Raw genomic sequence first — 55,000 nt, 5'->3', positions numbered from 1 at the left:
CCGTCGAGAAGAGAATGTAAGACCTAATGTTGATACAAAACATCCAGACTTGCGTCTCAATGTGCATATACAAGACAACTGGTGTACATTATCATTAGATAGTAGTGGAGCTTCACTTCACCATAGAGGTTATCGTACGGCTACAAATATTGCTCCTATCAATGAAGCACTTGCTGCAGGTTTAATAATGATGAGTGGATGGTATGGGCAGTCGGATTTTCTTGACCCAATGTGTGGTTCTGGTACCATGTGTATAGAAGCGGCAATGATAGCTTGTAATGTTCCTGCAAATCTTAATAGAAAAGAGTTTGCTTTTGAAAAATGGGGTGATTGGGATGTAGATCTGTTTGAACTTATAGAAGCCTCTGCTCTTAAGAGAGTTAAAGATTTTAGATATACCATCACGGGATATGATAAGGCACCTTCAGCAGTAGAAAAAGCAAGAGAGAATGTTAAAAATGCTCAACTATCAGATTTTGTTACTATAAAAGAAGAAAATTTCTTTAGGACAAAAAAGGATGGGAATGACTTCTTGCAAATGGTATTTAACCCACCATATGGTGAACGTTTACCAATTGAGATGGAAGAATTTTATAAAGAAATAGGCGACACCCTAAAATCTGGATATCCTGGATCTCACGCATGGATGATTACATCAAATATGGAATCACTAAAACATGTTGGTCTAAGACCTAGTAGGAAAATTAAATGTTTTAACGGTAGCTTAGAGAGTAGACTCGTTAAGTACGAAATGTATGAAGGAAGTAAAAAAGGGAAATACCTAAATAGGGAAGAATAACAAGTACTTTTTCGCGAAAGCGTAATAATTACTTTTTAAAAATAGGAATTAAATACGATAGTGTATATCCATATCCTACGCCTATTGGAGTACCTTCTGTAAGTTCTCCGAACCCTGGAATATATAAATTTGAGTAGCCTTCTGGATCTTTAGTAGTTATTGTTCTTTTTAATTGTGCATTTACTCCTAGATAAATATTACTAAATAATTCTACCTCCAAGCCTACTTTGAGTTCAAGCCAGGTAGCATTTAGCCCCTTGAATTCTTGACTTAAATTTCTCGTGTCGTCACCAAATACAGGGTTAGTTGTGTAAATGGTATAGCTCTCTAATTCTTGACTAAAACTAGAAAAACCAGCTCTAACCCCTGCGTAGATGAGATTGTTCATCCCAAACCAGTTTTCATAAGTATTATAATTGAAACCCGCTTTTATGTAACTACCGCTCGTGGTATTTTCTAGATTAGCAAGATCTGAGCTCCAAGTTTCGTTTCCTATCTCGGCGGCGAGATAGTAATTTTTTTTGAGTCTAAAATCTGCAACGAGTTCCAGGCCTTTATAATTGTCGTCAAGAAATGATCTAATAGGTTTTGAAATATCTACTCCTACACGCAAACCATAATAGTCTGTAGGTGCAGTAATAGAATCATTAGTAGTGATTTCTTTAGTCGTTTCTTGAGCTCGTACAGAACTAGTGAAGAAAGCAAGAATTACACTAGTGAAAAATACTAATATGTGCTTCAGTCTGATCATTTACTGTTGGGTTTTCAATATCTATATTCTGTATCCATGCTCCATCTTGTAGTGGATCAATTGTATTTTGTAAATCATCATATACTACTCTAAAGCCACATGCTTTATTTACAAACTCATCTGTGACAGTGTAAGTGAATGTTAAATCATCAGTATTGGGTTCTTCATCATCATCTTCGGCGGTATTGATTGTAAATGAGTACGTTGTGAGTTCGGCATTTGTGCGTAAAGGGATCTCTATGCTCTCTAAGTTTACAAGTGCTATTACTTCGTTTATCTCTTGATCAATAATGGTTGTGACCGTTAGATTATTTGGAGCTTTTAATAGTGATGGGTTATTTACATCATAAAAATCAATAATAAGTAATGGAGTAGTGGGCGTAGTTTCTGCACAGATATCATCTCGTTCGCAAGAACTCTGCCCTAGACTGGCACTTATTATCAAAATTAAAAGTAGCTTTCTCATTTTATCTCTTTTCAAGTAATACCACGTTCTCTACATGATGAGTTTGAGGGAACATGTCTACAGGTTGCACTTTTATAACCTTATATGTTTCATCTAATAACGCAAGATCGCGAGCTTGTGTTGCACTGTTACAACTTACGTAGACTACTTTTTGTGGAGATATATTAATTATTTGCTGCACTACATCTGCGTGCATACCATCTCTAGGTGGATCTGTGATAATAATATCTGGAACGCCGTGAGTATTTATAAATTCTGTATTAAACACTTTCTTCATGTCACCTACAAAAAACTCAGTATTCTCTATACCATTGAGCTTTGCATTTTCCTTAGCTGCTTCAATGGCATCTGGGACAGCTTCTACACCAATCACTTTTCTAGCTTTCTTTGCTACAAACTGAGCAATAGTACCAGTTCCAGTATATAAGTCATACACTAGTTCATTACCTGTAAGTCCAGCAAAGTCTCGTGTGATTTTGTATAACTCATAAGCTTGTTTTGAATTAGTCTGATAAAATGATTTGGCATTAATTTTAAACTTGAGCCCTTCCATTTCTTCAAAAATATGATCTCTTCCAGAGAAACAAATTACTTCCTGATCGTAAATCGTGTCGTTTCCTTTACTATTTATAACATATAAAAGCGAGGTGATTTCTGGCCAAGTTTCTTTAATATAGTTTAGTAGTAATTCTCTATTCTCCGTTTCTTCCTTAAAGAATTGAACAAGAACCATTAACTCACCATTAGATGATGTGCGTATCATTAATGTACGAAGGAGTCCATCTTGATTACGTGCATTATAAAATGCCATATTATTTGCAGTTGCAAATTCTTTTATTCCATTACGTATGGCATTACTAGGGTCGCGCTGTAAATGACATTTATCAATATCAAGTATTTTATCCCACATCCCAGCGATATGAAAGCCTAGGGCATTTCTATCTTCAATAACTTCATCACTTTTTATTTGTTCAAGTGTAAGCCATTTTGAGTCGGAAAAACCAAACTCCATCTTATTGCGGTAAAAGTATTGCTCTGAGCTTCCAGCAATAGGAGTAAGTTCAGGAAGTTCAATTTTACCTAAGCGTTTAAGGTTATTTTCTACCTCTTGCTGTTTGTATTCTAATTGGAATTTATAATCCATGTGTTGCCACTTACAGCCACCACATGCATCAAAATGTTCACATTGGGGTTGAGTACGCTTTCGCGAAAGCGTTAATACCTCTATTGCAGTTCCTTCATAATAAGCTTTACGCTTTTTTGTAGTTTGTACGTTTACAACATCTCCAGGTACAGCATTATTGATGAAAATTACTTTTCCATCTGGTGCGTGACCGATAGCTTTACCTTTTGCACCTGCATCTGTTACACTAATATTTTCAAAAACCTGTCTGTTTTGTTTACGTCTTCCCATAGGCGCAAAAGTAGGGCTTATATCAAAACCTTAATTGATTAAAAGCAGTTTTTTATAAAGCACTTTCTATTCGGTAAGAAGAAAACCTATGTTATAGAAATGGCCAAAAAAAAAGGCTACTTTAATTAAAAAGTAGCCTTAGCAATAATGCGATTAATATTTAATCAATTTTATTGTCAAACTTATTTAAGATTTTCTTCATATGTTGACCTGCAGCTTCACGTCCACCTAGTCCAAAACTTAATACTATTGTGAGTGCTATAGTACCTAATGTAAGGCCAAAAGCAAGGTTAATGATTTCATCTGCAATACCCATTGTATTAAGGCCTATTGCAAGAAAAATAGCAATAATAGCCATGCGCACAATAGATGCTAAAAAAGCGTTTTCTTTTACAGCCATGTTTTTATATACGATACTAGCAATCCAATTACCAATCACTAAAATCACTAGACCAAAGAGGATCTTACCTCCATAAACATTTACTGTCGCCAGTATCTCTGAAAGTTGGCTAAATTCAAGTTTTTCTACGGCTGTTGTAATACCAAATAATACAATGAAAAAATAAACAATGTTACCTATAAGGTTTACCACATTCACATTTCCAACCATCTTATCTAATTGTATTTTTTGAAGTGTAGCATTCATATTCATACCATTAAGAATATCCTTTATAAGGCCACTTAAGAAACGTGCACCTATGGTAAATGCAATGAGTATGATCGCTGCCGTTGCAATTTTTGGAATAGCTTGCATAAAGCTCGATAGCATTTCTGTAGCAGGTATAGAAATAGCGTCCATTCCTAAAATGTTGAGAGCAACTATAAGTAATGGAATGAAAATAAAGATAAATACAATCTTCTTTAAAATGTTTACAACATCAATCTTGGTTGAAATTTTTAATTTTGGAAGAAATTTACGAATGGTGTCACCAGACATTCCAACAAATTCTGCGATGATAGTAGCAAGCATATAACCTATGTAACCTACAAGACCTGCACCTACAATTTTAGGTATGAATCCTAGAAAATCATCAAGCATATTTTTAAGAGGATCAAGAGCAGATGTAAGTCCTAATCTCCCTAGTACAAGTGTGAATACAAATATCATCACAAGTAAGTACACTAGTTTAGATATAAATTTTGAAAGTGTAATATTATCACTTTTAAGCTTGTCGTCTAGCCCACTTTTTTTAATGATTTTTGCAGTTAGTTTTTTGAGTAATTTTGCTATAAAAATACCAACTATAAGCAGTAGTATTGCAATAAGCGCATTAATTAGATAATCACCGCTAGTTAAGTTTCTTAGTAAATCGTTGAGATAGTCCATTTTGATTAATTATTTTAGTTTTTTCAAAAGTAAACTGCTTATAAGTGAGGACTACAATATGTTACTTACTAAGTGTTTGTATCGATTAAGCGCTAGGTTTTTCCGTTGTAATGCATTAATTTAAGCAAAAACGATTTATGAGGTTGATTTCTTACCTCTTGCTTCGAGCACAAATTAGGAATTGTAGATTACTATCTTTAAAATATTATTATTATGGCCACTGTTGATCAACTTTCTTCACAAGAGGCAATTGCACTAGAAGACAAGCATGGAGCACACAATTATCACCCACTTCCTGTGGTTTTAAGTAAGGGAGAAGGCGTTTATGTGTGGGACGTAGAAGGAAAAAAATACTACGACTTTCTATCTGCTTATTCTGCTGTAAACCAGGGACACTGTCACCCACGCATTGTAAATGCAATGACAGAACAAGCAAAAACTCTTACACTAACGTCTCGTGCGTTTTACAATGATACTCTAGGCCCGTACGAAAAATACGCTACAGAGTATTTTGACTTTGATAAGCTATTACCTATGAATACTGGAGCAGAGGCTGTGGAGACAGCTATAAAGCTTGCGCGAAAATGGGCTTACGAGAAGAAAGGAGTTGCAGAACACGATGCTCAGATTATTGTTTGTGAAAATAACTTTCACGGTAGAACAACTACTATAATATCTTTTTCTAATGATGAAGGTGCTCGTAAAAACTTTGGGCCATATACTCCAGGATTTATTAAAATACCATACGATGATGTTGATGCGCTAGAAAATGCCCTTAAGTCACATAAAAACATTGCAGGTTTTCTAGTAGAACCTATTCAAGGTGAGGCGGGTGTATATACTCCGGCAGATGATTATATGCGCAAAGCGCAAGCTTTATGTAATGAGCATGAGGTACTTTTTATAGCAGACGAAATTCAAACAGGAATTGCAAGAACTGGAGGACTACTTGCAGTATGTGGTAATTGTTCTTGTGAGTCTCACTGTGAGAAGCAACAAGATACCTATGCACAGCCTGATATTTTAATATTAGGAAAGGCGCTTTCTGGTGGTGCTTATCCAGTATCTGCCGTGCTTGCAAATGATCATATTATGGAGGTTATAAAGCCAGGGCAGCATGGTTCTACCTTTGGCGGAAACCCAATTGCTGGAGCGGTAGCGACGGCAGCATTAGAAGTTGTGAAGGATGAGCATTTAATACAAAACGCTCGTAAACTAGGAGCAATATTTCGTGAGAAGATGCAAGCTTTTGTAGACACTAGTAATATTGCAACTTTAGTACGCGGTCGAGGTTTATTAAATGCTGTTGTAATTAACGATACAGAAGATAGTTCAACAGCTTGGGATATATGTATGGCGCTGCGCGATAACGGACTTCTTGCCAAACCAACCCATGGTAACATTATTCGTTTTGCACCACCATTAGTGATGACAGAAGAGCAGCTTATTGAGTGTACTGATATTATTATCAAGACACTTAAGCAATTTGAAAAATAAATTTCTCTAATTATAAAATGAAAAGCCGTTAGGATTATTGATCCTAACGGCTTTTTTGTTTTCATCGTTTAGCAAAAAAAAACACGTCGTTAGACGTGTTTTTTATATCAGTAACCTGAAATATTACTATGATGCCATTCCAGCTTGCTCCATTTGTTGTTGTTGCCATTCTTGCATACCTTCCATTCCTCCGAACATAACAAGCATTACAACTATCATTAATAGTGTCAGCACACCTAAAACTAAACCAATAATAGCGATAATTCTTGCAGTTTTAAGCTGTCCATAATTATCGTAACTATCAGGAGATAGTAGATAAGTTTTTTTGTCTTTGTTTGCTAAAAATAACCCTATTCCAGACAGTAGAATTCCTCCTATTCCCCATGAAAAACAACAGGCGATGAATGATACAATCCCTAATACTAGAGATATGGTTACGTTAGGCAGTTTACGATTTTCCATTTTAATGTTTGATGTTTAGTTAATTGATTAGTTAGTCATTTTTATTGTATAGCTAATGATGATAGTAGCGACTGTCAATATAGCTAAAAATATCACACCTTTGTTTGCAAATTTTAAATTTGTAAACTGATTAAGCACTAAAAAACCCAGCAAAGCTATCAATGGATAGATTGCTGGGTACATGTAAAATGCTTCTATAAACTCTCCTTTAAAAAGAAGAGAAATTGACCTTTGAATACCGCATCCCATACATTCAAATCCTAAATATTTCTTATTCAGGCAGGGCAACATGTATTCATCCATAGGTGTCTTTTAATTTACGATACTAATTTTACGACCTTTTGTGAGGCCATCACGAGTTGTAAATTTAACCACATATATTCCTGTTGCCAAGTTTCTTGTAGGGAAAGTATATTCACTCTGGCCACCTAGGTTTACTTCATTAAAAATCTTTTTTCCAGATAAATCGAAAAGTGATACATCCTCAACCACAATATTGTTTGGGTTGTAAATTTCAAGTTGGTTATTAGTATTGTTTTGGATGATAGTAAATGATTCAAGAACACTTTCTTCAATAAATGGATCTTGCTCGTTAACAGCTATGTCAATAGTTTCATTTTCTACATTTGTGTCTTCTGCGGTTTCTTCTTCTGTTGATTCTTCATCTTCAGTTGTTTCCTCATCCTCTGGTGCTTCTGAAGATGCAAAGCGAATGAAGAAGCGATCATCATATACTCCATCTTCGAGCATCATAAGTACTTCCTCGCCAAGAATAGAGTGATATGTTTCGGTTTCCATGTCAACTAAGAAAACATCGTTGTACTCAAAGGCTTCTGTATAGTGTACGGCAAATTTAAATTCTGTAGGTCCAGAAGCTTTTATAGATAAAGGAATCCATTGGTATTCATCTTTTGGAACGGCATTGATTACGTAGTTGCTTTTGCCATCAATAATGAAACCTACATCAGTGCCAATCTCGCTTAGTGTCTGCGCATCCATTGCGGTATCATAACCTTCGGTCGCTGCGTCGAGAAAGGCAATACTCATTTCTCTAGAGTAGGTGTCATTTATGCCAGCATAAAATTTAATGTGTGAAGGCTTTTTAAGATCGTTTATATTTTCATAATAATTTGCAACACCATGAGCAGATACAATAGCAGTATTATCTTTATTAGATTTTTGAGCAGATCTAAAATCAGAATTAGTTCCTTCTCGTACGAATACTCTTTGATCGTTGCTGAAAGTAATATCTTCTGGTACAGCACCATTCATATCTTGGTCAGTTGCTCCAGTTACCATAAAACCTTGTCCTACAGGAGAGAACCTTCGGTCATAAGACAATGATGTTCCATCCGTATCTGCTGTTCCTGTAGACTCTCCGGTAATGTCATATGTCAAAAACGTCGCATTCACGTATATACCATCTCCGTCTATTACTCCCATTGGAGAATAGGTCCCATAACCTCCTTTGTAATCTACTAGGTAATGAGAAAGAGCTAGTGGGTCGCTATCCCAGAAATATGCAGTACCAGTAGTAACTCTCTTTCTATCTATAGTCTTATTGATTACTTCTCCAGTATATGGTGATGTATATGAGTATGCATATGAATTTGGTTCACTTTCTCCTCTCGAGTTTTTAATTAAAAAGTGATTTAGATCTAAAGCCGATGGGTATGGATTTCCTACTTGCGTTTGCTGATCAGTACCAACAGCAATTTGAATATCGCCACTATTAGGACGTCCTCTAAAATCATAACGTTGTGAATCCCCAGGATTGTTCTCTGGTTGACCAACTTCAGTTGCTATTGTTGTATTATCTGTACCGGCAATACCTTTCATTGTGAAACCGTATCCTGGCTCTAATGTTGCAGTATTAGTAATATGTACCCAATCCCCGTAATTTACTCCAGACTTGAAAGCCCATATCCAGTAGCTCGCAATGTTGAGAGCTCCAGCATTTTGGTTACCATCATAACCTCCTATTGCAAACGCAGGGTTACTGAGTGTAACAGTTGTTGGTTTAAATAATACTTGGGCTGCAGAGTTGGTGCTTTTAAATGCAAATGGACCATTACCTTCACCTCTTGCTGGTTCTGAGAAACCATTAGCACCTTCAACTCGTGATAAGCCCACAGGTGATCCCCAGACATTGTAATCAAAGTTGTTTACAGTTCCTTCTTGGTATATAGAGATTTCACCAGTTCCCTTGTTGTTTCTACTTATACTTCCTTGTCCTTGTAAAATTTGAGCATTATTTCTTAAAAGAATATTAGGTATCCCATTATCTGTAGTCGCTGTGAGGCTTCTATTAGATTCTAATTCAACATCATTTTCAACATAAATAAAAGTATCGTTAACAAACACATAAGAGGCTGTGTTTGTATCCGTAGGCTTTACAAAAAGTTGTGCTTGAGCAGAGAATCCTAGGGTAAGTGCCGCTACAAGAAGTAGATTTTTCATAATTTAAACTTTACACGTAGTTATAACTTGGGGTCAAACTTAATCAAATGTAGATAGGCCGAAGTATGTAGTATGCTTTTATGCTTACTTTTCGATACATTGTATATTTTTACCGACTAAAAACCTTTTCTATTTGTAAAATTATGAAATTAGGAGATCAAGTGCAAGCGTTAGACGATGATTTTGAGGGTGTTGTAGTTAATGTTGAAAACGGACAAGTTTCGGTAGAAGATGAGGATGGATTTATATCCTATTTTCGCGAAAGCGAGCTTATACCTGCAGTGTCTAAAAGTATGAGAGCTGCCCTTTCTGTAGTACCGGATTCTGTGATTTCAGAAAAAGAAGAGGCAAAGAAAAAGAAAGCGACAAGGGTGAATCCCAAAGAACGTAACGCTCCAATGTTTGAGGTGGATCTGCATATTCACAAATTAGTAGATAGACAGCGTGGTATGAGTAATTATGAGATTCTGACCATCCAACTCGATACGGCATCTAGGCAACTAGAATTTGCTATTAAAAAGCGTATTCCTAAGATGGTTTTTATCCATGGAGTGGGAGAAGGAGTGCTTCGTGAGGAGCTATACACACTACTTCGTAGGTATGATAATCTTAGATTTTATGATGCAGATTTTCAAAAATATGGGGTAGGAGCAACCGAAGTTTACATTTATCAAAATGCAACCCCTAATTAATTGTAGGTGTGACCGTGACAGATACATCACTAGCCGAGTATGTGCCTAGTAACTGTAATGTCTCATCTCGCAACTCCTCCTGATTAACCGGATTTACAAGTACTGTATTTGTAATCGTGATATCAAGTGTCAAATCTGTGATAAAGTACTCGTTTTCACGATAGATATTCACTATAGTTTCTACAGCAATATCAGGATTTAGGTAATCTGGAACGGTAGGAGCGTTAAGATCAGATTTATCATTGTTTGGGTTTAAATCACTATTTAAATCTTCATTTCTTGTAAGGATGCCATCACCATCATCGTCATCATCCAGATAATCTGGAATGCCATCGCCGTCAGAATCACGAGCCATTAAAATTGTATTTCCTTCTATAGTAAAGTCTGTTCCTAATTCTAAAAGAGTGGGAACATTATCTCCGTCATCATCAAAATCTAAGTAATCAAGGATTCCGTCAAGATCTGTATCTACTAATAGTGTTGGGTCCTCCACTTCTGTAGGTATAGAATCTGCATCACTCTCTGTGCCACTAGAAAATATTTCTACCAGACCATCTGTACTGATAAATTCTTCTTGTACCACAGGGCTTGTAGGTGGTATCGCATTACAAAAATAGTCACTTGGATCTCCATTAAATACACGGTATGAGTATTGGTCTGTGCCAGAAAGTAATATAGAATACGAAGTATTTACTTCTGTAAATATAGGTTCGCCTGTCTCAAATTGTAAAGCAAGCGCCTCATTAGTACTCGACTTAGTCTTATAAAACACATAGTTAGTAACATCATTTACATTTTCACATCGTTGTAACTCAACATCGTCAAAATCTAATTCTGTAACAATAACGTCGCCATCATCACACGATGGAATCAAAAATATAAGAGCAAGTAAAAGCGTGAGCTTTTTCATAGATATAATGTTTAATGCAAAAATAGGACAAAGTGTTTGAAATATGCTTTCGCGAAAATGTTATTTACTTTCTAAAAAGCAGCTATTAGAATGATCGTTTAACTCTACAATTTCTAATGATCAAATAGACACCTATCGACCAGTCCCGAGTTATTTTGGTTATTTTTGTGCTAAAATCCCTAATGAATAACGTTTATGTCTAAGGTTTATTTTGATAACGCAGCAACTACTCAAATAAGAGAAGAAGTACTCGATAGAATGATGGAGGTTATGCGCGATGTGTCTGGAAATCCATCGTCTACTCATGCAGTAGGACGTAGCGCTAAAAGTATTGTTGAAAATGCTCGAAAGACCGTAGCTAAGATTTTAAATGTATCTGCTGGAGAAATATTTTTTACTTCTGGAGGTACAGAGGCAGATAACCTTGTAATCAATAGCGCAGCCCGTGATTTAGGAATACAACGCATAATTACTTCACGCATAGAGCACCATGCTGTGCTTCATGCTGCCGAAGAAGCAGCGCGTACTAACAATATCAAACTAGAATACGTAAACTTAAAGAGTTGCGGAACTCCAGATGAGAAGCATCTAGAAGAAATGCTAAAATCAAGTGAAGACAAAACGCTTGTGAGCTTAATGCATGTTAATAATGAAGTAGGTAATATGATTGATATAGAAGCTGTGGCGACTATGTGTAAATCATACGGGGCATTAGTACATAGTGATATGGTACAGAGTATAGGTCACTATGATGTAGACCTCCAGAAGATACCTGTAGATTTTGTCGCTGCTGCAGGCCACAAATTTCATGGACCTAAAGGAGTAGGGTTTGCTTTTGTGAGAAAAAATAGTGGTCTCAGACCTTTAATCTATGGCGGATCTCAAGAAAGAGGATTAAGAGCTGGAACAGAAGGAGTTCATAATATTGCTGGATTAGAAACAGCAATGGAATATGCTTATAATAATCTAGAAGAGGAAAGCGCTTATGTGAGGGGCATAAAAGACTATTTCACCGAAAGGTTACAACAAGAAATTCCTAAAGCTAAGCTTAATGGTAATTGTTCTAATCCAGAAAAAAGCACATATACTTTACTTAATGTTTGTTTACCCATAGCCTCAGAAAAGGCACTTTTACTGTTATTTCAACTAGATATGAAAGGTATATCTTGTTCTAAAGGAAGTGCTTGTCAAAGTGGTAGCGACAAGGGCTCGCATGTGTTGCAAGAAATTTTATCGGGAGAAGATTTAGAAAAGCCTAGTGTGCGTTTTTCGTTCTCAAAATATAACACAAAAGCCGATGTGGATTATGTGATAGAAATTTTAAAAGAATTTCTAGAGGGCGTTCCTGCCTAATTTAGAACTTTGCAGACATTCTTACATTAAAGACTCTAGGTGATAGAAAATTTGGGATTGCAAACTGTTGTCTCGTACTTGCATCTCTTACAAAAGTATTTGTAATCGAGTTTTGTCTATTAAATATATTATAGATTTCAAATCCCGCGGTTAGATCTTTAAATACATGAAGCCAGTGTCCCTTTGGGTATGGCTTTGTTGCATCTGTGAAGACATAGTTTATACCGATATCTGATCTAAAGTAATCTCGTAATCTCGGTAGCTCTGCAAATTGATATGGGTCTGCATAACTTGGAGATCCTCCAGGTAATCCTGTTTGATATACCATGTTAATGTATAATTTAAGATTTGGTATACTAGGAGCATAATCTTGAAATAAGAAAGCAACCTTTAATCGCTGGTCTGTAGGTCGAGGTATATAGCCTTGATTATCTATATTTTCTTCTGTGCGTAATATGCCAAGACTTATCCAACTCTCAGTTCCCGGTACAAACTCACCGTTAAGCCTTGTATCTAGACCGTACGATCGTGCAGTGGCATTATTAGTCGCTCTATATCTTATGCGTACATTTTCTAAGGTATATGGATTTACGTCAGTAAGTCCTTTGTAATAAGCTTCTGTAACTAGTTTAAAAGGACGTTCCCACATATTAAAGCTCCAATCGTGTCCAGCTACAATATGATAAGATTTTTGAGCTTTTACTTCTGGGCGTACTTGACCTAGTGAATCCCTTAACTCACGGTAGAGTGGAGGTTGTGCATACAGACCTCCTGATAGCCTAAAGATCATATCCTCACTTCCGCCTGGTTTTAAGCTTATCTGAGCTCTAGGGCTCACTATTGTTTGCGTGTTACTTTCTATACCGTCACCGTTTACAGTCCATTGTTGGGCTCTTACTCCTGCATTAATCCACACTTCACGTTCTCCCCAATCTATTCTTTTACTGTATTGACCATAAGCAGAGATGCGATTAATTTGAACATTGTTGCGTGCTCTTATATTTGTAAAGGGTTCGAGAGGAGCGTCAAAAGCTTCATAAGGTTGCTGGTTTACAAATTCACCTATGGGAGGTCTAATTGAAAACCCAGCCGAATCTATTACTTCATACTCCTCAAGACGGTCTCGTATATCTTCTCTAGTATATTTAATTCCCCAATCGAGCTGATCGTCGTTTTTTAAGTATGTTCCTTTGTGCTCTAGATTAATAAATAGTGCGTCAAGATCATTACGTGCATGAGTAAGTTGAGAACCTATACCTTGAGTAAATTCTACTTCCCCTAGATTTTCATCTCCTATGTTAGTGTTAGGTCTTCCCAAACGGTAATTTGCAAAAATGTCAAAATACTCTTGCTCTTGTGTGTGATATGCAGAGCCTAATAGTTTTAATGTCGTATGCTCATTAAGTTCATAAGTTCCTTTTAGTGCTCCAAAGTAGGTCTCATATTTATCTTTTTCTTGACCTTCATAAAAAACAACAAGCGCTCTAGGATCTGCTAGTGTTCCAAAATTAGTCTGCCTCGTAATTGGCTCATAATCGTATTTATTTACAGCAATATTTCCTAGAAAGTCCAATTGAAATTTATTTGAAAACTTATAGGTCAAGAAGGTCTGAGCGTCAAAAAAACGGGGTCTAAAATTTGTTTCTGTCTGCTTTGCATCTACAAGCAAGCTATTGTCTCTATAACGTACTCCTGCTAGTGCTGTAAAACGACCATCTTTTGTAATTCCCTCGCCAGATATACTTCCTCCTAGTAAACTTGCGTCTACACTAGCGGCAAAAGATGTAGGCCTTCTATAGCTTATATCTAAAACCGAGGATAATTTATCTCCATATTTTGCCTGAAAGCCACCGGCACTAAAAGCCACATTTTGGACAAGATCACTGTTTACAAAACTCAATCCTTCTTGTTGTCCAGATCTTACCAAGAAAGGTCTGTACACTTCTATCTCATTTACGTATACGAGATTCTCATCAAAGTTACCACCACGGACAGAATATTGTGTGCTCAGCTCGTTATTGTTACTTACCCCCGGTAAGGATTTTAATAAATTTTCTACTCCAGCATTTGCTCCAGGTGTTTTTCTAATAACTTCGGGAGATATTGTCACAACACCCTCAACACGTTGTTGTGTAGTTGCCGTTATAATTACAGTTCCTAGTTGCTCTACATCCTCTTTCAACACTGGATTAAACTCTACTTCAGCATTAGGGGAGAGGTTAAAAGGTTGCGTTATTTTCTTAAAGCCTACATAGGTGAAGTTTATAGTTACTTCCTCACCTGAAGGTATTTCTAGTAGGTAAAAACCATTGTCGTTTGTAGTTGTTCCATCCGTTCCATAGGAAACAGATACTCCAGGAATTGGAGTGTTCTTGTCGTCTATTACGATGCCTCGTAGGATAGCAGTTTGTGCTAGACTAGTAGCCGTAGCCATTAGAAACGTAATTATTAGGAATATGTAGTTTTTTTTCAAATGGAAGATTTTCTAAAGAAGGTAGTTTCAAATGTAGTACTATTTCCTACATTGTCAGTTACAATAAGTTTTAGATTGTTTTTTGTGTCTGTCACCACGTTGTCATTAAAATCATGAGTAAGGCGCTTAGTCTTTGGGTCATATTCGAGTAGAATGTACTTCCCATTTACAGTAGCTCTATAGCCTTTAATGCCGCTAGTAAGATCTGTTATTTCAAACTTGAGATATCTGTACTTAGACATCCATTTACCTTTTGTAACGTTTATGGCTTTTACAATAGGTAAGTCTGTATCTTTTGCTATCGTATAATCGCCTAAAGTACGTGTACTTATTTGTAATTTATTGCCTTTTATTCTAGTATTACTGTAATATACGTCGCCTTTATAGCCTATTCTTCCCAGATAAAGCTTATCTCGATCGTCTTCGTTGTAACCAGATAATGCATAGGAGATTGTGATGTTTTTATGTACAGGGATTAAATCTTCATGCAATGTAAGTTTGTCTCCTTCTGTTTTTAAATTGAGAAAAGTATTTTCATATAATGCACCTTTTGGAATGTAAACGTCAAATTTGCCGTCATTATATGTATATCCTTGGTCACTATAGACATAATCCTTTATTGCACTTTTGTCAGCAGGTGTTATCGTTTCTTTCTTACCCGTGATAGGTACGTTAATGATAACATTATTACCTGCATAGTCACGTACGTTTATTTGATATTGATAAGATAGACTATCTATTATATTAAGTATACCATTATCTACTTGTTTAGTGTATATACTCAACGGATTGTTTCTTTCTATAAAGAGTTTTTGAACCCTTTTGCGCTTGTCTTTATATAAGCCGTAGTCAATCATTCTGTTGAGGTAGCGAGTCTCTGCAAATGAAAATTTATCCATAGTAACTTCAAAGTTTTCTTGACCATTTACAGCTGTGGTAATAGCGTATATACCATTTTTATTATTGGCCAAATCTTGTTGATCTATGGTGCCTATTGCAAAACCTATTTCTCCATATGCTTTAAGATTTTCTGCCAGGTAGCTGCCATCAGGCTTTTGTGTTAGTCTCACAGAAACTGGATTTGCATTTTGATTAATAGATGCATTTTCTCCCAAAGGGTACGCGCGTAGTTCATTAATAGTAGGTTTACGCGTGTCTTTCGCAGTAAGTCCAAACAAAAATGGATTCATAGGGCGTTCATTTGCATCTCTTATTTCAAAATGTAAATGCGGTCCGCCGCTGCTTCCAGTGTTACCGCTATATGCCAGAATCTCACCTTGACCTATCTCTAGTTCGCCTTTTTTAGGGAAAAGCTCTATCTCAAAGCTTTCTTTTTTATACTGAGCATTTTTTACAAATTCTTCTATCTCATCACAAAATTTTTGAAGGTGTCCATAAACGGTAGTGTACCCATTAGGATGTGTAACATAAATGGCCTTCCCATAACCATAGTGCGATATCTTAATACGTGTAACCGTACCTGCCGCCGATGCATACACTGGAAGCCCTTCTCTTCTTTGTGTTTTTAAATCTAAGCCACTATGAAAGTGATTACTTCTCAGCTCTCCAAAACTTCCAGCAAGGACTAGCTGCCCATCTAGCGGATTAACAAAATAGTCTTGGGGTATATCTTGCTGTGAGAATAGAAGCGTGGTTGTAACTACAAATAATGTAAAGGATAAGATACTTTTAATCATAAGGGCTAATGTAGGTAATCAAGTAATAAAATAAAATGTAGAAGTATGTTATTAGTACGCTTTCGCGAAAGCGTAAAAGAAAATTACTCCTCTATAACGAAGCTCGTCGTAAATTCTTGTGATAGCGAGAAGTAGCCTAAGATAAAAGCATCTGGTCTATTTACGTTATCAAACTGATCTATGTTGTCTATATCTGTTACATTAAGAAAGTTTCCTCTTACGGTGGCTGTTGGGGTTTGAAAAGGTCCATTATCTCCCTGCTGACTCTGTTCTACGAGACCATTCATGTAGTTGAAGAAGTCTTCTGTAGCTCCCAGAATACTAATGTTTACTTCGTCTCCCGTTGCTATACCAGTATCTTCTGCATCATAAAAATAAGAGAACTCAAATTGTTGTCCCTCATAAAAACGGTCTTCGGTAGGTAAGAATTCATTAAAGCCGAAATCAAAGAGATAATAGTTCTCTTGAGCCTCAATATCTGTAAATGCAACAATAACTTCCTTGTCATCTTCGTCAAAGAGTCCTCCATCACCCTGAGTGACAGAATCAATAGGAGAAGAAGGCGCAAATGAAGTTCTTGCTAGATATAATTGATCTCGGTAAGTAACATACAAAAGAAAGTCACTCTCGTCTTCAAACCAGCTCGTGACAATTTTATTATCTGATACAGGAGAAGTTGTTGTGCTAAAAGGTCTATACGACCCAGGAGAACCCGGAATAGGCTCGTATGGAACACTACTGCCATCATTTTCTTTTCTTAATTCTAGATTTTCAATTGAGGCAGGCTCTATAGCTCCAAAAAATGAAGATGATAAAGAAACTTTTATAGTTGCATCTGTTAGATTTTGTGCAGTATCTATTCTAATAAGTGCATCTACAATGAGTCGTGGATCTTCATTTTCTAGATCTACATCTACTACATCTTCACAAGAAGTAGCAACAAAAAGTAGTGCGAGGGTTAAAAAGAAATATTTCATAATCTTAAAATTTGAAATTATAAGTTACTGCTGGTATTACTCCAAAAATAGAAGTTCTAATGGCCTCATTGTTTCCAGTTTCTGCATTTTGCTTGAAGTTAATTGAAGCAGCATTTCGTCTATTGTAAGCGTTATAAAGACTAAAAATCCATTCGGATTGCCATGAGCGACCTTCATTTGCACTAGGAGTTAGCGTTGCGCTTAAGTCCAGTCTATGATAAGATGGCAATCGTTGTTTATTGCGAGGACCATATGTTGGAATAACAATACCTTGAAACTCAAATTGTCCTACGGGGAAATTTGTAGGCTGTCCTGTTTGAAAAAGGAAGTTACTACCAAATTTCCACTTCTTACTGAGTTCATAGCTTAGATTCATAGAGATGTCATGAGTTTTGTCATAAGGGGTGTTATACCATTGCCCTCTATTAATACCTAACTCATTTTCATTTCTCCCGGGGGTACGCTGCTCAGATTTTGAGAGTGTATATGATATAAATCCTTTAAGGTCGCCATCATTTTTTCTTAACAAAAATTCTAAGCCGTATGCTCTTGCTTCGCCTTGTAATACTACTTGCTCGATAGCATCATTTGCGATAAGTTGTGCGCCATCAATATAATCTACTCTACCATCTATATTTTTATAAAAAGCCTCAGTTTCTAGGGTGTACTCTGTGTCTTTTACTTCAAAGTTCTTAAAATATCCCAAAGCATATTGATCTAGTTTTTGAGGTTGTACAAATTGCCCACTAGGAGTCCATATGTCTAATGGGGTAGGGGAGCTTGTATTTGACAATAAATGAAGATATTGAACGAGTCGCGTGTAACTTGCTTTTATAGAAGTGTCGTCATTAAACGCATAAGATGCAGCGATACGTGGCTCTAGTGAGTTAAAGGTAGCTAGTTTATCACTTCTTGATAAAGAAGTGTTTGTATCAATAGGGTCTTCACTTTTATAAATCAATAGAAACGGATCAAAAGTAACAGGTTGATTATCTCTATATATATTAATCTCATCTTGACCAAGACGAGTAAAATTACTATAACGTAGCCCGTACTCAACGGTGAGATCTTTTGATAATTTGTGCTCAATATCTACGTATGCAGCAAACTCATTTGCATACTTCTTTGTGAGTTGCTCTTCTATAATGCCAGAATCTGGTCCATTAGGTTTTATACGACCAGGATTAAATGTGTAGTATAGATTATTAATCCCAGAATAAATCTTCATCTTATCATTTAAGTAATGAGTAAGATCATACTTAAGGTTAATGTTGTTGATACCAGAATTCCACTCAAAGCCTACAAAATCAAGATCTAAACCATAATAATAGTCACTATAAATTAGGGAGGCGTTAGAAAAGAGTTTGTCAGAAAATATGTGGTTCCATCGCACATTGCCTACGGCGTTGCCGTAAACATTTTTAAAACTATCATCTATACTAAAGAGATCTCTACCAAAATACCCTGAGAGATATAAACTATTGTTGTCATTTATATTGTAGTTAATCTTAGTGTTGAGGTCATAAAAGTATGCCTTGTTGTCTATATCAAATAAGGGTAAAAATAAATGAGCATATGACGCTCTTCCACCCAGTAGAAACGCAGCTTTATCCTTTACAATAGGTCCTTCTACAAGTAATCTGCTTGCTACAGCGCCTATTCCTCCGCTTACTTTTACATTTTTGCTATTACCTTCTTTTTGATAAATGTCTAATACAGATGAGACGCGACCACCATAACGTGCAGGGATTCCGCCTTTGTAAAGTTTTAAATCTTTAATCGCATCAGGATTAAATACTGAGAAAAACCCGAAGAGGTGAGAGGAGTTGAATATAGTAGCCTCATCAAGTAGGATTAAATTTTGATCTGCCGCCCCACCACGCACATTAAACCCGGAAGCACCCTCACCAGCACTTGTAACTCCAGGAAGTAATAAAATTGCTTTAATAACATCTGCTTCGCCTAGTACGACGGGGATTTGTTTAATCGTAGCCGCACTTAATGCATTTACACTCATTTGAGGTTTACGTATACGCACTCGCTCTACTTTTTCTTCTATTACAACCTCGTTAAGTAATTCTTCAGATGGAGTGAGTTTAAAATTGCGACGTATGTCACTTGTGAGATTTACCGTTTCAATTACATCTGTATATCCTAAGTAGCTTACTTGTAATTGATAGATTCCCTCGGGCAATGTTATGGAGTAGAACCCATATGAATTTGTAACTACACCATCATTTAATTCTGGAAATAATATGCTTACACCAATTAAAGTCTCATTACTTGAATTATCGGTGATTGTACCACTGAGTGTATACTTTTCTTGACTCAATGAAAGCTGAGTAACTCCTAAGAGAAAGAGTAAAGTAAAGAACTTTTTCATGTTATAGTTTTGAGTAAAGCTAACGACAATAATTTAATTAAACTTGTTAAAAAAATGAAAGCCTCTTCTGTCTAGAAGAGGCTTTTAAATAGCTTTGTACGCTTTCGCGAAAGCGTTATAATTTAATCAATAATTGCATTAAATGTCGTACTTGGTCGCATAGCTGCAAATGTTTTCTCGCTACTTACACTATAGTAACCTTCTATATCTTGAGGGCTACCTTGTGCCGCGTTAAGCTCATTAATAATGGTCTGCTCATTGTCCTCCATAGCCTTAGCTACAGGTGCAAACTCTGAAGCTAGGTCAGCATTTACAGTCTGTGCAGCAAGTCCTTGTGCCCAGTAAAGTGCAAGGTAGAAGTGACTACCACGGTTATCGAGCTCGTTTACTTTACGAGAAGGAGATTTTCTGTTTTCTAAGAATTTAATCGTTGCTTCATCTAGCGTGTCTGCAAGAACTTGAGCGCGATTATTACCGCGGCTAGTTGCTACATGCTCTAGAGATACTGCTAGTGCTAAGAATTCTCCAAGAGAATCCCAACGCAGGTGACCTTCTTCTAGAAACTGCTGGATATGCTTAGGAGCAGATCCTCCAGCTCCAGTTTCAAATAATCCTCCACCATTCATAAGAGGAACGATAGATAGCATCTTTGCACTAGTTCCTACTTCTAGAATAGGGAATAAATCTGTATTATAATCACGAAGTACATTTCCTGTTACAGAGATAGTATCTTGTCCATTCTTGATACGTTCTAAAGAGAAACGTGTAGCAAGTACTGGTGACATGATTTGAATATCAAGACCATCAGTATCGTGATCTTTTAGATATAGGTTTACTTTCTTAATAAGTTGCGCATCATGTGCTCTTTCTTGATCTAGCCAAAATATAGCAGGAACACCCGTAGCTCTCGCTCGACTTACAGCAAGCTTTACCCAGTCACGGATAGGAGCGTCTTTTACTTGACACATTCTCCAGATATCACCTTCTTCTACCTTGTGTTCTGTTAATGTATTTCCTGCGTCATCTACTGTACGTACTACTCCAGCTGCTGGTATTTCAAAAGTTTTGTCGTGAGATCCATATTCTTCGGCTTTTTGAGCCATAAGACCTACGTTAGGAACGGTACCCATTGTTGTAGGGTCAAAAGCTCCATGTTTTTTACAGAAATCTATAGTTTCTTGGAAAACCCCAGCATAACTGCTATCTGGAATTACGGCTTTTGTATCTTGTTGTTTTCCTTCTGCATTCCACATTTGACCAGACGCACGTATCATTGCTGGCATGGATGCATCTATGATAACATCACTAGGAACATGTAGGTTTGTAATTCCTTTATCAGAATTTACCATTGCAAGATCTGGTCTTGCATCATAACAAGCTTTTATAGCAGCTAGAATTTCTTCTTTTTCTGAAGATGGTAATTCGTCAATTTTAGAAATTAAGTCTCCAAATCCATTATTTACATCTACTCCTAATTTATCAAAAGTAGTTGCGTACTTTTCAAACACTGGTGCAAAAAACACACGTACTGCGTGTCCAAATATCTTAGGGTCAGAAACCTTCATCATAGTCGCCTTCATGTGAAGGGAGAAGAGAATGTCTTTTTCTTTTGCATCAACCACTTGCTCTTCAAGGAAAGAAATCAAAGCTTTCTTCTCCATAAGAGAAGCGTCTATAATTTCTTCTGCTAGAACTGGTGTGTTGGCTTTAAGAACAGTAACAGTTCCATCTGCAGCTACGTGTTCAATACGCACATTTCCAGCCTCTTTTATGGTAACAGATTTTTCATTATTTCTAAAATCTCCATGAGACATCGTCGCGACGTGGGTTTTAGAATCTTCACTCCATGCACCCATACTGTGTGGGTTGTTTCTCGCATATTGCTTTACTGGCTTAGGTGCTCTTCGGTCTGAGTTACCTTCACGTAATACTGGGTTTACAGCACTACCTAGCACTTTTGCATATCTAGCGCGTATAGATTTTTCCTCGTCAGTTTTTGGTTCTTCTGGAAAATCTGGTATATCATATCCATCACTCTGTAATTCCTTTATAGCAGCGGTAAGCTGAGGTATAGAAGCAGAGATGTTAGGAAGCTTGATGATGTTTGCTTCTGGTTTTTTTGCTAGTTCGCCTAGCGCTTGTAATGCATCTTCTTGTTTTTGATCTTCTGTCAGGTTATCTGGAAAATTTGCAACGATACGACCAGCTAGAGAAATATCCACTAGCTCCATGTCAATATTAGAAGACTTGGTGAAACGTTTTATAATAGGAAGAAATGAATGCGTAGCAAGCATAGGAGCTTCATCCGTGAGTGTGTATTTTATAGTGGTCTTTTCTGTTGCCATTTAGAAGATATTTGTTTAGTAAATCTATTGAAAATTACTCGTAAGTCGAGCCTAGCAAATATACCAAATCACTAAGGTTACTTGCAATGCTAAGGAGTGTGAATACTGTGATAATTATCAAGAATTTAATAATTAATAGCGTGTCAAATCCATTTGAGTAGTTAAAGTGATTAATTGATGCTTTCTGAAGTCGTGGATACTTATTTGCTTTTGGTGTTGAAGGGCTGCATCTTTTTGTGATTAATCTATAATATGATTGTCAAGGTTTGTTCTTGAAATAGTTTATTACTTATCAATACAGCTTATTAGGCATTAATTGTCTGTTTGTATAAGTTACGTTGTACTATGATTGTATTCAGGTTCTAACACTCTAGAACGTTCCAATTGTTAAGATTGTATCCAAAAAAAAAGCTCCATCGTTATGATGGAGCTTTTTAGTAAAATATTGTGGTAGCTTAAGCGCCACGTCTTTCTTTAATACGAGCTTTCTTACCAGTAAGACCTCTAAAGTAAAAGATACGTGCACGACGTACAATACCTTTCTTGTTTATTTCAATCTTTTGGATTGCAGGAAGGTTAAGTGGGAATACACGTTCCACACCAACAGTACCAGACATTTTACGGATTGTAAATGTTTGAGTTCTTCCAGTTCCTCTTAATTGAATCACAACTCCTCTAAAGAACTGTGTTCTACTTTTTTCACCTTCCTTAATTTCGTAGTACACTGTAATTGTGTCACCAGCAGAAAAGGTTGGGAAATCATTTTTTGGGATGAATTCGTCTTGTACGAATTTTACTAAATCTTCCATTTTATGGATATTAAAGTGGTTTTACATTAGGGCAACATTCACGCGTATCGTCAGAGGTTAGCCTAATCAGTTGCAAGAAATTCCTGCGGTATTAATTTCAGTATGTAAAAGTTGTAGTGGAGTTTTGCTTTCGCGAAAGCGCTAGTAACACCTATCTACTTCTTAAATAACAAAAGAACCCCTATAGAAATATAGAAGTTCTCTGTATATCGTAATCGTAGTGCTATTAAAGAGCTGCTACGTGCTTTGCAAGCTTAGACTTAAGGTTAGCTGCCTTGTTATCATGAATGATATTGCGTTTAGCTAACTTGTCAATCATAGAAGCTACAGCAGGATATAAAGCCTGTGCATCTTTTTGCTCAGTCATATCGCGTAGTCTTTTGATCGCGTTACGAGTCGTTCTGTGTTGGTAACGATTTCTAAGACGCTTAGCTTCGTTGCTTCTAATTCTCTTTAAAGCTGACTTGTGATTTGCCATTATTGTTTTTTCTAGTAATTATAAAAATTGTAGCCCGTAGGGGAATCGAACCCCTCTTACATGGATGAAAACCATGCGTCCTAGCCGATAGACGAACGGGCCAGAAAAATTCTGAAGTGTTACCTTCAGAATTCATTAATTCAAAATGTGTAGCCCGTAGGGGAATCGAACCCCTCTTACATGGATGAAAACCATGCGTCCTAGCCGATAGACGAACGGGCCTAGAACAACGTTTAAATTGCGGATGCAAAAATAAACATATTTCTAGATGTTGCAAGCCAATTTCAAACTTTTTTTAAAAAAAAATTAATAAGCCTTGGCAAACAGTACTCTACGATTAGAAGGAGCGCCAGAAAAAACGCATTTTCCTTCTTCTTCAACAGCATCCATAGGTATACATCTTATAGTTGCTTTTGTAATCTGTTTTATTTTTTCTTCAGTTTCTGCTGTTCCGTCCCAGTGAGCACTTAGAAAGCCACCTTTAGTTTCAAGAACTTCTTTAAACTCTTCAAAGTCATTTACAGGCGTTACGTGTGTATCTCTGTAGTTTTTTGCCTTTGTGTATAGGTTTTCTTGTATCTCTTTAAGAAGGTCTACTACAGTCTCTACAATATCCTCTTTGGCTACAAACTCCTTTGTGAGAGTATCGCGCCTAGCAAGTTCTACTGTTCGTTTCTCGAGGTCTTTAGGTCCTATTCCTATTCTTAAAGGAACACCCTTGAGCTCATACTCGTTGAATTTCCAACCTGGTTTATGTGTATCACGATTGTCAAACTTTACAGAAACTCCGTGAAGTTTGAGGTCTTGTACAATTTCATTTGCCACTTGAGATATCGCATCAAGTTGTTCTTGTCCTTTATATATTGGTACAATTACTACTTGAAACGGGGCGAGGTTAGGAGGTAAAACAAGTCCCTGATCATCACTGTGGGTCATTATAAGCGCTCCCATGAGGCGTGTAGATACACCCCAAGATGTTGCCCATACATGCTCTTGTTTTCCTTGGTTTGTTGTAAATTTCACATCAAACGCTTTCGCGAAATTTTGACCTAAAAAGTGTGATGTACCAGCTTGTAAGGCCTTCCCATCTTGCATAAGTGCTTCGATACAAAAGGTTTCATCTGCCCCGGCAAAACGTTCACTTTCTGTCTTTACACCTTTAACTACAGGAATCGCTAAGAAATTCTCAGCAAATTCTGCATAGATGTTATTCATCAATTCTGCCTCTACAAGTGCTTCTTGCTTAGTTGCGTGCGCTGTATGGCCTTCTTGCCATAAAAACTCTGCAGTTCTTAAGAATAGGCGAGTACGCATTTCCCAGCGTACTACGTTTGCCCATTGGTTTATTAATAGTGGAAGGTCTCTATATGATTGAATCCATCCTTTATAAGTATTCCATATAATAGCCTCACTAGTAGGTCGAACGATAAGTTCTTCCTCTAATTTTGCATTGGGGTCAACTATAAGTTTGCTAGAGTCTTCAGGATCTGTTTTTAATCTGTAGTGCGTAACTACTGCACATTCCTTTGCAAAACCTTCTGCATTTTTCTCTTCTGCTTCAAAAAGGCTTTTAGGAACAAATAGCGGGAAATATGCGTTTTCATGTCCTGTTTCCTTGAACATGCGATCAAGTTCTGCTTGCATTTTCTCCCAGATAGCATATCCATATGGTTTGATAACCATACAGCCGCGCACCGCTGAGTTTTCTGCTAGGTCTGCTTGAACTACTAATTCATTATACCATTTAGAATAATCTTCACTTCTTTTTGTGAGGTTCTTGCCCATAAAACTTATTTTGGCACAAATGTTGTGTTAATTTGGTTGTAAAAATACCTAGCGAAATTAGGTATTTTTGAATCAAGCAACAATTAAAACATTATTGATATGGAATTTTATACTTCTCTCTTAGGCACAGTAAAAAAAATAACTTTTCTAGCTGCTACATCAGTTTTTATCATTGGTTGTAGTTCTACTCAGAATATTTATGATGAAGACGGGATTTATAGTAGTTCTCAAACTGATGTGGTAAGTAATTCCAATCAAGAAGTTTCTAATGGATCAAATTCTCAAGTTTATAAGAATTACTTCGAGAAAGGTGTGGAGGAGCTTAGCGATTTAGAGGAAGATGGTGCTATATTTACTGATATAGACTCCTACTCATCAGAGGCTGGGACAGAAATCTATGTTGATGGAGCTAGTTTTGAAACTAATACGGGCTATGCAGCTTGGGGAGATGAAGCTCAAGATGTAGAAGTTAATATTTATAATAATAATCCTTACTGGAGAGGTTTTGGATTTGGCTATGGAGGTTTTGGTAATGGTTTTGGATTTCCTAATCCATATGGAATCAGAAGTTATGCTGCATTTTGGTCTCCATGGGGAATGGGGTTTTGGAATACTCCCCATTACGGATATGGGAATTTCGGTTATGGGTACTACAGACCTTTTGTATCTCATGGTCACTACAATTATGGTACATATAACGGCGGAAGACTCGCATATAATAACAGTCCTCGTGGAAGAAGTTTAAATACAGGTAGAAGAGGAAATGCAATAAATGCTATCTCATCTTCAAGATCTCGTTTACGTTCGGCTTCTGGAAGAACAACACGTCCTACAAGTAGAAATACATATTCTAGAAGTAGAGGTACAAGTACTCGTGTTATAGGAGCTAGACCGTCATCTACTAATGGTGATGGAATTACTAGAGGAAGACCTTCAAGTACTAACAGAGATGGTATTAGAGGAGGTAGACCTACAAGTGCAAATCGAGATGGTGTAACAAGAGGTAGACCTAATACAACAAGACCAAGTCGTCCTTCAAGACCATCTGGTACTCAATCTAGACCTTCACGTCCGGTAAGACCTAGCGGAACTAAATCAAGACCAGCCTCGAGACCATCAAGACCAGCAGCCACGCCTAGCAGATCTTCATCAAGAAGTAGTTCTTACTCTCGATCTTCTTCTTCGTCAAGAAGCAGTAGCGGATCGTCGTCAAGATCTTCTGGAAGAAGCGGTGGGCGTAGAGGATAATTGATATTGTTTACAACATAAGTTTTATATATGAAAAAATTAATTTTAATAGCGGCATTAGTGGCCACGGGAACATCTTTCGGACAGACTATTTCTGATGCACTTCTATATACGTCATCAAATGTGACAGGAACAGCTCGTTATAGAGCCATGGGAGGTGCCTTTGGTGCTTTGGGTGGAGATTTAAGTGCAATAGGAGATAATCCTGCAGCGAGTGCTGTATTTACCAGAGGTACAGTATCACTTTCTATTGTTAATGATAACTACGATAATGATACTAGATATTTAGGCAACACTACAAACGTTTCGGACTCTGATTTATCTATAAATCAGGCTGGAGGTGTATTTATTATAGGAGGTTCTGGTAATTCTAAGTGGAATAAAGTTTCTCTTAGCTTCAATTATGATCGAACATCAAATCTTGATAATCAGTATACAGCTGTCGGAAATAATACAAATTCTATTTCCAGTTACTTTAGTGACTTTGCACAGGGAGTGCCACTTGACTTGCTTGAAACTGTTGATGGTGAATCGGTAGCTGATTTGTATCAATTTCTTGGAGAGACTGAAGGTTTTGGAGCTCAACAAGCATTATTAGGATTTCAATCATTTGTTTTGGATCCTGTATCAAATGATTTAAGTAATACTGAGTATTTTGTAAATACCGTTGCCGAAAATTATGACCAAGAGTACATCTTTGCATCATCAGGTTATAGTGGTAAAGCGTCATTTAATATAGGAGCTCAGTATGATGAGAATCTTTATTTAGGTCTAAATTTAAATTCTCACTTTATTGATTATAATCAGTCTACAGTTTTGTTTGAATCAAACAATGTTGGGGCAGATGAAGGTTTTACAAATATTACTGACATACGTTTTGAAAATAATTTAAGAACCATAGGTAGCGGATTTTCATTTCAATTAGGAAGTATTTATAAAGCTGGAGAAAACTTAAGGGTTGGTTTTACTTATGATTTACCTACGTGGACAACTATAAGCGAAGAGACTAATCAAAGTATATCAACTACTGCAATAGATGATGCAGGAGTGTTCAACACAGTGATTAATCCTAGAGTAACTAATATCTATGAGGATTATGAAATCAAAACTCCTGGAAAATATACAGGTAGTGTTGCATATCTTTTTGGACAGCAAGGTTTATTAAGCTTTGATTATTCTTATAAAGATTATACAAACCTAAGCTTTAGACCAGAAAGCGACTCTTTCTTTAATGCCCAAAATGCAGCGATAGATAACTTATTGCAACCAGTAAATTCTTATAAATTAGGTGGAGAGATTAGATCTCAAGCATGGAGTTTTAGAGGTGGTTACCGCTATGAGGATAGTCCGTTTAAAGATGAAACTACAGTAGGCGATTTATCTGGTTACTCTGCAGGAGTTGGTTATAATTTTGGAAAGATAAAACTAGACGTAGCGTACGATACATTCTCTCAAGAGCGCACTAATTCTCTATACAGTACAGGATTAACAAATGAGGCTACAGTAGATCGTGATAACACATCCGTGATTGCTACGCTTACAGTGAGTCTTTAAAAAGAACTTTTATAGTTAATAAAAAAAGCTACCTTCGGGTGGCTTTTTTTTATGAAACTATGGGAACAATAATTGCACTATCAGGAAGTAATAGCAAAACATCTATAAATAGTATGTTGCTGGATTATATTATCAATTCGATTCAATCTCAACCCGCGGCGCGTTTGCATCTTTTAGATTATGATATTCCTATGTATAATTTAGATTTAGAACAAGAACGAGGAATTCCAATTGATGTTCAAATCATAAAAAATAAGATTGCTGAGGCTTCTGGTATTATCATAGGAGTAAATGAGCACAACGGGATGATATCTGCCTTTTTTAAGAATATTCTAGATTGGCTTTCTCGTGCAGACAGGAATTTCTTAGCAAATAAAAAAATCCTTTTAGTGAGTACTTCTCCTGGGGCTAGAGGAGCTTCTTCTGCGCTTGAGTATATGAAGAGTACTGCCCCTCGTTTTGGAGGAGTTATAGCAGAGAGTTTTAGCTTTCCTTCATTTCAAGAAAACTTTGACGTAAAGGACCTCTCCATAACAAGTCCTGCTATGGAGTTAGGGATTTCTCAAGTGCTGGCTTCATTTCTTCAGCAGCTAGATGATTAGTTTTTTACAGCCTCTAGTAAAACAATATCATATGGAGTATCAAGAGTTATCTTGCCGTCGATTATACTAGCTTCTTGTCCTGAGTAGGTGTCCTTGACAGTTTGCGCTTTCGCGAAAGCGTTACCCACCAGAATTTCTTTCACCCCGATATTTAAGTCTAATCCTATGACCACAGTATCTGCCAGACCATTTTTATCAAATGATCTTTTAAAAACATAAGGAGCTGCACTTAGCATCTCGTGAGTACCAGCACCTACCGAAGGGTGATCTCTTCTAAAAGTACCTAGCTTTTGCCAGTGGCTAAGAACATTATTTGTAGTGCTGTTCTCAATATCTTCCCAGTTCATGAAGCTCCTTAGCGTAGCATCACCATTTGTTCCTTCGATGGTGAGGTCTCTCGCAGTTTCATCACCATAATAAACCTGAGATATCCCCGTAGTTAATAACAGCTTAGTACCTGTTTCTATAGCTTTGTTTCGGTCTTTATCAAATGGTTGTCCATCATCATGTGAGGTAGCATAGTTTACAAAACTCTTATCGCTAAAGATCGAATCCTTGATTGCTGCATACTTGCTAAATAACTGTTCATAGCTTCCTTGAGCATCATATTTAAATTGGAAGTTGATGAGATTGTCAAAGCCATTTGCAAAGTAATCTACCTTTTTATCTCCAAAATCATAAGAACGACCTCCATCTATAGAGTAATTATACACTTCTCCAAACATGAAAAAGTCATTATCATCCATCACTTTATCCTCATTGTTTGCTTTATAATCTGCAAAGGCCTTATCTGCTTGTGCTCTTAATGCCACCCATGAGGCTTCGTCCACATGTTTTGTAGTATCAACTCTAAAAGCATCTACTCCAAAATCACGTATATAATCTGTAAGCCATTTTATAATGTAATTGCGTGGTGTTTTCTTGAGGTTATTTGTTGTAAAATAAGAGTCAAGCTCTGCCATTTCTTCATCATAACGTCCTTCAGACTTCCATTTTGCTACTAATGTAGCAGGAAGTGTAACTTCTTGATCACTCTCTGTAAGGATGTCTGGAAGGTTTTCTACAAGACTGCAAGCAGTAGTGTTTTCATAGGTGCTGAAAGCACAATTAGGATTTTCTCGTGCCCAATCTTCACCCCAGAATGGATCTTGGTCTGTAACTGGACCTGTGTGGTTAAGTACCACATCCATAACGATACGTATATCTTTTTGATGTGCTGCGCTTATTAATTTTTGCAAGTCCTCTCTTGTACCAAAGTTAGGGTCTAGTGAAGTCCAGTCCTTGGTCCAGTAACCGTGATAACCATAAGTAACACCTGTGCCTTCATCTACTGCTCCATGTACTTGCTCTACAACTGGAGTAAACCAGATGGCATTAATCCCTAGATCTGTAAAGTAGCCATCTTCTATTTTCTGTGTGATTCCTTTGATGTCACCACCCATAAAATCTCTAAGTACAGCACTCTCTTGAGTTCTATCAAAGTTGACATCATTACTTGTATCGCCATTATTAAAACGATCTGTAAGCAGGAAATACATATTTGAAGCTTCCCAGAGAAAAGGAGTTTTTCTTTCCACTTCAACCTGCGTTACTGTAGTTTCTTTTTCTTTACAGCTTGATATTGAAACAACAACAAAGAGTAGTGCGACTATAGATTTTATATTCATCATGAGATTATTTTTAATCATTACGAAGCTAGTGAATCCTTTTGAAATTTGAGAAGGGTAGAAGCCCAAAGAAAATAGTACATTTACGCACTTAAAAAATATTATGCCCTCATTCCAAGTTTGGCTTAGTGCCGCCCGTCCTCGTACCTTACCACTTTCTATAGCTGGGATTCTTGTAGGAGGCGGACTTGCAATGCAAGAAGGTGCATTTAACTGGAGTATTTTTATACTAGCCATACTTGCTACCTTAGGTTTTCAAATCTTATCTAATTATGCAAATGATTATGGTGATGGGGTTAAAGGAACAGATAATGCAGAGCGTGTAGGGCCCGCAAGAGCCATGCAAAGCGGCCTTCTAACGGCACAACATCTTAAGAAGGCAATCGTAATTACATCAATTATTACCGTGGTTATAGTACTACTCTTGATTTATGTTTCTTTTGGTGTAGATCACTTCTTGCTTTCGGTCTTATTCTTCCTTTTAGGAATTGCCGCTATCGTATCTGCCATTAAGTACACAGTGGGTAAAAGTGCTTACGGTTATAGAGGACTAGGAGATGTTTTTGTATTTATATTCTTTGGCCTAGTGGGTGTACTAGGATCTTTCTTTCTATTTACACAGTATATTAATTTTATACAGATACTTCCCGCGCTTACTATAGGTGCATTATCTACTATGGTGTTGCATCTTAATAATATGAGAGATCGTGAAGCAGATGCTCGGGTAGGTAAAAACACACTTGCTGTTGTTTTAGGAGCAGCAGGAGCAGAAAAATATCATACTGCGCTGTTCTTCTTAGGGCTTTTAAGCTGGGTTTCTTATTTACTGCTTACAGCTACGCATATTATCGATTGTATCTCTCTCATCGCTTTTATACCATTAGTTAGGCATATGTTTACCGTAGGAAATACATCTGCACACGCATTACTCGATCCTGAGCTTAAGAAAGTTGCCTTGTCTACATTTCTACTTGCTGTACTGTATTTCATAAGTTGCTATATTTAGAAAGTATATAATTACGCTTTCGCGAAAATTTTCTAAAAACCTTTATTACCATCACGAGATAATCCGCAATGTTATGCATCACTAATGGGTTATCAATAAGACTGCGCTTTTCAATAGAAGCCGGTGTAAAGCAAAAAAAACGGGTAGCGTGAGCTACCCGTTTTTTATATAACAGTTAAAACTGACTAGTTTACAGAAGTTGCAAGCTCAGATCCAGCTTTGAACTTTACTACGTTCTTTGCTGCAATTTTAATAGTTTTTCCAGTTTGTGGATTTCTTCCTTCACGTGCGTTACGCTTAGAAACAGACCAAGATCCAAAACCTACAAGAGAAACACGTCCTCCATCTTTAAGAGTCTTTTCAACATCTCCTAAGAAAGATTCTAATGCTTTTTTTGCTGCAGCTTTAGTGATACCTGCGTGCTCTGCCATTCCGTCAATTAATTCTGATTTGTTCATAATGTAAATTGTTAATTAATTAAATTGTTGGTTAAGCTAAATGCTTAATTCCCTAACAAATTTATCCGAATTAATTGCCTATGCAAGCAATAGCAAGGGAAATGAGCGCTTTTGTTAATAAGTCAAGCCAATTGTTGATAAAGGCAGTCTCTTTTTATAATTCCCTTAACACCAATAGGAGCAAGGGTTTAGCGCATTTTTGCATTTTTATCAAATTTGTATCCGTTTAAAAGGTCTTTAACAGCCATTTTTTTCTTCCCAGAGAGCTGTATTTCGGTGATGCAAATGTAACCTTCTGGCGTTGCGATAGCTAGATAATCATCTACTTGGGTTACTGCTCCAGATGGAATAAACATCTCTTTTTCTGCTTTCGCGAAAGCGCTATAAATTTTTACACGTTGCTCTTTTCCTCCATTTTCGAGCATAGTGTAGGCAGCTGGATAAGGGCTCAGGCCTCTTATGTGATTGTAAATATCTTGAAGAGGAGCTTCCCAGTTTATTCTTGTGTTTTCACTATGTAACTTGTAAGCAGTCTTTAATTCTTTTGAGGAGTCTTGTACAAATGTGGTTACTTCGTCACTCGCTATTGCTTTAACAGTTTTTACTACAAGGTCTTTACCTGCAATCATGAGGCGATCATGTAAAGCGCCGGCATTTTCCTTGTCACCTATAGCAAGTTTCTCTTGTAAAATAATCTCACCGGTATCAATTTTATCATCTATAAAGAAAGTGGTTACTCCAGTTTCTGTCTCACCATTAATAATAGCCCAGTTTATAGGTGCAGCGCCACGATATTGAGGTAATAAAGAAGCATGAAGATTAAAGGTTCCATAAGCCGGCATTTTCCACACAGCTTCTGGAAGCATTCTAAAAGCAACTACAATCTGTAGGTTTGCATTAAGAGCTTTTAATTCTTTTAAAAACTCCTCGCTTTTAAGATTTGTAGGTTGCAAGATGTTTAGGTTTTTAGTCTTAGCAAATGCCTTTACATCACTTTCTCTTACTTTTTGTCCTCTTCCTGCAGGGCGGTCTGGTGCGGTAATTACTCCCACTACATTATACTTTTCTTCTAGTAGGCCATTTAAAATGGTTACAGCAAACTCTGGTGTACCCATAAAAACTATGCGTAAATCTCTCATAATAAGGTGTAGGTGTTATTTGCCAAAATGGCTATCTTTTTCTGATCCAAAAGTAGTCGAATCGTATTAATTATAGCTTGTTGTGGGTAGTCTAGTTGTGATATTTCTCGAGAAGTTTTTGGGCCTTCTCTTAAGATATCTATGATAGCACTGTCTATGGCAGTTCTTGAAATTCGATTTGTGGCATTTGTGCATACATCGCAGTGACCACAAGGTGTGGTTAATGTTTCATCAAAATACTGCATAAGTTGTATCGCTCTACAAACATTGTCTGTAGCAAGGTAAGTCTTTATTGCTTCTACTTGGTCTCTCTTGTAACTCGCTTGTGCTTTGATATATGGAGCGATCACGTTTATTGTTCTGTCATCATCCCTAGGCACAAGAAAGGTGACTGCGGTATCATAGTTTTGATGCTCATAATCTATAATGTCATCTTTCTCAAGAGTAAGTAAAACTTGATGTACTTGTTCTATCGTTTTACTAGCCTTTGTAGCTATGATACTGTAATTAATATTTGTTACTTGTTCAAAAACAGCTCCGTAAGTTCTAAGAACCGCCTTCACAACATCATCTAGCTGATTATTGCGTATTAAGTAGTAAGAAAGTGCAAAGTCATTTACCTTAAAGTTGATTGTTGCGCGTTTTGTAAATTCTTGTGACAAGCTTATGACACTATTGCGATCAAGCGTTTGAAGGGCATTAAACGTAAGTATAGTGTGAAGCTTATAGGTTGCACAAAACTCGCTAAAGTTAAAACGATGCAGTGTCTCTTGACCTTCACCATAAGAGATTTGAAAATAGTTGTTGAGGTGTTTATATATCTTTTTTATATCTGCTACCTGAGGGATAACTTTTATAAACTGATTATCTAGCCTTACTTCATCATTTTCATTGTAAAGAAGTACTGCTTGCGATTGTTGTCCTGCTCTTCCTGCTCTTCCTGCTTCTTGAAAGTAATTTTCTATACTATCTGGTATTTCTAAGTGTACCACAGTTGCTACATCTGCTTTATCAATACCCATCCCAAAGGCACTCGTTCCTACCATGACTTGCACTTTATTATTTCTCCACGCTAGGTACTGTTTGTGACGTTCATCACGAGACATTCCACCATGATAAGAAGTGGCAGAGATGCCTCTACCTTTTAAAAAGTGAGCGGTGTTTAACGTAGCTTTTCTATTACGCACATAAACGATAGCGCTAGCCTTTGTATTTGCAAGGATTGTTTCTAGTTGATAAAACTTGTCTGTTGCTTGCACAACATTATATGTGAGGTTAGGACGGTGATAGGAGGTTTTAAATAATTGTGGATCTTGTAATTCTAACTGTTCTGTAATGTCTTTAAGTACCTTAGGTGTTGCTGTAGCCGTAAGCGCTATAAATGGTACCGAAGGTTTGAGAGCGCGTAGTTGGGAGATTTCTCTATATGCAGGTCTAAAGTCGTGTCCCCATTGTGAAATACAATGAGCCTCATCTACCGCAATAAGAGAGACATTCATGAGTTTAATTCTTTCTCTTACGAGGTCTTGCTGTAATCGCTCTGGTGAGAGATACAATAGTTTATAATTTCCATAAATACAATTATCTAGTAAGCTGTCTAGATCACTAAAGGAAATTCCGCTGGTGATTGAGAGGGCTTTGATTCCTTTTTCTTGCAAAGTCATTACTTGATCTTTCATAAGGGCGATAAGCGGCGATACCACTATCGTAATCCCATCAAGTATTAATGCTGGTAATTGATAGCATAGGGACTTCCCACCACCTGTAGGCAATAATGCGATACTATCATTTCCATCAAGCACATTTTTAATGATTTCTGCTTGTTGAGGTCTAAAGGTGGAGTGACCCCAATATTGTTGTAATATGTCTTGAGCTTGATTACTCAAGTGCTAGCGTTTTTAAAATAAATGCAGCTCTATCTTCTACTGGAGACAGTGGTACTACAATAGGGTCGTACCCATAATTTTGGTATGTTTTTACAAGGTGTTTTTCAATTTTTTGAGCTTGTTCAAAAGTCTCGTATCGCTCTTGATCTACTTTGTGTATTTTCTCCCATGTGGGTAGTATAAAAACAATATCGTAGGTGTAGGTCTTACACGCTTGAACAAATGCCTCGGGATACTCTTGCCCTATAAAATCCATATATGCCACAGTGTCAGGAATCCCTCTGTCTATAAAAACGGTGTCTGTTATATAGGAGTCTACTTCTTTATGTTGCTGTATGCGAGCATCTCTCAGAAGTTCAGAAAAAAGCAGAGGTTTCTCTAGAAATAACTGGTCAATACCTTCTTTTTGAGCCTGGCTTATTACTTGTCTGGAGATTTCCTCAAGGCACGGGTATCCTAGTTGTTCTAGGTGATTAAGCAATGTTGTTTTTCCGGTAGATGGACCTCCTATAAGAAGTATACGTTTTGGCATAAAAATGGTAGTCTTTTTAGCAAAATTAAGCAAACTACAAAGAACGCGATTTATGTACCTTTGTATTATAATATATACCCATGAGTTCAAATAAAAACCCAGAAGAGTTTTATAAAAAATTAAGGACACAACTAGAAGAAACTTCTAGCTGGCCCGCACCTTACCTATATAAGTTTATTGTACCTGCAAATGCAGAAAAAGAAGCACAAATAGAAGGGCTTTTTAACCATCTAGGTGCTGTAATAAAAAAGAATGTCTCTCGCACAGGTAAGTACACAAGTGTTTCTATAAACGTACGTTTAGACAATCCTGATGTTGTCATAGAAAAGTATAAAGAGGTAGGGAAGATAGAAGGCGTTATTTCACTTTAAGGAGAAATACGCTTTTGCGAAAATGTTATTAATCACCACTATTTTGTAGCATCACTATATCTGCGTGAGGGATCGCAGTGGTTACCCTGCAGGTTCTTGAAGCGATAGCGAAAGCAGCCGAAGCGTATAAAAGTAGAGCCCGACCCTTGTGGTCACGCCCAAAGTAATCTGTAATTACAATAAAAACCTTTTTTTATCGTAATGTTATCAATTTACTAAAGACTAGATGCGTTTACACAAATTTTAGTATTTTGCACATGTCTTTACTTAGAGGACGACTTCACTTAATTTTTTACAATTGATAGATCAATTAGAGTACAACACGGAGAGAGATCATCTCATCATACCCGAGTACGGGCGCCATATACAGAAAATGGTAAATGATGCGACGGCAATGGAAGACGCAGATGAGCGTAATAAAACAGCTAAGGCAATCATAGCGGTAATGGGTAATTTACAACCACACTTGCGTGATGTGCCAGATTTTCAACACAAGCTTTGGGATCAGTTATTTATAATGTCTGACTTTCAACTTGATGTAGAATCTCCATATGGTAAACCATCAAGAGAGGAGCTTGCAGAGCGTCCACAACCTTTAGAATACCCACAAAATCACCCTAAATACCGATTTTATGGTAATAACATCAAACGTATGATTGATGTAGCCGTAGGCTGGGAAAAAGGAGAAATGCGAGAAGGACTTGCTATGACCATTGCAAATCATATGAAAAAGTGTTTCTTAAACTGGAATAAAGATACGGTAGATGATGATGTGATATTTGATCATTTATTTGAGCTAAGTAATGGTGAGATTAATCTCAAAGAACGTGATGAAGAATTACGAGATTCCGACAGATTAATAAGAGCAAATAAGAAAGCAAAAGCTGCCGATAATCCTGTTAAGAAGAGGAGCTACTCAAAAAATAACAACAATAACCGCAAGAAGCGTTACTAAAAATATATATTTCTAATTAACTATGGCAACATTTCAGATCGAGGGAGGTCACCAGCTTAAGGGCGACATCCAACCACAAGGAGCAAAAAATGAGGCACTACAAATTTTATGTGGCGTATTACTCACTCCTGAAAAAGTAACCATAAGTAATGTGCCAGACATTATAGATGTAAACAAGCTCATCATGATCTTGCAAAATCTAGGCGTTAAGGTAGAGAAAATAACCAAAGGTGAATTCACTTTTCAAGCGGATGATCTCAATCTTGAGTACCTAGAAAGTGAGAAGTTTAAGAAAGAAGGGAGTGGTCTGCGTGGATCGATAATGATTGTAGGGCCATTACTAGCTCGCTTTGGAAAAGGATATATTCCTCGCCCGGGAGGAGATAAAATAGGACGTAGACGTCTTGATACGCACTTTGAAGGTTTTATTAAACTTGGAGCAAAATTTCGCTACAACCGTGAGGAGCGATTCTATGGTGTAGAGGCACCTAACGGACTTACAGGTGCATACATGCTACTAGACGAAGCATCTGTTACTGGTACTGCAAACATTGTAATGGCAGCTGTACTTGCAAAAGGAACAACTACAATTTATAATGCCGCTTGTGAGCCTTATTTACAGCAGCTTTGTAAAATGATGGTACGCATGGGAGCAAATATCCAAGGCATAGGCTCAAACATGCTTATTATAGAAGGAGTAGAGAAACTAGGTGGTTGCGAGCATAGAGTATTACCAGACATGATCGAAATAGGATCATGGATAGGTCTTGCAGCAATGACTAAGAGCGAGATTACAATTAAAAATGTAAGCTGGGATGATCTAGGTGTTATACCTAATACCTTTAGAAAACTAGGGATTACCTTAGAACGCAAGGGAGATGATATTTACATTCCTGCACATACAGAGGGTTACCAGGTGGAATCATATATTGATGGTTCATTTATGACCATTTCTGATGCACCATGGCCAGGTTTTACTCCAGATCTTTTAAGTATTATTCTTGTAGTGGCAACCCAAGCAAAGGGCGAACTAATGGTTCACCAGAAAATGTTTGAAAGCCGTTTGTTCTTTACAGATAAGCTTATAGATATGGGAGCAAAAGTGATACTTTGTGATCCGCATCGTGCAACTGTGATTGGACATAACTTCCAGTCTACGCTTAAGGCTACCACAATGACATCGCCAGATATACGTGCCGGTATCTCATTACTTATTGCAGCTTTAAGTGCAAAAGGAACTTCTACTATTCATAATATCGAGCAAATAGACCGTGGATATGAAAACATAGATGAGCGTCTTAGAGCAATAGGAGCAAAAATCACTAGAATAGATTAATCTAATCTCTAGTTATAAAATTTAAAAAAGGCGCAAATATCATTTGCGCCTTTTTTGTGGAATAGATTCTACCTTTGTGTACATGATTCGTTTAATCAGCATAACGCTTTTATTTTCAATACTCATCTTATCTTGTGATCAAATGGAGGAACCTCAAATTCATAATACGCCTATTGTTATTGCACACAGGGGAGCACAATTTTTATATCCCGAGCATACGATGGAAGGGTATAAAAAAGCAATCGAACTAGGCGCAGATTTTATAGAGCCAGATCTTGTGATGACAAAGGATGGAATTCTTGTAGCTAGGCATGAGCCTTTTATTTCTGAAACGACTAATGTCTCTGCGCTCCCAGAATATGCAGATCGTAAAACAACCAAAATGCTTGATGGTGTAGCTGTGACAGATTGGTTTGTATCTGACTTCACGTTTAGCGAACTCAAAACCCTACGAGCTAGGCAGTCTTGGGAAGAGAGAACTCACGAGTATGATGATCTTTTTGAGATCCCTACGTTTGAGGAGATTATCGCTTTCGCGAAAGCGCATAAAACCACATCAGGAAATTCTGTGGGTATTTATCCAGAATTAAAGCATCCTAGTTTTCATAAAAGTCTAGGGCTCGCCATGGAAGATGTCTTCCTTAATCAGATTACAATGGCTGGTTATGTAAGTAAGACTTCTCCCATTTTTGTGCAATGTTTTGAGGTGAGTACGTTGCAGTACATAGCAACTCATTCTGAAGTGAGACTTATACAGCTTATTGGTGCAGCTGGAATCTCTAGTAATGGAGATTTACGCTTCACTAAAGAAGATGGCAGCTATGATCCAGAAGGGCAACCTTATGATTTCATACTTAATAAAAATGCTCGCACGTACAGCTACTTTACAACCGAAGAGGGAATGAAGTTTGTCTCCGCCTATGCAGATGGAATAGGTCCTTGGAAACCTTTTGTAATTTCTTATAGTAAAACAGATGAAGGAGAGGTTGAGGTGCTAGCTCCTACAGATTTTGTTGCGATGGCACATAAGTATAAGTTAGAAGTGCATCCGTACACCTTTAGAAAAGAAGATACCCTGTGGAATAATAATAAGAGTGGTGCAACCGAGTATCAATTGTTTTTTGAGGCAGGGGTAGACGGAGTTTTTAGCGATTATACTAAGGATGCTGTTGCTGCTAGAAACAAATTCTTTACTACTAGAGATTAGTTATTATAAGTAATAATATTTTCTTTACTTCTTTTGTTACCTTTGCAGTCCTCAAAAATTGAGCAATTTTTTCAAATCATCACCACATGTCCTCTACAAAGAAAGTCGCATTTTATACATTAGGTTGTAAACTCAATTTTTCAGAGACTAGTACTATTGCTCGTAGTTTTGGACAGGAAGGTTTTGATAAAGTCGAGTTTTCTGAGCCTGCAGATGTCTATGTGATAAATACATGTAGTGTGACAGAAAATGCAGATAAGCGTTTTAAGTCTATTGTAAAACAAGCTCAAAAAGTAAATCCAGAAGGAGTCACTGTCGCAGTAGGTTGTTATGCACAACTCAAGCCAGAAGAGCTTGCTGCTGTAGATGGTGTAGATCTCGTTCTTGGAGCGACAGAGAAGTTTAATGTTACTAGCTATATAAACGATTTACTAGATAATCCAGATAGATCTAAGGAAGGTGGAGAAGTGCACGCTTGTGAGATTCAAGATGCAGATTTCTATGTGAGTTCTTATTCTATAGGAGATCGAACTCGTGCCTTTCTAAAGGTGCAAGATGGCTGTGATTATAAATGCACCTATTGTACCATACCACTCGCTAGAGGTATTTCTAGAAGTGATACATTACAAAATGTATTGGACAACGCTTCAAAAATAGCTGCACAAGACATAAAAGAGATTGTCCTTACTGGAGTTAATATAGGAGATTACGGTAAGGGTGAATTTGGTAATAAAAAGCACGAGCATACTTTTTTAGAACTTGTACAAGAGCTTGATAAAGTAGAAGGAATAGAACGCTTAAGAATATCTTCTATAGAGCCTAATCTTCTTAAGAATGAAACAATAGATGTGGTGTCTAAGTCACGCACTTTTGTACCTCATTTTCACATTCCACTGCAGAGTGGAAGTAACAAGATTCTTGGGTTAATGCGTCGTCGTTATCAACGAGAGTTGTATGTAGACCGTGTTGCTAAAATAAAGGAGGTTATGCCCCACGCTTGTATAGGTGTAGATGTAATCGTAGGTTTTCCAGGAGAAACAGATGAGGATTTTCTAGAAACGTATAATTTCCTTACTAGTTTAGATATCTCTTACCTACACGTCTTCACGTACTCAGAACGTGATAATACTCCTGCAGCCGCAATGGATGGCGTAGTTCCCAAAAAAGTGCGAAGTAAACGTAGTAAAATGTTACGAGGACTTTCAGCCAAAATGCGTAGAGCATTCTATGAGTCTCAATTAAACAGCACGCGTACTGTACTTTTTGAAAGTGAGAATAAGGAAGGCTACATTCACGGGTTTACAGAAAATTACGTAAAAGTAAAATTTCCTTGGAATCCAGAACTTGTAAATACATTGCATGAGGTGGAGCTAACTTCCATAGACGATGATGGAATGGTAAGATTTGAATTTACAAAAGTTGAGGTGTAGATAATCGCTTTCGCAAAAGCGCACTTTAAAAATCTACTCTTCTTTACTATCCAGAATATCAATAAATCGCGTGTTCTTAATTTCTTCCCATTCTTCTTTGAGAATAGAATAACAACAAGAATTACGACGTCTGCCATTCTTTGTAATAATATCCTTGCGCATAATACCTTCAAGCGTTGCGCCTAGTTTTTCTACCGCTTTTCTTGAGCGAGTATTACGCTCATCAATACGAAATTCTACGCGTTCATACCGTAGCTTTTCAAAGGCATAACGTAACATGAGAAACTTAACATGTAAATTAAGACCGCTTCCGCGAAAATCTTCTCCAAGCCACGTCCATCCTATATGAACTACTTTATTTAAGGCGTCTATGTTACCAAATCGAGTAGATCCAGCAAATTTGCCATGTTTTTTATCAAAAATTATAAATGGTAAAGCAGTTCCTACAGATTGCCTTTTAATCGCGTCTTTTATATAAGCTGTAAGTTTAGGCCCAGTAGATATATCTGAACCGCCATAAGCGTTAAGATCGACTTCTTGTGATAGTGGAAGAAGATCACTGTAGTGATAATTTTCTAAGGCAAGTAATTTAGCTCTTTCGTTTTCTAATGTCTTTACTTTCATATCAAAAAAAATGTGTCGTATTTAAAAATACGACACATTTTGTAAGAAGCGATATGTTATGAGTTATTATACTCCTAAAATCTCAGCATCTACTTTAAATTTAGTGTAAATCTCGATTTCGTGATCAGACTCTATAGTTTGATCTGTTGTTGTTTCTGTACGTAATCTGTAAGAATCTTTCTTAATGTACTCTTCAAGCTCTACATTTTCTATGTCTAGCGTGAGTGAGCGAGCTCCATTTTCTGGTATACCCACTTTAGAAGCTATGAGTTGTTCTGGAAGACCATCTGCAGTGATATAAATGAAAATTTCATTTAAAAAATCAAAATCACCAGAAGCAGGTGTTTGAAGGTCAAGTCTTATTGCGGTTAACTTTACACTCTCCACAAGGCTAGAATTTGTATTGTTGTTCTCAAATTCTGACTCTGAGTTTGTTGTAGTCTCCGGAGTAACAATATCAAACGGCGTACCTAATAGGGTAGTGGCCTGTATGGTAAAATTTGTAGTGTAGTCTATATCAAACTTAGTGAGCTCGTCTATTTTATCACAAGAGATAAATGTTAGTATAAGTAGTGTGATAGCTAGTGTCTTTTTAATCATAATAGAGGGTTTTGTGTTCAATATTAACGAAATTTGATATGCGAAAGTATCTAAAATTTGTTTGCTTGAAAGATTTATATGAAAAATAGTAAAGAAGAAGTACTAGCACGTCTAGCAGAGAGTTGTAAAAATACTTTAATGGAAACCTTAGATATTACTTATATCGATTTTGGAGAGGATTTTCTTGTAGCACAAATGCCTGTAACTCCAAAAGTGCATCAGCCAGATGGAGTATTACATGGAGGTGCAATGGTTGCACTTGCAGAGAGTGTAGGGAGCGCGGCTAGTTTTATGTTTCTCAATCAGGAGCATACTATAAGGGGTATAGAAATCTCGGCAAATCATGTAAAGAGTAAGCGCGATGGGATGGTCTATGCAAAAGCTACATTTATACATAAAGGAAGAACCACCCAGCTTTGGAACATCGATGTGGTAGATGAAAACGATGCTCTTATTTCAAAATGTAAATTGACTACAATCGCTTTGCCTAGGAAGTAATGAATAGCACAGACTTTTTTGAACATATCGAAGAGCATTTTGAAAGTACATTACCATTTGTAGTGTACAGAAAACCTAATGAAGAAAAGATTCATGCGCTTTTACAAGATGATGAAACGCTACATGAAGTAAATGACTTCTCAGAAAGCGGCTTTGTGTTTGCTCCTTTTGATGCATCAACATCAGAGACTGTCTTAATTCCTGCCGAAGAGTCTTTTGTAATGGAGCTCGATTCCTTTGAAAATGAGATGTTATTAGAAGCAGAAACAATCTTAGTTAACCATACAAAGGAGGATCGTGAGGTTCATATTAAACTAGTAAATAGAGGAATTGAAGCCATAGCAGATACGGCTATGAAGAAAGTTGTGCTTTCGCGAAAGCAAAACATACCACATAATTATGAGTCTCCTGTTGAGATTTTCAAGCGATTACTTGGAACTTATAAGACCGCGTTTGTGTATTGCTGGTATCACCCTAATGTAGGTCTGTGGCTAGGAGCTACGCCGGAAACATTATTATCTATAAATAATAGACGTTTGCATACAATGTCGCTAGCTGGAACTCAGAAAACAAGCGCTAGTTCTGATGTGGTCTGGGGAGAAAAAGAACAAGAGGAACAACAATTTGTGACAGATTCTATTGTCGAAAATCTATCGACGCTTGTAAATGATCTTCAAGTTTCTGATGTTACGACCCAGCAAGCGGGAACTTTGCTGCACCTCAAGACCGATATTTCTGCGATCATCAATGAAAATGAAACAAGCATAGCTGCTGTAATAAATGCTTTACATCCCACACCAGCCGTTTGCGGACTACCAAAAAATGAAGCAAAAGATTTCATTCTTAATCATGAAGGATATGAACGTTCTTATTATACAGGGTTCTTAGGAGAACTTAATTATAAAACAGAAAAAAAGAGAGCAAGTACACGTAGGAATGTTGAGAATCTAGCGTATGGCGCCATAAAAAAGCATACACACTTATTTGTAAACCTACGATGTATGGAAGTAGATGCTAGTGGAGCACAGTTATATGTAGGTGGCGGAGTAACAGCATCAAGTGATGCTGTAGCAGAGTGGGAGGAAACCGTAAATAAGCTTCAAACCGTAGCAAAAGTACTACGTACTACATAATGTGAGTGTATGATCTGAGAAACTAAATATCTCAAATTTTCTACATTTCCTGATTGTGGATGCCTAATTCTATAGGGTAGAAATTGTATTTTTGTTACTAATGATCCACTCTAAAATTCCTGTAGCACAATCTATCGTTCACCTTTGCTTAAGTAAAGGAATTGATACGGTTATTATATCTCCAGGGTCCCGTAACGCACCGCTCACTATTGAGTTTACAAAAAATCCAAATATAAAAGCATACAGCATTGTAGATGAGCGTTGTGCAGCCTTTGTAGCTTTAGGAATAGCACAGCAATCTAGAAAACCGGTGGCTATTGTATGTACTTCGGGTAGTGCTTTACTTAATTACTATCCTGCAATCTCTGAAGCTTTTTATAGTGATATACCGCTTATCGCTATAAGTGCAGATAGACCTATTGAACGTATAGATATAGGAGATGGACAGACTATAAGGCAGAAGAACGTTTTTGAAAATCACATTTTGTATTCGGCAAATTTATATTCAGAATTAGTGCCTACAGACGAGGTTACGGATACTAAGGTTGCCCAGAAAATAAAGGAAAGCCAGCGACATAATGATCAAGAGATTAATAAAGCGCTCAATATTGCGATTGAACAATCTGGTCCAGTACATATTAATGTTCCTTTTTACGAGCCTTTGTATGAGATGACAGATGTGGCGATAGCAAAACCTATAGAAGTAGCACCTCACAAAATTATTGGTGAGTTATCTCTAGACGAGTTACAGCCATATATGGATAGCTGGAGTAAAGCAACGCGTAAGCTTGTAATTATTGGCGTTCAGGAACCTAATATGATGGATCAATCATTACTTGATATGCTAGGCAATGATCCAAGCGTTATTGTGTTTACAGAGACTACTTCAAATGTTTCTCATCCTAATTTTTTTACGCGCATAGATAACATTATAGGTAGTCTGGATGATGACGGCTTTAAAGCATTGCAGCCAGATATTGTATTAACCTTTGGAGGAATGGTAGTTTCAAAAAAGGTAAAAGCTTTTCTTAGAAATTACCAGCCACAACAACACTGGCATGTAGATACCAAGAAAGCTTATGATACTTATTTCTGTCTCAATAAGCACTTTGAAACATCTGCCTCTCACTTTTTAGAAAGCCTGAGAGAGCACACTTCTTACTCTCAAAGCCCTTACCAAAAGGAATGGCTCGCTGTAAGGGAAAAACGCGATATACTGCATACAGAGTATATCAATCAAATGGAATGGTGCGATTTTAAGGCATTTGACCATATTCTCAGTGAGATTCCAGATCACTCAATGCTGCAACTAGGTAATAGTAGTACTGTGAGATATGCCCAGCTATTTGATATTAATAAAACGCTTGAGGTTTATTGTAATAGAGGAACTAGTGGTATAGATGGAAGCACCAGTACGGCAATAGGTGCTGCTATGGTAAGTACAAAGCCAACTACACTCATTACTGGAGAGCTAAGTTTTTTTTACGATAGTAATGCGCTGTGGAACAAGAATATCCCGCAAGATTTCAAAATCATCGTTATTAACAACAGTGGAGGAGGTATTTTCCGCATCTTGCCTAACAAGGATAAGAACACAGATAACTTTGATGAGTTTTTTGAAACTACGCATGATCTTTCGGCAGAGAAATTATGTGAGATGTATAATTTTAAGTACTTAAAAGCAGATAGTGAGGAAGGTTGCGCTTTCGCGAAAGCGGAGTTATATGCATCTAACGATAAACCTACATTGCTTGAAATCTTCACACCGCGCAAAATCAACGATAAAGTGTTACTCGATTACTTTAACTTTATCAAGTAAGCTTTTTTAAGGAGAGTTTAACTTTTTGTTTATCTTTAGGAAGTAAAATCGAATTAACTAAACTAGTAATAACATAATTATGAGCAAAAGAGAAGAACTCATCGCTAAGTATGCAGATGATTTAAAAAACAAATGTGGAGTAACTCCAGATATGGATTTCCTTACAAAAGTAACAATAGGATGTGGACCGTCTATCTATAATAAAGACTCATCTACAGTTTCTGGAGGTAGTGCTACAGAAATCGCTACTGTGAAGAATAACTTCTTAATAAAAAAGCTAGGTCTTGCAGATAGCGCAGACTTAGATAAGGCTATCGATAGTGTTCTTGAAACATACGGAAAGTCTAACCGTAATAAATATCGTGCTGTAGTATACTATATGCTAGCTAAGCACTTTAAAAAAGAGTCTGTTTACAAATAGACTACTATTACATTTTATATGTAGAAAACGCTTTGACAACAAGTCAAAGCGTTTTTTTGTTTTAAGGCAGCTATTTGTTTGCTTAATCGTCTCAGGTATTCCTCTCAAATTCTTGTTATTTGTACCCATAGATTAAGTCAGACGTAGATGGTTGTTTGTAATTCAAGTAATCGTATTTTTGCACTTTAATTAAGATTATGTTAGATATAGGAAAGTACCATATAATGAGAATAGATAGAGAGACAGAGCCTGGGCTTTTTCTTTCTAATGAAGCAGGAGATGACGTCTTGTTACCCAATAAATATGTGCCAGAGGAGTATAAAATATGGGATGAACTTAACGTGTATGTTTATCTTGATCATGAAGAGAGGCCGGTAGCGACTACTCTTAAGCCTTTTATAGAGCTTAATGACTTTGGTTATTTGCGTTGTACTGCCGTAAATGAAGTAGGAGCATTTTTAGATTGGGGACTTGAAAAAGAACTTTTTGTTCCATTTGCTCAACAAGCTAGACCTATGAAAGTAGGAAGCTGGTACATTGTTTACATGTATCTAGATGCAAAAACAAACCGTCTTGCGGCTACAAGCAAAACCATGAAGTATTTATCTAACGATAATGTTGAGGTTAAGAAATTTGATAAAGTAGAGGTGATTATTTCTCACATTACAGAGCGCGGTGCAAATGCAATTGTAAATAGTAAGCATAAGGGACTCATTTACAAGGAAGATATTTTTGAAGATATAAGAACTGGTGATAAGCTTGAAGCATGGGTGAAGAAGGTGAGACCAGATGGGAAAATAGATCTAGTCCTGCAAGAAGAAGGATACAAAAGTATAGAGCCTAATGCACAGTATATCTTTGACGAACTTCAAGCAAATGATGGATTCATGGCTTTGCATGATAAATCTGATCCAGTAGATATACAAAACCAATTAGGGTTAAGTAAAAAAAGTTTTAAAAAAGCGATTGGGACTTTGTATCGAGATCGTAAAATACTTATCAAGGATGACGGAATACATCTTATAGATTAGTTTTCTAAAATAAGTCCTAAAAACAGTAGGCAGCTCATCGAGCTGCCTACTGTTTTTATATATTGAGGATTTTAAAATATTCTTAGTAAACTGGACTAGATGAGCGACTAGTGACCCATTCAACAGCTGTGGGTAAGTTGTCAAATATTCTAGGTTCAAATGGATAAAATTTGCTCTCAAAAATGGAAGACTTTTTACTAGTCTCATTATAACTTACAATGGCGACTTTAGCATTAGGGATATTGAAAGGCTCAGTATTCATAAGTGCTGTAGGAACAACAGCATAAGCATTAAGTCTATTTGATATGTATCCAAATGTGTCTAAATGGTTAAAATGATCTTTGATAAGCGAGGCTAGATATTCGTAATTTTGAGCATCAAGTAAAACGCCTTCTTTAAATTCTGTTACGAGATAATTTTTAAACATAGTAACAGATCCGATGTCTAGATGATATATAGTTTCAATATCTTCTATAGACTTTAATTCCCTTATACTCATTGACTTTGGTAGTTGTGATTATTACTTAAAGATAATTTGAATAAAAACCTTAAGGATAATAAGTTACAAAGGGACTACTGTATAGTGTTAAAATTCAATTAGTCGATAAAAGTGGCTATTTCGTCGAGTTTAAAAACGAATCTTTCTAGAAATTTGTTTTGATAGCCCTTCTTTATGCATAAGCACAGAGATAGCCTTGAGACGTATGTAGGGCACACTCATATATATGTAGCCATCATACTTCGTTCTTCCAGAGTCTGTACCCCACGAGTTTTTTACTTTATAATAGACATTACCATTTTGATCTGTTGCTTTTCCTGTAATATGCATCAAGTGGTCATCTGTAGTATTATAGTTTTCAAACTCATCTTGACGGTATTGTTGTGTAATTGTTTTTTCTTGCTCTGGTCCTAGTACAGCGAGTTTCTTATTACTTTCATTATCTGGAATTACAGCTACACCGTGTTTTGAAGAAAAAGATAACTCACTCACATCACAATCTAGCGTTACTGTAAAACCGTTGCTCAATGCATTATCTATATTTGAGACAAACTCATCTAGCGGAAGATTATACATCGCTCCATTAGAAAAGTTATCAGGAATATTAAGAATAAACGATTTGTAAAATGGCTGGTGAGTAAAAGAAGTTAGTGTTACATAATCGCTAGGCACTATCTTCATTTCCTTCGCAAACTCTTTAGGAGTGTACGTTTTACCATCATAAGAAAAATTAGTAATATTCTCACCTAGATAAACATCCAGCACCTTATCTACTGCGGTTTTCCACTTTTTGCTTAAAGTTCTTCCTGGATTATCTATATAAGTGTCTAGCATACTATGTATAACGGCCACCATTTCGGCGTGGTTATGTTTGGTGTCTGTGAGTGTCAGGCCGGTGTAGGCACTGTTTGGTGCTAGGCCATAGCGCGTAACACTATTAATGACATCGTGCGCGAGTCCGCCTTCAGAAAATTGAGCCTTTCCTTGACGCATTACATAATTTTCAGCTTTTGCCGGGTAAGTATTCCTTACTGTGTGCATTTCTGAAAGGTCTACCATTTTACCAGTAAGTCTAGCAATCTCGCTTTCTAAAAATGAAGATGTACTAAAACTCCAGCACGTTCCTGTTACTCCTTGACTTATGACTGGTGTAGCCTGTAAATCAATAGTATCTGTAAAAATGTAGGAACCCGTAGTGTTTTCTTGTGCGTAATACGCTTTCGCGAAAGCAAAAACAACGACAATACTTAGTAGTACTTTTTTCATCATCTAGTAATAAAGAATTATTTTTACGTAAAAATAGCATATTATGGATAAGCCAAACTGGCAAACAGCCAAAGAATATAAAGACATAACTTACAAAAAGAGTAACGGTGTTGCTCGTATAGCGTTTAATAGACCAGACGTGCGCAACGCGTTTAGGCCTAATACTACAAAGGAATTATATGATGCCTTTTATGATGCAAATGAAGATACATCTATAGGAGTAGTGTTGCTCTCTGCCGAAGGGCCATCTTCTAAAGACGGTATTTATAGTTTTTGCTCTGGAGGAGATCAAAAAGCGCGTGGTAAAGAAGGTTATGTAGGTGAAGATGGATATCATAGATTAAATATACTTGAGGTGCAACGTCTCATACGTTTTATGCCTAAGGCGGTAATTGCTGTTGTCCCGGGATGGGCAGTAGGAGGTGGGCATAGCCTGCACGTAGTTTGTGACCTAACTCTTGCAAGTAAGGAACACGCTATTTTTAAACAAACAGATGCAGATGTAACTTCTTTTGACGGTGGTTACGGAAGTGCTTACCTCGCAAAAATGGTAGGTCAAAAGAAAGCGAGAGAGATTTTCTTTTTAGGTAGAAACTATTCTGCTCAAGAGGCTTATGAGATGGGTATGGTAAATGCAGTGATACCTCACGCAGAGCTAGAAGATACTGCCTACGAGTGGGCGCAAGAGATTCTTGCAAAATCACCTATATCTATAAAGATGCTCAAATTTGCGATGAACCTTACAGACGACGGTATGGTGGGACAACAAGTTTTTGCTGGAGAGGCTACACGTCTAGCATATATGACAGATGAGGCCGTAGAGGGTAGAAATGCATTTTTAGAAAAAAGAGCACCTAACTTTGACAAGAAGTGGATTCCTTAATAAAAGGAATAATTTAATAGTACACATAAAAAATCCCGCTCTATATTATAGAGCGAGATTTTTATTAAAAACGCTTTCGCGAAAGCGTAACTACTACTTATTCAAAATATGAAAACGTCTCACCATCTTCTATAGTAAGCAGCGTTTCATAAATAAGTTTTATTACATTCTCTACATCTTCACGGTGTACCATCTCAACAGTAGTGTGCATATATCTTAACGGTAATGATATAAGAGCAGAGGCAACACCGCTACCGCTATAAGCAAAAGCATCTGTATCTGTACCCGTAGCACGAGAAAGTGCAGCTCTCTGGAAAGGAATCTCTTTCTTCTCTGCCGTTTCTGTGATGCGGTCACGTAGTTTTTGCTGTACAGCAGGAGCATAAGCAACTACAGGGCCTTTGCCTATCTCTGCGTGTCCCTGTTTTTTCATATCTATCATAGGTGTTGTCGTGTCGTGAGTAACATCTGTGACAATGGCAACATCTGGTTTTATACGTTCTGCAATCATTTGTGCTCCACGCAGTCCTATCTCTTCTTGTACGGAGTTTGTGATGTATAGTCCAAAAGGTAGTTTCTTTTTATTCTCGTGTAAAAGTCTCGCTACCTCTGCAATCATAAAACCACCAGCGCGGTTATCTATCGCTCTACACACAAATTTATCGTCATTAAGGATGTGGAAGGTGTCTGGATATGTAATTACACAACCTACGTGTACACCCATTTTTTCTACCTCCTCTTTATCTTTTGCTCCTATGTCTATAAAGATATTGTCAGGTTTTGGCGCCTCTTCTTTTGCTTTATTACGAGTATGTATTGCTGGCCAACCAAAAACTCCTTTTACAATTCCGTTTTTAGTATGCACGTTTACAATCTTAGAAGGTGCAATCTGGTGATCACTACCACCATTGCGTATTACATATATAAGACCATTATCTGCTATGTAATTTACATACCAAGAGATTTCATCTGCGTGACCTTCTATTACAACCTTATATTTTGCCTCAGGATTTATTACCGCAACCGCCGTACCGTAGGTATCTGTGATAAACTCATCTACATATGGTTTGAGATAATCCATCCATAATTTCTGTCCATCCCACTCATAGCCTGTAGGAGCTGCGTTGTTGAGGTAACTCTCAAGAAAGTCTAGAGACTTTTTATTTAAAATGCTTTTTGAAGCCATAGAATAATATTTTTTTTAAAAGTAAGAATATTAACCAAGAGTTAATGACGTTATAGCACTCTAATCTTTAATTTTGGAATGATTTTAGCTTAAAGCGAAATAAAAAAGATGCGCATACATAATCTCCTATATATAATAGTATTCATAGCAGGGCTTGCACAAGCTCAAGAAACTCCTGTAGATTCAACAGAAGTTGAAATTGAATATTACATCATACAAGGAGATACAATTCCAAGGAGTGCTATAGATCTTAATGAGGTAATCGTTTTTAAAAGGCTAAAATTTGATAATAAGCAAGACCGAAGACGATACCTAATACTGCGCCGTAAAACCAGAAAGGTTTTTCCTTATGCAAAACTCGCTGCAGATAGGCTGGTCGCGCTTAATAATAGACTTGACTCCATAGAGGGTAAACGTGCTAGAAAGAAATACACAAAAATCATTCATAAATACCTAGAAGGCGAATTTTCGGCAGAGCTTAAGAAACTCACACGCACAGAAGGGCAAATACTTATTAAACTCATACATCGTCAAACAGGTGAGACAGCCTTCGAGTTAATAAAAAGACTACGTAGTGGCTGGAGAGCATTTTGGTATAACACCACTGCAAGCGCTTTTGATATTTCACTTAAGAGAGAATTCAATCCAGAACAAGAACAAGAGGATTACCTTATAGAAGATATACTACAGCGTTCTTTTCAATCAGGTATACTTGAGCCGCAGCCTAGTGTGTTAGATTTTAAATTTCTCGAATTATCAGATAAGTGGAAGAATAAAGGAGTAGAGTAGTGCTGTACTTATTGTATAAGTAATATCACTTTACGCTTTCGCGAAAATTTCTAGGGTGGTTTTTGCAGCTATTTGATGGTTGGTGAGGTTGGAATTGCTAGTTTCTCTGAGTTTATGGACTGTAAAATAGAGTTCCTTTAGGTTGATTGAGGTGTCAATCAAATTATTTTAAAAGCTAGTTCTTGTGTTTACAGGGAGTTGCATATTTCCTTAAAATTTTCTCAAGAATATTCTTGTCAGATTAGAACTTCGGTGTATCTTTGCCACCCGCTTCACGGTAAGCGTTTGTTCTTTTAAATGGCTTTAAAAAGTTTGTTTTTATTTCTTCAAATTATTTTTCAAAAGATAGTTTGTGATTAGGAAAAAGGTTGTAGTTTTGCAGCCGCTAACAAACGGAGGTTATTTGTGAGTTATGTTCATTGCGATTGTTACTTGGTTTTGGAGGTTGAAAATTAAATTTCAATTATTTTTAAGATTAAGTTGTGAGTTTAAAAAACAGTTGTATATTTGCACCCGCTTAGAGAAACAGTAACATATCTAGCGAAGTTCAAGAGTTTTTATTGAGATGTTTTGGAAGATTAGTTAGTCTAATTTGAGGTTCGATTCCTTGGCATTTACAAGAGTTTTCTACTATTAATAGTAGTAGAGAAAGTTCATTGATTTATTGAATTGACAGCGCGTATTAATACCTTCGGGTATTATTACAAAGAATTTGAAAACTAGAAGTTTATTATTGACCGGATATTTCGAGTTGTGAGGAGTTAAAATTATTAACAACACACGATGAAGAGTTTGATCCTGGCTCAGGATGAACGCTAGCGGCAGGCTTAACACATGCAAGTCGAGGGGTAACAGGAGTAGCTTGCTATTTGCTGACGACCGGCGCACGGGTGCGTAACGCGTATAGAATCTACCTTATACTGGGGGATAGCCTTTGGAAACGAAGATTAATACCCCATAGTATTATTTTTTGGCATCATTAAATAATTAAAGTTTCGACGGTATAAGATGACTATGCGTTCTATTAGTTAGTTGGTAAGGTAACGGCTTACCAAGACTGCGATAGATAGGGGTCCTGAGAGGGAGATCCCCCACACTGGTACTGAGACACGGACCAGACTCCTACGGGAGGCAGCAGTGAGGAATATTGGACAATGGAGGCAACTCTGATCCAGCCATGCCGCGTGTAGGAAGACTGCCCTATGGGTTGTAAACTACTTTTATATGGGAAGAATAAGGTCTACGTGTAGACTGATGACGGTACCATAAGAATAAGCACCGGCTAACTCCGTGCCAGCAGCCGCGGTAATACGGAGGGTGCAAGCGTTATCCGGAATCATTGGGTTTAAAGGGTCCGTAGGCGGGCATATAAGTCAGTGGTGAAAGTCTGTGGCTTAACCATAGAATTGCCATTGATACTGTATGTCTTGAATTATTGTGAAGTGGTTAGAATATGTAGTGTAGCGGTGAAATGCTTAGAGATTACATAGAATACCGATTGCGAAGGCAGATCACTAACAATATATTGACGCTGATGGACGAAAGCGTAGGTAGCGAACAGGATTAGATACCCTGGTAGTCTACGCCGTAAACGATGGATACTAGTTGTTTGGCCTTCGGGCTGAGTGACTAAGCGAAAGTGATAAGTATCCCACCTGGGGAGTACGTTCGCAAGAATGAAACTCAAAGGAATTGACGGGGGCCCGCACAAGCGGTGGAGCATGTGGTTTAATTCGATGATACGCGAGGAACCTTACCAGGGCTTAAATGTAGTCTGACAGCTTTAGAGATAGAGTTTTCTTCGGACAGATTACAAGGTGCTGCATGGTTGTCGTCAGCTCGTGCCGTGAGGTGTCAGGTTAAGTCCTATAACGAGCGCAACCCCTGTGGTTAGTTGCCAGCGAGTAATGTCGGGAACTCTAGCCAGACTGCCGGTGCAAACCGTGAGGAAGGTGGGGATGACGTCAAATCATCACGGCCCTTACGTCCTGGGCCACACACGTGCTACAATGGTAGGGACAGAGAGCAGCCACTTAGCGATAAGGAGCGAATCTATAAACCCTATCTCAGTTCGGATTGGAGTCTGCAACTCGACTCCATGAAGCTGGAATCGCTAGTAATCGGATATCAGCCATGATCCGGTGAATACGTTCCCGGGCCTTGTACACACCGCCCGTCAAGCCATGGAAGCTGGGGGTACCTGAAGTCCGTCACCGTAAGGAGCGGCCTAGGGTAAAACTGGTAACTAGGGCTAAGTCGTAACAAGGTAGCCGTACCGGAAGGTGCGGCTGGAACACCTCCTTTCTAGAGCTTGTCCCTGTTATGGTGCGTTATGTATTTATATGTAACAATATCTTTAACAAACAGCAAACGACTTACAACCGAAAGGTTAGTAGTAGGTTTTAGTTTTCAATAGCTGTCGATTTAATTTTAATAAACAAGTAAATAGTAGTTAGACTTTAGTATTGAGTTTTTTACTTAAGACTATTACTTAACAACTATAGATTGTTTAATTACAGTCTCATAGCTCAGCTGGTTAGAGCGCTACACTGATAATGTAGAGGTCGGCAGTTCGAGTCTGCCTGAGACTACTGGTTACGCTTTCGCGAAAGCTTAATAAATCGCGATGTTCATTTTATTACATTTTGAAGGAAATTTTAGAAGTTGAGAATCATTACTTCGTCATTCGAAATCTGATGTCATCATCTTGATTTCATAAAAATGGGGGATTAGCTCAGCTGGCTAGAGCGCCTGCCTTGCACGCAGGAGGTCATCGGTTCGACTCCGATATTCTCCACCAAGATAGTTACTTTATAGTAGTTATCATCCTTAGGTATAAAGGATATAGTTTTTAAAAACACAGGATTCACGAGAGTGCAATACGTTTTTATTTACATAGATCTTATACTGATTATGGGAAAACGTTCATTGACATATTGGGAAATAATTAAAGAATACGAGAAGTCGTATGTAACCTAGCCGGTTATATACGCAAGAATATGAATATAATATGATTAACTCATTATAATATAAAGGTTTATGTATTTTATACATAAGCCCTTAAAAGAGCAATAAGTACAATAAGCTAATTAAGGGCGTATGGGGAATGCCTAGGCTCTCAGAGGCGATGAAGGACGTGATAAGCTGCGAAAAGTTGCGGGGATCTGCACACAAGAATTGATCCGCAAATATCCGAATGGGGCAACCCGGTATATTGAAGATATATCACCAGCAATGGGGCAAACCCGGAGAACTGAAACATCTAAGTACCCGGAGGAGAAGAAAACAATAGTGATTCCGCTAGTAGTGGCGAGCGAACGCGGATTAGCCCAAACCTATTATGTTACGGCATAATGGGGGTTGTAGGACCACGATATTTTGTGCTTTATGAATTAGAATACTTTGGAAAGAGTAGCCATAGACGGTGATAGCCCGGTATAAGTAAAGACAGTTACAGATAGTGGTATCCTGAGTAGTGCGGGGCACGTGAAACCCTGTATGAAACTGTGGGGACCATCCCATAAGGCTAAATACTCCTGAGAGACCGATAGTGAACCAGTACCGTGAGGGAAAGGTGAAAAGAACCCTGAATAAGGGAGTGAAATAGAACCTGAAACCATACGCTTACAAGCGGTCGGAGGTCTTCGGACTGACGGCGTGCCTTTTGCATAATGAGCCTACGAGTTACTTTAACTAGCAAGGTTAAGATTTTTAGGATCGGAGCCGTAGCGAAAGCGAGTCTGAATAGGGCGTTTTAGTTAGTTTGAGTAGACGCGAAACCG

General features: G+C 37.3%; 46 protein-coding genes, 4 tRNA genes and 2 rRNA genes (2 of these 52 cut by a window edge). 24 read left to right on the top strand and 28 right to left on the bottom strand.

The genetic code is table 11. The features are described from left to right. On the top strand, window positions 1–799 hold the 3' portion of the coding sequence (locus tag SJY23_RS00265) for a class I SAM-dependent RNA methyltransferase (RefSeq protein ID WP_396598087.1). It extends 350 nt beyond the left edge of the window; only the last 799 of its 1,149 coding nucleotides appear in the window; the start codon falls outside the window, past its left edge; its stop codon occupies window positions 797–799. Between the two features lie 28 nt (window positions 800–827). On the opposite strand, the gene SJY23_RS00260 is transcribed toward SJY23_RS00265, so the two are convergent. The 4 genes from SJY23_RS00260 to SJY23_RS00245 all read right to left on the bottom strand — a co-directional run bounded on the left by SJY23_RS00260 (window position 828) and on the right by SJY23_RS00245 (window position 4,757). Continuing rightward, entirely contained in the window at window positions 828–1,550 is a 723-nt protein-coding gene (locus SJY23_RS00260) for a DUF6048 family protein (RefSeq protein WP_396597018.1), read from the bottom strand. After that, window positions 1,513–2,016, bottom strand: coding sequence for a DUF6452 family protein (locus SJY23_RS00255; protein WP_396597017.1), 504 nt, complete (start codon window positions 2,014–2,016; stop codon window positions 1,513–1,515). The genes SJY23_RS00260 and SJY23_RS00255 overlap by 38 nt, the downstream gene beginning before the upstream one ends. A 1-nt stretch (window position 2,017) precedes the next feature. Further along, window positions 2,018–3,430 carry a 23S rRNA (uracil(1939)-C(5))-methyltransferase RlmD gene (rlmD, locus tag SJY23_RS00250; protein ID WP_396597016.1) on the bottom strand — a complete coding sequence of 471 codons (1,413 nt, stop codon included), beginning with the start codon at window positions 3,428–3,430 and terminating at the stop codon, window positions 2,018–2,020. Between the two features lie 160 nt (window positions 3,431–3,590). Beyond that, the gene (locus SJY23_RS00245) at window positions 3,591–4,757 is read right to left on the bottom strand and encodes a mechanosensitive ion channel (protein ID WP_035336298.1); all 1,167 of its coding nucleotides are present in this window, start codon (window positions 4,755–4,757) and stop codon (window positions 3,591–3,593) included. A 213-nt stretch (window positions 4,758–4,970) separates the two neighbouring features. On the opposite strand from SJY23_RS00245, the gene rocD reads away from it, so the two are divergent. Beyond that, window positions 4,971–6,254: an ornithine--oxo-acid transaminase gene (rocD, locus tag SJY23_RS00240; protein ID WP_396597015.1), complete on the top strand. Its 1,284-nt coding sequence runs from the start codon at window positions 4,971–4,973 to the stop codon at window positions 6,252–6,254. 126 nt (window positions 6,255–6,380) lie between these two features. Here rocD and SJY23_RS00235 read toward each other — a convergent pair whose 3' ends face one another. Genes SJY23_RS00235 through SJY23_RS00225 form a run of 3 tightly spaced genes read right to left on the bottom strand, consistent with a single transcriptional unit; the run spans window position 6,381 to window position 9,176 of the window. After that, window positions 6,381–6,716 (bottom strand): CCC motif membrane protein, encoded by a 336-nt coding sequence (locus SJY23_RS00235; RefSeq protein WP_035336300.1) that lies wholly within the window; start codon window positions 6,714–6,716, stop codon window positions 6,381–6,383. 27 nt (window positions 6,717–6,743) lie between these two features. Next, complete coding sequence (locus tag SJY23_RS00230; RefSeq protein ID WP_035336301.1) at window positions 6,744–7,019, bottom strand: DUF2752 domain-containing protein; 276 nt, start codon at window positions 7,017–7,019, stop codon at window positions 6,744–6,746. Window positions 7,020–7,028: 9 nt separating this feature from the next. Beyond that, a complete protein-coding gene (locus SJY23_RS00225) occupies window positions 7,029–9,176 on the bottom strand; it encodes a T9SS type A sorting domain-containing protein (protein WP_396597014.1) in 2,148 nt (715 codons plus the stop codon). A gap of 143 nt (window positions 9,177–9,319) precedes the next feature. Between SJY23_RS00225 and SJY23_RS00220 the strand changes: the two genes are divergently transcribed. After that, window positions 9,320–9,868: a Smr/MutS family protein gene (locus tag SJY23_RS00220; protein WP_396597013.1), complete on the top strand. Its 549-nt coding sequence runs from the start codon at window positions 9,320–9,322 to the stop codon at window positions 9,866–9,868. Here SJY23_RS00220 and SJY23_RS00215 read toward each other — a convergent pair. Continuing rightward, on the bottom strand, window positions 9,861–10,778 hold the full coding sequence (locus tag SJY23_RS00215) for a hypothetical protein (protein WP_396597012.1): 918 nt from the start codon (window positions 10,776–10,778) through the stop codon (window positions 9,861–9,863). The genes SJY23_RS00220 and SJY23_RS00215 overlap by 8 nt on opposite strands. Before the next feature lie 195 nt (window positions 10,779–10,973). On the opposite strand from SJY23_RS00215, the gene SJY23_RS00210 reads away from it, so the two are divergent. Beyond that, the gene (locus tag SJY23_RS00210) at window positions 10,974–12,131 is read left to right on the top strand and encodes a cysteine desulfurase family protein (RefSeq protein WP_396597011.1); all 1,158 of its coding nucleotides are present in this window, start codon (window positions 10,974–10,976) and stop codon (window positions 12,129–12,131) included. Between the two features lies 1 nt (window position 12,132). Here SJY23_RS00210 and SJY23_RS00205 read toward each other — a convergent pair whose 3' ends face one another. The 10 genes from SJY23_RS00205 to proS all read right to left on the bottom strand — a co-directional run bounded on the left by SJY23_RS00205 (window position 12,133) and on the right by proS (window position 25,078). Then, complete coding sequence (locus SJY23_RS00205) at window positions 12,133–14,565, bottom strand: carboxypeptidase-like regulatory domain-containing protein (RefSeq protein WP_396597010.1); 2,433 nt, start codon at window positions 14,563–14,565, stop codon at window positions 12,133–12,135. A gap of 35 nt (window positions 14,566–14,600) precedes the next feature. Beyond that, entirely contained in the window at window positions 14,601–16,301 is a 1,701-nt protein-coding gene (locus SJY23_RS00200; protein ID WP_396597009.1) for a M23 family metallopeptidase, read from the bottom strand. A gap of 83 nt (window positions 16,302–16,384) precedes the next feature. Then, complete coding sequence (locus SJY23_RS00195; protein ID WP_396597008.1) at window positions 16,385–17,278, bottom strand: DUF4249 domain-containing protein; 894 nt, start codon at window positions 17,276–17,278, stop codon at window positions 16,385–16,387. Between the two features lie 4 nt (window positions 17,279–17,282). Next, complete coding sequence (locus SJY23_RS00190; protein ID WP_396597007.1) at window positions 17,283–19,661, bottom strand: carboxypeptidase-like regulatory domain-containing protein; 2,379 nt, start codon at window positions 19,659–19,661, stop codon at window positions 17,283–17,285. A gap of 122 nt (window positions 19,662–19,783) precedes the next feature. Beyond that, the gene (locus SJY23_RS00185; protein ID WP_396597006.1) at window positions 19,784–22,006 is read right to left on the bottom strand and encodes an NADP-dependent isocitrate dehydrogenase; all 2,223 of its coding nucleotides are present in this window, start codon (window positions 22,004–22,006) and stop codon (window positions 19,784–19,786) included. 455 nt (window positions 22,007–22,461) lie between these two features. Next, window positions 22,462–22,815: a 50S ribosomal protein L19 gene (gene rplS / locus SJY23_RS00180; protein ID WP_035336310.1), complete on the bottom strand. Its 354-nt coding sequence runs from the start codon at window positions 22,813–22,815 to the stop codon at window positions 22,462–22,464. A 226-nt stretch (window positions 22,816–23,041) separates the two neighbouring features. Then, a complete protein-coding gene (rpsT, locus tag SJY23_RS00175; RefSeq protein WP_013751623.1) occupies window positions 23,042–23,293 on the bottom strand; it encodes a 30S ribosomal protein S20 in 252 nt (83 codons plus the stop codon). A gap of 30 nt (window positions 23,294–23,323) precedes the next feature. Then, window positions 23,324–23,395: transfer RNA gene (locus SJY23_RS00170), tRNA-Glu, on the bottom strand. 48 nt (window positions 23,396–23,443) lie between these two features. Continuing rightward, a tRNA-Glu gene (locus SJY23_RS00165) sits at window positions 23,444–23,515 on the bottom strand. Window positions 23,516–23,599: 84 nt separating this feature from the next. Further along, window positions 23,600–25,078, bottom strand: a complete 1,479-nt coding sequence (proS, locus tag SJY23_RS00160) for a proline--tRNA ligase (protein ID WP_396597005.1) — start codon at window positions 25,076–25,078, stop codon at window positions 23,600–23,602. 99 nt (window positions 25,079–25,177) lie between these two features. On the opposite strand from proS, the gene SJY23_RS00155 reads away from it, so the two are divergent. Genes SJY23_RS00155 through SJY23_RS00145 form a run of 3 tightly spaced genes read left to right on the top strand, consistent with a single transcriptional unit; the run spans window position 25,178 to window position 28,482 of the window. Next, complete coding sequence (locus SJY23_RS00155; RefSeq protein WP_396597004.1) at window positions 25,178–26,326, top strand: hypothetical protein; 1,149 nt, start codon at window positions 25,178–25,180, stop codon at window positions 26,324–26,326. A 30-nt stretch (window positions 26,327–26,356) separates the two neighbouring features. Then, entirely contained in the window at window positions 26,357–27,880 is a 1,524-nt protein-coding gene (locus SJY23_RS00150; RefSeq protein ID WP_396597003.1) for an OmpP1/FadL family transporter, read from the top strand. A 59-nt stretch (window positions 27,881–27,939) separates the two neighbouring features. Next, the gene (locus SJY23_RS00145; protein WP_396597002.1) at window positions 27,940–28,482 is read left to right on the top strand and encodes an NADPH-dependent FMN reductase; all 543 of its coding nucleotides are present in this window, start codon (window positions 27,940–27,942) and stop codon (window positions 28,480–28,482) included. Here SJY23_RS00145 and SJY23_RS00140 read toward each other — a convergent pair. Beyond that, window positions 28,479–30,149: an alpha-amylase family glycosyl hydrolase gene (locus SJY23_RS00140; RefSeq protein WP_396598086.1), complete on the bottom strand. Its 1,671-nt coding sequence runs from the start codon at window positions 30,147–30,149 to the stop codon at window positions 28,479–28,481. The two genes, SJY23_RS00145 and SJY23_RS00140, sit on opposite strands and share 4 nt — an antisense overlap. A gap of 103 nt (window positions 30,150–30,252) precedes the next feature. Between SJY23_RS00140 and menA the strand changes: the two genes are divergently transcribed. After that, window positions 30,253–31,155: a 1,4-dihydroxy-2-naphthoate octaprenyltransferase gene (gene menA, locus SJY23_RS00135; protein WP_396597001.1), complete on the top strand. Its 903-nt coding sequence runs from the start codon at window positions 30,253–30,255 to the stop codon at window positions 31,153–31,155. Window positions 31,156–31,340: 185 nt separating this feature from the next. On the opposite strand, the gene SJY23_RS00130 is transcribed toward menA, so the two are convergent. From SJY23_RS00130 to SJY23_RS00115, 4 genes are all read right to left on the bottom strand, one after another. Next, the gene (locus SJY23_RS00130; protein WP_013751630.1) at window positions 31,341–31,613 is read right to left on the bottom strand and encodes an HU family DNA-binding protein; all 273 of its coding nucleotides are present in this window, start codon (window positions 31,611–31,613) and stop codon (window positions 31,341–31,343) included. Window positions 31,614–31,801: 188 nt separating this feature from the next. Beyond that, window positions 31,802–32,752, bottom strand: a complete 951-nt coding sequence (fmt, locus tag SJY23_RS00125) for a methionyl-tRNA formyltransferase (RefSeq protein ID WP_396597000.1) — start codon at window positions 32,750–32,752, stop codon at window positions 31,802–31,804. Further along, the gene (locus tag SJY23_RS00120) at window positions 32,749–34,638 is read right to left on the bottom strand and encodes an ATP-dependent DNA helicase RecQ (protein ID WP_396596999.1); all 1,890 of its coding nucleotides are present in this window, start codon (window positions 34,636–34,638) and stop codon (window positions 32,749–32,751) included. The genes fmt and SJY23_RS00120 overlap by 4 nt, the downstream gene beginning before the upstream one ends. Next, the gene (locus SJY23_RS00115; RefSeq protein ID WP_035336320.1) at window positions 34,631–35,170 is read right to left on the bottom strand and encodes an AAA family ATPase; all 540 of its coding nucleotides are present in this window, start codon (window positions 35,168–35,170) and stop codon (window positions 34,631–34,633) included. The genes SJY23_RS00120 and SJY23_RS00115 overlap by 8 nt, the downstream gene beginning before the upstream one ends. An 80-nt stretch (window positions 35,171–35,250) precedes the next feature. Here SJY23_RS00115 and SJY23_RS00110 point away from each other — a divergent pair, with 80 nt between their 5' ends. The 5 genes from SJY23_RS00110 to mtaB all read left to right on the top strand — a co-directional run bounded on the left by SJY23_RS00110 (window position 35,251) and on the right by mtaB (window position 40,469). Continuing rightward, window positions 35,251–35,541, top strand: a complete 291-nt coding sequence (locus SJY23_RS00110; RefSeq protein ID WP_035336321.1) for a DUF493 family protein — start codon at window positions 35,251–35,253, stop codon at window positions 35,539–35,541. 298 nt (window positions 35,542–35,839) lie between these two features. Next, complete coding sequence (locus SJY23_RS00105; protein WP_035336322.1) at window positions 35,840–36,496, top strand: DUF4290 domain-containing protein; 657 nt, start codon at window positions 35,840–35,842, stop codon at window positions 36,494–36,496. A gap of 22 nt (window positions 36,497–36,518) precedes the next feature. After that, the gene (gene murA, locus SJY23_RS00100; protein WP_396596998.1) at window positions 36,519–37,832 is read left to right on the top strand and encodes a UDP-N-acetylglucosamine 1-carboxyvinyltransferase; all 1,314 of its coding nucleotides are present in this window, start codon (window positions 36,519–36,521) and stop codon (window positions 37,830–37,832) included. 82 nt (window positions 37,833–37,914) lie between these two features. Next, window positions 37,915–39,039, top strand: a complete 1,125-nt coding sequence (locus tag SJY23_RS00095) for a glycerophosphodiester phosphodiesterase (protein ID WP_396596997.1) — start codon at window positions 37,915–37,917, stop codon at window positions 39,037–39,039. A gap of 86 nt (window positions 39,040–39,125) precedes the next feature. Beyond that, on the top strand, window positions 39,126–40,469 hold the full coding sequence (gene mtaB, locus SJY23_RS00090) for a tRNA (N(6)-L-threonylcarbamoyladenosine(37)-C(2))-methylthiotransferase MtaB (protein ID WP_396596996.1): 1,344 nt from the start codon (window positions 39,126–39,128) through the stop codon (window positions 40,467–40,469). Between the two features lie 33 nt (window positions 40,470–40,502). On the opposite strand, the gene SJY23_RS00085 is transcribed toward mtaB, so the two are convergent. Together SJY23_RS00085 and SJY23_RS00080 are read right to left on the bottom strand one after the other, a co-directional pair. Beyond that, on the bottom strand, window positions 40,503–41,093 hold the full coding sequence (locus SJY23_RS00085) for a GNAT family N-acetyltransferase (RefSeq protein WP_396596995.1): 591 nt from the start codon (window positions 41,091–41,093) through the stop codon (window positions 40,503–40,505). 66 nt (window positions 41,094–41,159) lie between these two features. Beyond that, the gene (locus SJY23_RS00080; RefSeq protein ID WP_396596994.1) at window positions 41,160–41,693 is read right to left on the bottom strand and encodes a hypothetical protein; all 534 of its coding nucleotides are present in this window, start codon (window positions 41,691–41,693) and stop codon (window positions 41,160–41,162) included. A 78-nt stretch (window positions 41,694–41,771) separates the two neighbouring features. Between SJY23_RS00080 and SJY23_RS00075 the strand changes: the two genes are divergently transcribed. From SJY23_RS00075 to SJY23_RS00055, 5 genes are all read left to right on the top strand, one after another. Further along, complete coding sequence (locus SJY23_RS00075) at window positions 41,772–42,191, top strand: PaaI family thioesterase (RefSeq protein ID WP_035336328.1); 420 nt, start codon at window positions 41,772–41,774, stop codon at window positions 42,189–42,191. Beyond that, window positions 42,191–43,324, top strand: coding sequence for a chorismate-binding protein (locus SJY23_RS00070; protein ID WP_396596993.1), 1,134 nt, complete (start codon window positions 42,191–42,193; stop codon window positions 43,322–43,324). The genes SJY23_RS00075 and SJY23_RS00070 overlap by 1 nt, the downstream gene beginning before the upstream one ends. A gap of 100 nt (window positions 43,325–43,424) precedes the next feature. Beyond that, window positions 43,425–45,143 carry a 2-succinyl-5-enolpyruvyl-6-hydroxy-3-cyclohexene-1-carboxylic-acid synthase gene (gene menD / locus SJY23_RS00065; protein WP_396596992.1) on the top strand — a complete coding sequence of 573 codons (1,719 nt, stop codon included), beginning with the start codon at window positions 43,425–43,427 and terminating at the stop codon, window positions 45,141–45,143. A 79-nt stretch (window positions 45,144–45,222) separates the two neighbouring features. Further along, window positions 45,223–45,564: a DUF2853 family protein gene (locus SJY23_RS00060; RefSeq protein ID WP_035336332.1), complete on the top strand. Its 342-nt coding sequence runs from the start codon at window positions 45,223–45,225 to the stop codon at window positions 45,562–45,564. A gap of 197 nt (window positions 45,565–45,761) precedes the next feature. Further along, window positions 45,762–46,595: a S1 RNA-binding domain-containing protein gene (locus SJY23_RS00055; protein WP_035336333.1), complete on the top strand. Its 834-nt coding sequence runs from the start codon at window positions 45,762–45,764 to the stop codon at window positions 46,593–46,595. An 82-nt stretch (window positions 46,596–46,677) separates the two neighbouring features. Here the strand turns inward: SJY23_RS00055 and SJY23_RS00050 are convergent, their stop codons facing one another. Further along, the gene (locus tag SJY23_RS00050; RefSeq protein ID WP_051583871.1) at window positions 46,678–47,094 is read right to left on the bottom strand and encodes a hypothetical protein; all 417 of its coding nucleotides are present in this window, start codon (window positions 47,092–47,094) and stop codon (window positions 46,678–46,680) included. A gap of 129 nt (window positions 47,095–47,223) precedes the next feature. Beyond that, the gene (locus SJY23_RS00045; RefSeq protein WP_396598085.1) at window positions 47,224–48,360 is read right to left on the bottom strand and encodes a C1 family peptidase; all 1,137 of its coding nucleotides are present in this window, start codon (window positions 48,358–48,360) and stop codon (window positions 47,224–47,226) included. Window positions 48,361–48,403: 43 nt separating this feature from the next. Between SJY23_RS00045 and SJY23_RS00040 the strand changes: the two genes are divergently transcribed. After that, window positions 48,404–49,243 (top strand): 1,4-dihydroxy-2-naphthoyl-CoA synthase, encoded by an 840-nt coding sequence (locus tag SJY23_RS00040; RefSeq protein WP_298354275.1) that lies wholly within the window; start codon window positions 48,404–48,406, stop codon window positions 49,241–49,243. 97 nt (window positions 49,244–49,340) lie between these two features. Here SJY23_RS00040 and SJY23_RS00035 read toward each other — a convergent pair whose 3' ends face one another. After that, window positions 49,341–50,429 carry a M42 family metallopeptidase gene (locus tag SJY23_RS00035; RefSeq protein ID WP_035336334.1) on the bottom strand — a complete coding sequence of 363 codons (1,089 nt, stop codon included), beginning with the start codon at window positions 50,427–50,429 and terminating at the stop codon, window positions 49,341–49,343. 108 nt (window positions 50,430–50,537) lie between these two features. Between SJY23_RS00035 and SJY23_RS00030 the strand changes: the two genes are divergently transcribed. From SJY23_RS00030 to SJY23_RS00010, 5 genes are all read left to right on the top strand, one after another. After that, on the top strand, window positions 50,538–51,218 hold the full coding sequence (locus SJY23_RS00030; protein WP_035336335.1) for a DUF4294 domain-containing protein: 681 nt from the start codon (window positions 50,538–50,540) through the stop codon (window positions 51,216–51,218). A 780-nt stretch (window positions 51,219–51,998) separates the two neighbouring features. After that, a 16S ribosomal RNA gene (locus SJY23_RS00025) occupies window positions 51,999–53,522 on the top strand. Between the two features lie 213 nt (window positions 53,523–53,735). Further along, a tRNA-Ile gene (locus SJY23_RS00020) sits at window positions 53,736–53,809 on the top strand. A gap of 132 nt (window positions 53,810–53,941) precedes the next feature. Further along, window positions 53,942–54,018, top strand: a tRNA-Ala gene (locus tag SJY23_RS00015). Between the two features lie 279 nt (window positions 54,019–54,297). Next, window positions 54,298–55,000, top strand: a 23S ribosomal RNA gene (locus SJY23_RS00010) (it continues 2,124 nt past the right edge of the window). The 16S and 23S rRNA genes sit together here with 2 tRNA genes alongside, the layout of an rRNA operon.

Source organism: Dokdonia sp. R86516 (assembly GCF_044596715.1).
Lineage (GTDB): Bacteria > Bacteroidota > Bacteroidia > Flavobacteriales > Flavobacteriaceae > Dokdonia.
This window is presented reverse-complemented; position numbering and strand designations above follow the sequence as displayed.

Coding starts and splice junctions, on each gene's coding strand:
- SJY23_RS00130 (WP_013751630.1), bottom strand. CDS start 31,613: ATGAACAAATCAGAATTAATTGACGGAATGGCAGAGCACGCAGGTATC.
- murA (WP_396596998.1), top strand. CDS start 36,519: ATGGCAACATTTCAGATCGAGGGAGGTCACCAGCTTAAGGGCGACATC.
- SJY23_RS00255 (WP_396597017.1), bottom strand. CDS start 2,016: ATGAGAAAGCTACTTTTAATTTTGATAATAAGTGCCAGTCTAGGGCAG.
- SJY23_RS00230 (WP_035336301.1), bottom strand. CDS start 7,019: ATGGATGAATACATGTTGCCCTGCCTGAATAAGAAATATTTAGGATTT.
- SJY23_RS00145 (WP_396597002.1), top strand. CDS start 27,940: ATGGGAACAATAATTGCACTATCAGGAAGTAATAGCAAAACATCTATA.
- SJY23_RS00070 (WP_396596993.1), top strand. CDS start 42,191: ATGAATAGCACAGACTTTTTTGAACATATCGAAGAGCATTTTGAAAGT.
- proS (WP_396597005.1), bottom strand. CDS start 25,078: ATGGGCAAGAACCTCACAAAAAGAAGTGAAGATTATTCTAAATGGTAT.
- SJY23_RS00245 (WP_035336298.1), bottom strand. CDS start 4,757: ATGGACTATCTCAACGATTTACTAAGAAACTTAACTAGCGGTGATTAT.
- SJY23_RS00080 (WP_396596994.1), bottom strand. CDS start 41,693: ATGATTAAAAAGACACTAGCTATCACACTACTTATACTAACATTTATC.
- SJY23_RS00140 (WP_396598086.1), bottom strand. CDS start 30,149: ATGAATATAAAATCTATAGTCGCACTACTCTTTGTTGTTGTTTCAATA.
- SJY23_RS00055 (WP_035336333.1), top strand. CDS start 45,762: ATGTTAGATATAGGAAAGTACCATATAATGAGAATAGATAGAGAGACA.
- SJY23_RS00150 (WP_396597003.1), top strand. CDS start 26,357: ATGAAAAAATTAATTTTAATAGCGGCATTAGTGGCCACGGGAACATCT.
- rlmD (WP_396597016.1), bottom strand. CDS start 3,430: ATGGGAAGACGTAAACAAAACAGACAGGTTTTTGAAAATATTAGTGTA.
- SJY23_RS00215 (WP_396597012.1), bottom strand. CDS start 10,778: ATGAAAAAGCTCACGCTTTTACTTGCTCTTATATTTTTGATTCCATCG.
- SJY23_RS00220 (WP_396597013.1), top strand. CDS start 9,320: ATGAAATTAGGAGATCAAGTGCAAGCGTTAGACGATGATTTTGAGGGT.
- rocD (WP_396597015.1), top strand. CDS start 4,971: ATGGCCACTGTTGATCAACTTTCTTCACAAGAGGCAATTGCACTAGAA.
- SJY23_RS00030 (WP_035336335.1), top strand. CDS start 50,538: ATGCGCATACATAATCTCCTATATATAATAGTATTCATAGCAGGGCTT.
- SJY23_RS00195 (WP_396597008.1), bottom strand. CDS start 17,278: ATGAAATATTTCTTTTTAACCCTCGCACTACTTTTTGTTGCTACTTCT.
- SJY23_RS00060 (WP_035336332.1), top strand. CDS start 45,223: ATGAGCAAAAGAGAAGAACTCATCGCTAAGTATGCAGATGATTTAAAA.
- SJY23_RS00210 (WP_396597011.1), top strand. CDS start 10,974: ATGTCTAAGGTTTATTTTGATAACGCAGCAACTACTCAAATAAGAGAA.
- SJY23_RS00035 (WP_035336334.1), bottom strand. CDS start 50,429: ATGGCTTCAAAAAGCATTTTAAATAAAAAGTCTCTAGACTTTCTTGAG.
- SJY23_RS00225 (WP_396597014.1), bottom strand. CDS start 9,176: ATGAAAAATCTACTTCTTGTAGCGGCACTTACCCTAGGATTCTCTGCT.
- rplS (WP_035336310.1), bottom strand. CDS start 22,815: ATGGAAGATTTAGTAAAATTCGTACAAGACGAATTCATCCCAAAAAAT.
- SJY23_RS00115 (WP_035336320.1), bottom strand. CDS start 35,170: ATGCCAAAACGTATACTTCTTATAGGAGGTCCATCTACCGGAAAAACA.
- rpsT (WP_013751623.1), bottom strand. CDS start 23,293: ATGGCAAATCACAAGTCAGCTTTAAAGAGAATTAGAAGCAACGAAGCT.
- SJY23_RS00040 (WP_298354275.1), top strand. CDS start 48,404: ATGGATAAGCCAAACTGGCAAACAGCCAAAGAATATAAAGACATAACT.
- SJY23_RS00190 (WP_396597007.1), bottom strand. CDS start 19,661: ATGAAAAAGTTCTTTACTTTACTCTTTCTCTTAGGAGTTACTCAGCTT.
- SJY23_RS00075 (WP_035336328.1), top strand. CDS start 41,772: ATGAAAAATAGTAAAGAAGAAGTACTAGCACGTCTAGCAGAGAGTTGT.
- SJY23_RS00235 (WP_035336300.1), bottom strand. CDS start 6,716: ATGGAAAATCGTAAACTGCCTAACGTAACCATATCTCTAGTATTAGGG.
- fmt (WP_396597000.1), bottom strand. CDS start 32,752: ATGAGAGATTTACGCATAGTTTTTATGGGTACACCAGAGTTTGCTGTA.
- SJY23_RS00045 (WP_396598085.1), bottom strand. CDS start 48,360: ATGAAAAAAGTACTACTAAGTATTGTCGTTGTTTTTGCTTTCGCGAAA.
- SJY23_RS00110 (WP_035336321.1), top strand. CDS start 35,251: ATGAGTTCAAATAAAAACCCAGAAGAGTTTTATAAAAAATTAAGGACA.
- SJY23_RS00205 (WP_396597010.1), bottom strand. CDS start 14,565: ATGGCTACGGCTACTAGTCTAGCACAAACTGCTATCCTACGAGGCATC.
- SJY23_RS00200 (WP_396597009.1), bottom strand. CDS start 16,301: ATGATTAAAAGTATCTTATCCTTTACATTATTTGTAGTTACAACCACG.
- SJY23_RS00095 (WP_396596997.1), top strand. CDS start 37,915: ATGATTCGTTTAATCAGCATAACGCTTTTATTTTCAATACTCATCTTA.
- SJY23_RS00085 (WP_396596995.1), bottom strand. CDS start 41,093: ATGAAAGTAAAGACATTAGAAAACGAAAGAGCTAAATTACTTGCCTTA.
- SJY23_RS00155 (WP_396597004.1), top strand. CDS start 25,178: ATGGAATTTTATACTTCTCTCTTAGGCACAGTAAAAAAAATAACTTTT.
- mtaB (WP_396596996.1), top strand. CDS start 39,126: ATGTCCTCTACAAAGAAAGTCGCATTTTATACATTAGGTTGTAAACTC.
- SJY23_RS00185 (WP_396597006.1), bottom strand. CDS start 22,006: ATGGCAACAGAAAAGACCACTATAAAATACACACTCACGGATGAAGCT.
- menD (WP_396596992.1), top strand. CDS start 43,425: ATGATCCACTCTAAAATTCCTGTAGCACAATCTATCGTTCACCTTTGC.
- SJY23_RS00050 (WP_051583871.1), bottom strand. CDS start 47,094: ATGAGTATAAGGGAATTAAAGTCTATAGAAGATATTGAAACTATATAT.
- SJY23_RS00260 (WP_396597018.1), bottom strand. CDS start 1,550: ATGATCAGACTGAAGCACATATTAGTATTTTTCACTAGTGTAATTCTT.
- menA (WP_396597001.1), top strand. CDS start 30,253: ATGCCCTCATTCCAAGTTTGGCTTAGTGCCGCCCGTCCTCGTACCTTA.